The organism is Rheinheimera sp. (genome assembly GCF_965283995.1).
Taxonomy (GTDB): Bacteria; Pseudomonadota; Gammaproteobacteria; order Enterobacterales; family Alteromonadaceae; genus Pararheinheimera.
In genome coordinates this window covers 2,479,877-2,537,547 of sequence record NZ_CBDIQG010000001.1, presented here as the reverse complement: position 1 = coordinate 2,537,547, position 57,671 = coordinate 2,479,877, and the positions used below count along the sequence as shown (strand labels likewise).

The following is a 57,671-nucleotide window of genomic DNA, read 5'->3' as shown; positions in this document are numbered from 1 at the left end:
CACACCAGTGCGCCAGCAAACGACTGAAAAACAAGCCAGGTTCTGTCTGGCTGATCTCCATCGGATCGCTGACCTGCAGATGCAGCAGCACCCGCTCCCGCACATGGTCCAGCAGCATCATCAGCATCACCAGACCGCGCATCATATCGATGCTATTGATCCGACCGCGGGATGGCGATTGATTCAGTGCTGTATTTACTGTTGTCATGCTCAGAACTCGTAGCGCAGGCTCAGGCGCAGCGCGCGTGGTTCACCCGGATAAGTCCAAATGGCTGAATACGAACTCTGGATCCAGGCTTTATCCAGTAGGTTTTCGACCACCGCTTCCGCCTGCCATTGTGGCGTCAGCCGCGTGGTGGCAAACAGGCTCCACAGCGTGTGAGATGGCAGCACATAAGCAGGCGTGACGGCATCGCCTAATCGTTTGCTCTGATAACGCAGACGTACGCCGATCTCACTGTCATAACCCGCCAGCTGCAGATTGTGCCGCAGCTGCGCACTCAGCGTATGGCGTGGCACGTTGACCAGAGCACTGCCCTTGGGAATGAGCACACCCCAGTCAATGTTGATACTGTCTTTCAGAGTTTCGCTGTCAAGCCAGGTATAAGACACCGACAGATCGGTGTTGGCCGCCAGTGGCCCCGCCAGCTCCAGTTCTGCGCCACGGCTTTGCGCAGCGCCCAGCGTGGCCGAAAAGCCAACGTTGACCGGATCGGACACCAGAATGTTGGATTTTTCCGCATCAAACACCGACACCGTTGCCTGCCAGGAGACCAGCGCCAGCTTCATACCAAATTCCACCGATTCGCTGAGTTCAGGTTCGAACGCCTTACCGGCGTAATCAGTGCCCGACAGTGGCAGGAAGCCCTCGGCATAATTGGCGTAAAAGGTGATCTGGTCGTTCAGCAGATAATTCAGGCCAAGACGCGGGCTGATCTGCTGGTCTTCGGTGCGGGCGACGGTCTTTTTTACCAGCTCTTCAATGCGTTGCTGGTAGCTGTCGTAACGCACACCCAGCAATAACTGCCACTGCGGATCAAGCTGGATCATGTCCTGCAGATACACCCCGACCGCTTGCTGCGATTCGACGTTTTCATACAAAGTGGCGATAGTGCCGGGTTTGGCCACCCCATATACAGGCGCCTGAATATTGATGGCATAGCTGCCTTTGGGTCCACGATAGCGGCCGAGCAACGTGTATAGTTCGTAATCGTAAGCGTCAGAACCGAGTAGCAGCTGATGCGTCATGCCGAGGATCTGCGGACTGCCACTCAGTTCCAGCCGGGCAGTGCTGTCTTCAGAATGATAATCGCGGTAACGGCGTTGGCGCGTCAGCGTTTTGCCGTCATCAGACACGCCCTGGCGCGCCCGTGCCAGCTCTGCATCGGAAGAAAAACCCTGCAAACTGGAATCGCGATAACCGGCGCCCAGGTTCAGGTGCCAGCTATTGCCTAAGTCGCGTTCGTAGCTCAGCTGATGACCGGTCGCTTCAATTTCAGTTGGTTTGTCACCCGGTTCGCCTAAATAGCGGCTGTGCGGCACGGTATTGAAGTTGTTATTCAGCACCACGATACCGCGGTCAAACAGCTGGTCCTGCCGCAGTACTTCAACTTCGTATAGCACGGAACTATCCGCATCGACCTGCCACAACACCGAAGGCGTCAGCACCTGCTTTTCACTGGTGACTTCATCGCGGAAACTGCCGTAGTCCTGCACAGCGCCATTGACGCGCAGCATCAGGCTGTCACTGTGCACATAGTTGTAGTCGCCCTCTAACCGGTATTGCTGCTCAGTCGCGGCGCTGGCTTTGAGATAACCACCATTGGTCTGATTCGGTTTGCGCGTGATGATATTAATAGTGCCGCCGGGCTCAGAGCGACCATACAAGGCCGAACCGGGCCCTTTTAAAATCTCGACCATCTCGATATTCGACACGTCGCGGTGACCACTAAAACCGCGCCCGCCGTTAAAGCCGTTGATGAGGTAACCAGACGGCATGTTTTCGTTACCGGGAAAACCACGTAGCGAGAAACTGTCCCACAGACCGCCACCATTGTTCTGCCGCGCGATGCCGCTGGATAAATCCAGCACGTCCTGAAAGCGGCTCAGCGACCACTGCGCGAAGTCATCTTGCCCCAGCACAGACACCGCCTGCGGCAGTTTCTCCACCGGCACCTGGCCGCGATAGCTTTGGTGGTGACGCACTTCAATATGTTCCAGACTTTGAGGCTCTTCGGCACCAGCCGGTGCAGCGCAGAATAAAGCCAGAACAGACAGTGGAAATAATCGGTGGGGAATTGCCTTAGCAGCAGAGCGGCGCGCAGAAAATGACATAACAGCCTCAGGTAATGTGATGTTATCACATATTAACTTAAAGCATTCAGTCACGGGAAGCCCTGTGCCAGTCATTTCGGTTCAGCCGCCGGAAAACACTGTTGATTGGCGCCGAGGATCCGCGAGAGCAGCAATTGCCGCGTGCGTCGCTTGCCCTTACACTGTTGGCCTCACGCTGATTTCAGGAACTTAATGTGCTCAGAATGCCCCGCCCGGCTCTGCTGCTGTGTTACCTGCTGTTGCTGTTATTGACAGCATCAGCCTGTCAGCACTGGATTTATCAGGATTTGCGTGCTGAAGCCGCCGGTCAGAGCAATAACCTGGCGGCATTTCTGCGGCATAGCATTGGTCGCCATGCCAATCTACCCGCCCAGTTGAGCCGCAGCCCGCTGTTGCAACAATGGCTAGCGCAGCAGGATATTCCGGCGCTGAACCGTTATCTGGCGGAGCTGCAGCAAAGCGCCGGCGTCGCCGATCTGTATCTGGTCAGTACCGCCGGGATTGTGCTGGCCAGCAGCAATAGTGCCGATGCGGCTTCTTATGTCGGCCGCGATTTTGGCTTTCGGCCTTATGTGCAGGCTGCGCTGCAGCGCCAGCAAGGGTTTTATTATGCGCTGGGACACACCAGCGGCATGCGCGGCGTCTATTACAGTGCGCCGATGCTGCAGGATGGCGCAGTGGCGGACAGTCCGGTGCTGGCCGTGCTGGTGGTCAAAGTGGATTTAGAGCCACTGGAGCTGCAGCAACAACAAATCGCCGGTCTGGCCGGTAGCCATTTTATAGTCACCGGCCAGAGCCAGGAGATTTTCCTGTCCGACGTGCCGGCCTGGCGTTTGACCAAGCTTGATAGTCAGCCGCTAAGCGCCACCGAACAACAACGTTATCTGACGAAAAACATTACCGAATTGCAACAGAGCCAGCGCCGCGCCCTGCTGACGCCGTGGCAGCAGCTATGGCGGATGCCGCTGGCCGGCGATCAACGTAATTTCCTCGCGCAGTCGCAGGACCTGACAGAATTTGGCTGGCAGCTAACGGTGCTGACGCCCGCCACAGACGCCTATCAGCAACTGAGCGCCGCCTTGCTGCTGACGACCTTGCTGTTTGTGATTTTGTTGCTCGGTTGGCGCCTGCAGCGCGAGCGGCAAAAACGGGCGGCGCAGCTGGAACAACATGCCCGTCAGCTGGAGCAACGCGTCATCGCCCGCACCGCCGATCTGGCCGCCAGTAATCAACAACTGGTGGCGCAGATCCGCCAGCGTGAACAAACCGAAACCGCGCTGGCGCAAACCGAACAGGAACTGGTGCAGGCCGCGAAACTCGCCACCATTGGCAGTTTGTCTGCGTCATTGAATCATGAGCTGAATCAGCCGCTGACTGCGCTGTCGAGCTACAGCCAGACCACCGCCAAAATGCTCGATAAAGCCATGTACAGCGAAGCACAGCAAAACCTGCAGGCGATGCAACAGCTGATTGCGAGGCTTAGTAACATCGTCGCGCAGTTTAAAGATTTCAGCCGCAAAAGCGCCGGCAAAAACCAGCCGGTGGATATCAACAAACTGGTGCTGGATGCAGTCGGTCTGGTGCACCATCAGTGCCAGCGCCAGGGCGTCAAAGTGCGGCTGCAGTTACCGGAAGCGCCGCCGCAGGTACTGGGCGACCCAATCCAGCTGGAACAGGTGCTGGTTAACTTACTGACCAATGCGCTGCAGGCGATGCAGCAACAAACTGATGCGGCGCTGGCTGTGGCGGTCAGAACACAGGAAACGCAGGTCCAGATCCTATTAAAAGATCAGGGCCCCGGCATTGAGCCGCATCACCTCGAACGGATTTTTGAAGCCTTTTTCACCACTAAACAACGCGACGGCCTGGGGCTTGGTCTGTCGATTTCGCAGCGCATCATCCAGTCGTTTGCCGGTAAACTGGAGGTGCGCAATCACCCGCAGGGCGGCGCTGAATTTTGTGTCACTTTACCGCTATTACCGATGGAAGCCTGTTGATGCCTATGCCTGTCACCGAATCGATGCCGCAGATCCTGTTTATCGATGATGAAGCCGAGATCCGCACTGTGGTCGAACAGCTGTTCCGCCTCGAAGGGCTGCGCTGCAGCAGCACCGCCAATCCGGGCGCGCTGCTGAAACAACTCAGCTCCGAAGGCTACGGCCAGGAGTTTCCCGGGATTGTGATCACCGATATCCATATGCCGGCGATGCATGGGCTGGAGCTGATGCAGGCTATTCACGCTATCGACGCCGAAATTCCGGTGGTGGTGCTGACCGGTTACGGCGCCGTGTCGCTTGCGGTCAAAGCACTGCAGCAAGGCGCTTATGATTTTCTGGAAAAACCCTTTGATAACACCCATTTGCTGGAAGTGGCGCAGCGCGCGCTGGAAAAACGCGCCTTGGTGCTGGAAAACCGCCAGCTAAAAGCCTCAGTCGCGCGTGCGCAGCAACCGGGCATGCGTATTCTGGGTCAAAGCCCGGCCATGGTGCAGCTGCGCGGCGTGCTGGATGCGGTGTTGGACGCGCCGGCCGATGTGCTGATTTTTGGCGAAACCGGCTGTGGCAAAGAGCTGGTTGCGCGTTATCTGCATGAACAAAGCAACCGGCGCGAGCATAATTTTGTCGCGATCAACTGTGGCGCTATTCCGGAACAGTTAATTGAAAGCGAACTGTTTGGCACCGACGCCGGCGCTTATACCGGCGCGGAGAAAAAACGCGCCGGCAAGTTTGAATTCGCCAATGGTGGCACGCTGTTTCTTGATGAAATTGAGAGTACGCCGCTGTCACTGCAGGTCAAATTGCTGCGGGTGCTGGAAGAGCGCCGGGTCACCCGGCTTGGCTCGAATCAGCCGGTGGCGCTCGACCTGCGCATTATCGCCGCCACCAAAACCGACTTAAAACAACTGGCCGCCAGCGGAGCTTTTCGCGCCGATTTGTATTACCGCTTAAGTCTGGTCGAAGTCAGCCTGCCGCCATTACGCGAGCGGCGCGACGACCTGATGTTGCTGTTCAGCCATTTTGCGTTGGTCGCAGCGGCGCGCTTTCACAAAGAATATCAACCGCTGACACCGGCTCAGGTGCAGCAATTACAACAGCACGACTGGCCCGGCAACGTGCGCGAAATGCGCAATATGGCCGAACGTTATGTGCTGCTCGGCCCCGCCGTCTGTTTTGGCAAAACCGACACCCCGAACGACGGCATCAGCAGCCTGATGTCACTGCAACAACGGGTCGAAGCCTACGAAAAAAGCCTGATTGAAGAAGCATTGAACCAGTATCACGGCTCGATCAAAGACGTAATGCAGGAACTCGGCCTCGCCCGCAAAACCCTGTACGACAAAATGGCCAAGTATCAGCTGACCCGAAGGGATTTTTTGGAGTAATTTCGGTGTTAGCCTCTGCTGGCTTTTGCTGAATCATTTTTATCCTTGCGGATAGACCGCCTAGCAAAGATTTCACCTAACGGTGAGTCACTTTCTTTTATGAATGGCTGTGCCATTCCCCCTTCGGGCCAGCTAAAGCTGTTCAATCGGACTTAGTCCGATTGTGTTTCAGCAAAAGAAAGTAACCAAAGAAAAACCGACCCCGGTTACGCTCGAAAGCCCGATGAAAAATGGCAATTTGAGGCGAAAACGCAACTCGCGATTCGCTAACGTCGAATCGCTCAAACACTCGTTTTCTTAAAACCTCAACTCACCATTTTTCAGCGGCTCGCTCCAACGGGGGATTGGTTTTCTTAGTTGTTACTGTTTTTAAACGAACGAAAGTTAAAAGCAAAACCAGCTAGTGCAGCAGACTGCCCGTTGGAGCGAGCCGTTGAAAATCAATAGTTTGAGGTTTTAAGCTGGGGAGTGTTTGAGTGCGGCGACGGTAGCGCCGCGCGAGTTGCCCCAGCGCCTCAAACTATTGATTTTCAGCGGGCTTTCGAGCGGAACCGGGCGAGCGCTTTTTGGTTACTTTTTATCGCGATAAAAAGTAACTCGCCCATCGGGCGAAACAGCCGCCCGCAGGGCAAAGAACCTGCGTCAGCAACAAGTACCTCACCGTCAGGTGAAATCTCTGCTAGGCGGTCTAGCCGCAAAAGGCAAAAATGCCCCCTCGCCACCGGCGGAAAAAGTGACAACCGCTAGATCAGACTGTGTGGAAATCCACACAAAACCAGGCGCCACAATCACCATTAGAAAAATAACTAATTAATAAATAAAGACATTTCTACAGTTCTAGTTCTGGCCCAGCCTTTGCCTCTGTCCATACGACAGGGAGATTTCCTCCGTAAACCAAAAAAGAGAACAAGATGAAACAAGCAACAGGCCGGCTGTTTTCCAGCCTCTACTTTCAGGTGCTGCTCGCCATCACCATCGGTATCACGCTCGGACACTTTTATCCGGACACCGGCACGGCGATGCAGCCGCTCGGCACCGGTTTTATCAAACTGATTAAGATGATTATCGCGCCCATCATCTTCTGTACTGTGGTGATTGGTATCGCCGGCATGGAAGATATGAAACGGGTCGGTAAAACCGGCGGTTATGCCCTGCTGTACTTTGAGATTGTCTCGACTGTGGCGCTGGTGATTGGTCTGGTGGTAATTAACCTGGTGCAGCCCGGCGTTGGCATGCACATCGACCCGGCGAGTCTCGATCAGCAATCGATCAGTAAATACACAGCGCCCGGCCAGATGCAGACAGTCACCGATTTCCTGCTGAATATCATTCCAACCAGCGTGTTTGACGCCTTTGCCCGCGGCGACATGTTGCAGGTGCTGTTCTTCTCTATCCTGTTTGGTTTTGCGCTGCAGCGCCTCGGCGGCCGGCAGAATATTCTGTTCACTTATATCGAAAAGAGCTCTGAGCTGCTGTTTGCCATCGTGCATATGCTGATGAAAGTCGCGCCTATTGGTGCTTTTGGCGCTATGGCCTTTACCATCGGTAAATACGGCATCGGCACGCTGTGGTCTCTGGCCGGCCTGATGGCCACGTTCTACGCCACTTGCCTGCTGTTTATTTTTATCGTGTTGGGTGCTATTGCGCGCTATCACGGCTTTTCTATCACCAAGTTTATCCGTTATATCCGCGAAGAACTGCTGATTGTGCTTGGCACTTCATCCAGCGAATCTGTGTTGCCACGGATGATGATCAAACTGGAAAAACTGGGCGCAGCCAAATCGACAGTCGGTTTGGTGATCCCAACCGGCTATTCATTTAATCTGGATGGCACTGCTATTTACCTGACCATGGCGGCAGTATTTATTGCCCAGGCCACAGACACGCCAATGGATTTAACCCAACAACTGACGCTGCTGGCCGTGTTACTGGTCACGTCAAAAGGCGCCGCCGGCGTGACCGGCAGTGGGTTTATCGTGCTTGCTGCCACGCTGGCCTCGGTCGGTTCTGTGCCGGTTGCCGGCATTGCCCTGATCCTTGGCATCGACCGCTTTATGTCAGAAGCCCGCGCTCTGACTAACCTGATTGGCAATGGCGTGGCGACTTTGGTGGTCGCCAAATGGTGTGGCGAACTGAATACTGATACCCTCAACCGCGAATTGGCGCAAGGTCCTGCAGCCACACCAGTGGTCATCAGCAACACGGAGACGCAAAATGCATAAACCACTATTGCTGACTGTTGCAGGCTTGGTTGCAGCGGTGGCTGCACCGCTTCAGGCTGATGATTTTAATTGGGATTTTTACGGCAAACTCGACGTGCAGGCGCTCTACGCGGATGCCAATCTGCTGCGTTACGCCGACGAAGGCTGGCAAATCGAAGCGCCGTTCAGCCGGCTCGGATTCAAAGCTGATCAGGCTTTAACTGACGATTTAAAACTGATTGCCGTCTACGAATGGCAGGTCAATGGCCTGGACGACAGTAACAAAGGCCATCGCTTTGGCAGTCGCAATACCTATTTTGGTATTGCCAGCCAGACTTATGGCGAACTGACGTTTGGCAAAAACGACAGCAAATTTAAAAAGTCCGAAGGCAAAATCGACTTATTTAACGAGACCTTAGCTGACATGGCGCAGCTGACGCCTGGTCAGGACCGGCTGGAAAATATCGTCAGTTACCAAAGCCCGAAACTGGGTTTATGGCAATGGTCGGCCAGCTATCAGACTGGCGCCAGCGACGAAACCGCCGGTGGTTACGACTGGAGCCTCAGTTACGGTGACGCGGCCTTTAAGCAAACGCCTTATTATCTGGCTTATGCCCGCGCCAATGAACTGAATAACATCAGCGCGGATCGCCTGCTGGCACACGCCCTGCTGCATGAATCGACGCTCGGCACTTTGTCCGGCGGCCTGATGTGGCAATACAGCGAACATCAAACAAAACCGCTTCGCGGCAACGCCTGGCTGGCTGAAGTGCAGCTGAAACGAGATGCGGTAGCGTACAAGCTGCAGTATACGCAGGACCACAGCCGAACCCGGCATGCGGAAGAGGGCTACAGCTGGTCGGTCGGTGCAGACTACAGCATCAGCAAAGACCTGACCGCTTATCTGATTGGTACCCAACTTGAGCTTGAAACCCAGCACGACAGCGCCGCTGCTGTTGGTATCAAGTGGATGTTTTAATCGTTCTACCGGGCGCAGCAACCCTGCTGCGCCTGCTTTTAGCGGACGACACTCTTTGTGAATCGCCCTCTGGTTAACCTGCTTGTGTTCAACTGCTTTTGTTAACATGATTTTGCAATATGCGTTTTTGCGTCCGGCTGGCGCAAAAAGCGCCGGGCGTTCAGCCCGGGTTTAAATTTCCAATGCTTAACTGCGGTCATCCTGTTACCATTTTGCAACTTTTACCGAAAAAGGAAACTCACATGAAACCGACCTTGCACAAAATCGCGCTGGTGCTGCCGCTGCTCGTATTAGCCGGTTGTACCGCGACTGAATCTGCCCGCACTATCGAAGCGCCGAAAGTCAACGCCGCCTACCAGTCTTATCAGGGGCAAAAAAGCAAACTGGTGGTTGGTAAATTCCAAAACCGTTCTAACTTCCAAAATGGCATTTTTAATGCCGAAACCGATCAGCTGGGCTCACAAGCCAAAACCATTCTGCTGACCCACTTACAACAAACCAATCGTTTTATCGTGATGGACCGCGCCAATATGGCGGAGCTGTCGCAGGAAGCACAATTTGCCGGCGCCAAACAAAATGTGATCGGCGCGAAATATGTCGTGACTGGCGATGTCACCGAATTTGGCCGTAAACAAACCGGCGACAAACAACTGTTTGGTTTGCTCGGTAAAGGCAAAGAACAAATCGCTTACGCCAAAGTAGCGCTAAATATTGTCGATGTGGAAACATCAGCTGTCGTCTATTCGGCGATGGGCGCCGGTGAATACAGTCTGTCAAATCGTGAAGTGGTTGGTTTTGGTGGTACCGCCAGTTACGACGCGACGTTAAACGGCAAAGTGTTAGATCTGGCTTTACGTGAGGCGGTCAACAACCTCGTCAACGGCATCAACAATAATCAATGGCAACCGCAGTGAGACTTTCCGGCATGGGCGCACACAAACTGTTGCCTATCACAGGAGCGTCTAAGACTCTGTTGATCGTCGCGATAACCATCGCGACCTTGGCAGGCTGCCAGTCGACAAAGCCGCTGTATCACTACGGTTCTTACCAAGATAATGTGTATGAACACTTCAAAAATGAAGATTCAGCCGTTACTGAACAAATCGAAGCGCTGGAAAAAACCATCCGCGACAGTAACCGCAAAAAGTTACAGGTAGGCCCCGGCATTTATGCTCATCTTGGTTACCTGTATCTGCAAAGCGGTCAGCGTGATACTGGTCTTGGCTATCTGCAAAAAGAACAGCAGCTCTACCCGGAGTCGGCGAAATTTATCGACTTTTTACTGAAAAATGCCAAAGCAGGTCAATCATGAGCATGCTCAAACCCTTGGTGACGCTGGCACTGTTATCGACGTTGGCCGGCTGCGCCTCGACCCAAGGCCCGATGGATTACAGTGCGTTTAAAAAGAGTAATCCAAAGTCGATTCTGGTATTGCCACCGACCAACCATACCACTGAGGTGATAGCGCCTTATGGTGTGCTGGCGAACGTTACGGTGCCGCTGGCGGAAGCCGGTTATTATGTGTTTCCGGTGGCGCTGGTCGATGAAACCTTTAAAAACAATGGCCTGACGGTTGCCGAAGATATTCACGCCGTCTCGCCAAAGAAGTTAAATGACATCTTTGGCGCTGATGCGGTGTTGTATCTCGATATTGAAGAATACGGCACTTCGTATGCCGTGCTGTCCAGCGATACCGTGGTGGTGGTCAAAGCGCGGTTAACCGACAGCAGAACCAATGAAATTCTCTGGCAAGGTAAAGCCAGTGCCGCCAGCAGCGAGCAAAATAATGGCAACGGCGGCGGTATTGTCGGCATGTTAGTCGAAGCCGCAGTCACGCAAATTATGGAAACTGCGCTCGATACCGGCTTTGAAATTGCGGCCATTGCATCAAACCGGTTGTTATCACCAGAAGCACACAATGGTCTGTTATACGGCCCGCGCTCACCGAAATATGGCAAAGACAAACCCGTGAAATAACCAGGTTTATTCGTGTAAATGATGAAAAAGCCCCCGTTTTGACGAGGGCTTTTTGTTATTACTGCGCTTTGTTGTGCTGCCTTTGCTGTTCCAGCACTAACGCTTTTTGCAGCGCCTGCGCTGCCGGTACTTTGACATCGGGTATCACACCACGCTGTTCAAAGTTATCGCCGCTTTGCGGAAATAGCGGCCTCGCCAGAGGAATGCGTACAAACAGCCAGTCGTTGACCGCCATCGCACCGGTGTAATGCGCAAGACCAGCGCTGGTTTCGCCAATCACTGTGGCGCGTCCTTGCTGTTGCAGGGCATAACTGAAGAACTCAGCAGCACTGGCCTGGTTGGCGGATTGCAGCACATACAACGGCATTTGCAGCTGTTTTTGCAGTACTACTTTTGCCCTGACATCCTCCGCTTGGTCCGTGCTTCGGCTTTCCAGCTGCCATAACAAGGTGTCCGCCGGCACAAAATGACTGAGCAGATAACGCACCAGTTCCGGCGAACCGCCGGCACTTTCGCGCAAATCGATGATCAGCGCATCAGTTCGGCTTAAAAACTGCAGCGCTTGCGACGCGACGTCAAAAGCCGCATCAGCCTGCACAAATTTGTTCAGCTTCAGATAACCGATATTTCCGGGCAGGATACTGAGCTGCTCAAAGGCAAAGTTGTTGCGGCGCTTTTCATCGGTTTCATGGCGGATATAAGTGACTTCGCCATAGCGCTCGGTCAGTTCAAGTCCGAGATGACCATCCTTGCCCACTGCGCGCAGCCAATCCCCCACTGCATCGACTAACTGTGCTTTGCTCTGCAGATGGTTAAAAGTACCGTCAGCTTCAGCTTTTAGCAGCGCAGCAGACAGCTGCGCCGCCATCTCTGGCAACACATAATGCTGGGCTAACACGGTCGCTAGTTGCGTCAGTGCAGTTTTGCGATCAAATGCAGTGAGCTCTTGCTGCGCTGGAGCAGACTTATCCGGAACAGCCGTTTGTGCGGCCGCCGGCAGACCAATGGATTGCAGGACAATGATCAGGAATAAAACGAGCAGAACCAGCAAACGCCAGCGGCTTTTCACCGGCGTTTTTTGTTTAGAATTGGACATAAATACCTCTATTGATTGGAAAAATTTAACTTTTCAAATGCAATAGAGGACATCAGTGATACAGCTGACTTTTACAGCACAGGTTCGTCTCACGCCAAAGCCCAAGCCGAAAACTGCGTCTGGGCCCGGCGCGGATAAACCAGGCCACGACCAGCACCACCGGCATTAACAAAGCCAGCAGGCGCAGCAACAGCAGCACAGGTTCAGCGATGAGCACATAGAGCGGTTGTTGTTTTGGATGTAAAAATAACTGCGGACTGCTGCGTTCACTTTGCGCCTGCAGCAATATCGGTTCCGCCTGATCCGGCGCGCTTTGCCACATAGTCGCAACAGCAGATGGCGCTGGCGATTCTGCTCCGCTTGGCGGCGCGACGACAAAAGCCAGCAACCACACCAGCCACAATGCACAAAGCAGCACGGCGCATTGCCTGCTTGCGCCGGCACGCACTATGGCGTCGTCAGAATGTGGGCGGTGAGCAACTGGCATTGGCAACTGATCTGGCAATCGATGAATACTGGATTTGGGGTGCCAGCCTGCTGTTTGCAAGGGAGGCTTGCAAGGTATGTCACTTAAGGTTGATCTGCAATTGTGGCCATAACTGCAACCAGCGCTTCGCTGCGACCCGTTCAGCAAATACCTCAGGCCGCGGGAAATCAGCATTAATCGCCACTTGCAGCGACCAGTTCAGTGCCAGGCCGAACGGGGCAAAGAATTCCAGGCTGTCGTCGTCCAACAACCGCACGCCGACACAAGTTGGTTGCTCCACCCAGCGCCGGATACCATCGCCGCAGTGCTGATAAGGCGGATGACCATGTTTGAGATGCATCCGCGCCTGATTGCGCACTTCAAAACGCTGGCCGGGAAATTGCGCTGCTAACTGTTGCTCCAGCTGCGTTTCGCGCGCGGTGCTCAGATCTGCCGGGTCAAAAAATACCAGATCAATGTCATTCAGCGGCGTTTGCGGCAACTGATGCACCGCATCCCAAATGGCATTGCGTAAAAAGCCGGCCGCCAGATACCAGTCCGGTAATTGCAGCGCCCGCACGGCACGCAAGCAATCTATCCGCCATGCGTCCGCCTGCAGCAATGCAGCGGTCTTTGTTTGCCACTCGTCCATATGGATCCTTTCGCTGTGTGTTGTGGTAAAGCTTGCCAGTTCCGTGGTCTGAGGTCGACTTTTACCATTTCAGCTGCGCTGAACAAACCAACTCGTTGATTTGTGATTTTGTGGCAGTTGCGGTCGTTGATATTGTGTAGGGGTAGGGCTTGTCCCTACCCGCAGTCCGAGAAATTGCGGGTAGGGACAAGCCCTACCCCTACAGATCATTGGACATCCGCAGGGTGGCACCAAACGAAGTGCGGCGCACCGGGTATCGTATTTCCGCAACTCGCTCATTGCAGTCATCAAACCGGGATTGGCCCTTATTATCCGGTCCCATCCACACTTTTTATTGCGAATAATTCTCATTTGATCTAATAATGCAAATGCGAATTAATCTCAATTGAAAGGTAACCCCCTGTGATTTCAGTTAAACCTCTGCTTCTGGCGCTGTGCTGTGCACTGCCCTTCACCGCTGTTAAAGCGCATGTGCCTTATCTGGCGCCCGCTAGTTTTGAACCTGTGCGTGGCTGGGTCAGTCTGGAAGCGGCTTTCGCCGAGCAGTTTTTTCTGCCGGAAGCAAAATTTGATCAAAGTGAATTTCAGGTGACGGGGCCAGATGGCGTTGTGCGCGCACCGAAAGAGCTGGTGGCCGTTAAAAGCCGCACTGTGCTGGATGACGAACTGACCACCGACGGCACCTACAAATACAGCACGGGTCAGCGCTTTGGTGCGGTGTTTCATAGCTATGTGCTGAACGGGAAAACCGAAAACAGCCGGGAGCCGAATTTTGTCCTGCCTAAAGGCGCCACACTGAAAGCACATTTTCAGAGTGTGACCCGCGCCGAAACTTATATCAGCAAAGGCAAACCGGACTTACCGGCGCTTAAAGCCAGCGGCAAAGGCCTCGAACTGCAGTTTGTCAGCCACCCGAATGACCTGTACGCCGGTCAGCCAGTCAACGGCTTGTTGTTGCTCGACGGCAAACCGCTGGCCAACGGCACGCTGGAATTACACCGCGCCGCCAGCGCTCAGGCCAGTCAGGACAAAACTGCCCCGTTGCCAGTCAGCACCAACGCCAGCGGCGAATTCACGCTGACGCCGCCGCAAGCCGGCACTTATCTGTTGTTGGCCCGCCATCGCGCTGCTGCACCACAAGGCGCTAAAGCACCGCTTTATAGCTACACCAGCACAGCCGTATTTGAAGCGGCGGAATGAAATCCACAGTCCTATCAAGGCGATATCAGGAGAACCCTATGATGATGCAACCCAAAACTATCCGGCATTTTTTACTGTTGAGCAGCCTGTATTTGCTCGGACAGCCCGCCACAGCGCAGCAGACCAACAGCAGCCAGCCTGAGCGCGCCCATCAGCCGACGCTGCAGGCAAAAATCGATTTCATTGCGGAGTTTGACCAAAACAACGACGGCCAGGTCAGTCACACCGAGTTTTTCAGTAGCCGGCAGCAACGACTGGCCGCGATGGACCTGCAACACAACGCTCAGATCGACGTCGCCGGTTATCAGGCCGAATACGCCGACCGACTGGACCAACGGTTGGCTGCGGACCGCAAAGGCCAGCTGAAACAAACCGAAGTGCGCTTTGCCGCAGTCGACAAAAATCAGGATGATCGCATCAGCCCGGCGGAATACCAGGCCTCAGGTCAAAGTGCCTTCGTTTTTATCGACAGCAACAAAGACGGCCTGATCAGCAAGGCCGATCCGGCGCCGGCCCGTCGCAGCCAAAACGCTGGCGCTGCACAACCGCAACGTCGGCCGGCGCTGGTGATGCCGACGACCCACAGCGTCAGCGGGATGTTGGCCATGTATGACGTTGACCACAACGGCGAAGTGTCAGCGGCTGAATATCTGCAAATCCGCCAGCAAGCTTTTGCCCGCACCGATACGGACCAAAACGGCGATTTGTCACCGGCCGAATATATGCAGGAATTTACCGACCGCGTCGACCAGCAAATCGCCAAAACCCGCAGCGCGCAGCTGAAACAGGCCGAAGTCCGCTTCAAAGCACTGGATAAAGACGCCAACGGTATTTTAAGTGCCGCCGAATATCATCAATCCGGCCAACGTATGTTCAGCCGCTGGGATACCGATCACAACCGGCTGGTCAGCCGCGCAGAAGCTTTGCCTATGACTGAGACCGCGCAAGTGCCGGTTGAACCGGCAAAACCCAAACCAGCAACACGGACGGCGCCCTGAGATGAAAGCCATTTACGGCCTGCTGTTATTGTGGACTGGCCTGGTCCGCGCCAGCACGCTGACATTACCGGGCCCGTTGCCACTAGAGCTGGAGATCAGCGACATCGACCACGCGCAGCACCAGCAACTGCAACAATCTTTGACGCAATATCTGCAACAGCAGTGGCCATTATTAACCGATGAGCAATATTGGCCTCTGGCCGAAGCCTTTGCCCAAAGGGGTCAGTGGCCGGCGCATGCGGCGTTATTGCAACAGGCCTGGCAGCAATGTGAAGCCTGGTGGCAGCAACAACGCAGCTATCACTGCCGTTTTGGTGCAGCCAGAAAATTATGGCAACAGCAAAGCGCCGCTGAACTGCCGGATCGGGTGCAGCTGCGGCGTGAAGCGCGTCAGATCACTGGCCAGACTGGCGCAGACATCCGGCTATTACCGGATCTGCAAGCCTTTGCCAGCGCCGTGTTACTGGACAATCTGCTGGCCAAAGTGCGCGCTGAGTGGCCACAAGCCAGCCTGCGGCTGCGCTTTGGCGACTGGCAGGCGCAGCTCGGTGCACAGGCTGCGGACGTCGCAGCATTTGGAACACAGGACGCAAATCCGTTGACCGCCATCCGGTTACAGCAGCAGGTGTTACTGCAGGCGAACGCGTCGCAGCGCGGCAATGCAGACATCGTCTGGTACCCGGCAGAAGCCTGGCCGGTACAGTACGGACCTGCGGTTGCAGTGACCAGCCAGAGTTTCAGCCGTGCCTGGTTGCTGGCGCAGGCGCTGGTGTCCGCCAGCCCAACGCAGCGCAGACAGTGGCTGGCGCAGGAAGGTGATGGGGCAAGTGATGGGGCCAGTGACGCAGCACTGTGGCGCGAATGGCAACAAGATCCAACGGCAGCACCGCAGTTTCATGCCTCCGCGACCTGGTATCACCAACTGCAGGTTGCGACAGCCTATCAGCAACCGCAGCAGTTACAGCTGCAGCTGGAATTACCGCAGCAGGGCAACACGTCGAAGCGGCCTTATGTCAGTGCCTGGCTCAGTCAGCAGGGACAGTGGCAGGCGCAGCTGTTATTGCTCGGCGAGCAGACGCGCTGGTATGCCGAACTGCGCAGTTGGTGGCGTCAGGCTGGCAGCAGCCGCAACTTTGACCAGCTGGCCGGTGCCACCCGCAGATCCGGGTTACATCAGTTTCTATGGGACGCCCGGCTGCCAGACGGCAGGCCCTTGCCTGCAGGAGACTACATCTTGCACCTGGAAGCGGCGCGTGAAGGTGGCGGCCGTGAGCAACTGAAGTTGCCGCTGCACTGGCCGTTGCAACAACCATTACTGCTGCAGGGTCAGCGGGAACTGGGGCAGATCCGGGTCGAAGCCCGCCTTGCTGACCAGCCAACAGCCAGAGTCAGCCCTTCCGGCTAACACACGCAGAAACTCCGAAACTCCGATGAAAAACCGGCACTGCCCTCTGGCAAGGCCTGGCTGAATGCAGCCTAAAAAAACCAAATTCAGAAATAAACATTTGATTGATAAGGAATCGAACATGTCACCTCGTTATTCATTATTGATGCTGGCGCTCAGTCCAGCCCTGTTCACGCCGCTGGCCCGTGCGGCAGACGTGACAACCGCCAAAACGCTGGAGGCGGTAGAAGTCAAAGCCACGGCAATCAGCACCAGCCCGCAACTAAACCAAAAACAGCTCAGCAGCAAAGATATCGACACCCAGCAGATCAGCAATCTGTCAGATTTAGTCCGAATGGTGCCCGGTGTGAACCTGACCGATATCGGCCGCTTTGGCTCCAGCGGTTTTAACATCCGTGGCGTCGAAGGGGACAGAGTCAAAATCGCAGTGGATGGTCTGGCGCTCGGTGAAACCATGGATCCGGACAGCCACGCCCCATACGAATTCTTCCGCTCGGGCCTTGGCGGTATCGATCCGGATGCGTTAAAACAAGTCACTATCCTGAAAGGCGCTGACGCCATCAGCGCCGGCAGCGGTGCTTTGGGTGGTGCCGTGCTGTTTCAGACCAAAGATCCGGCTGACTTTCTCAGTGCCAGCGGCGACGATGGCGCGCTGAAATTAAAAAGCCAGTACAGTGGCAACAACAGTGAATGGCTGCAGAGCCTGACCGCAGCCGCCCGTACCGGCCGGCTGGAAAGTCTGGTAGTGCTGACCCGGCGCGATGCCGAGGAAAGCAAAAGTTATGACAGCCACAGCAGCGTCACAGGTCCCGGCAGGACCAGCGCCGATCCGCAAAGTGCACAAAGCCAGAACCTGCTGCTGAAACTGCAATACAGCCTGTTGCCGGATCATAAAATCGGTTACAGCCTCGACAGCTACCAGTCCGACAGCACCTTGCACAACCTGTCCCGGCAGGACCAGACCTACTTAAGCCGCGTTGGCCTGGATGACAGCGAGCGCGATAAACACAGCCTGCAATATGAATATCTGGCCGGACAGCCACTTTTTGACAGCCTGCAGCTGAAATTTGATCATCAAAACAGCCGCAACCACGGCCTGACCCGGATGACAGTGACCGCGACCTGCCCGCAGAATGTGAGCCCCTGCATCCGCGAAGAGGACCGCGATTTTCGCCAGAAGCTGACGCAATGGACCGCAGCTTTTGATAAAGAGCTCAACAATGACCAGCTGCAGCAACAATGGACTTATGGTCTGCAGGCACAAAACAAAACGGTCAGCTCAGTCGCGATAGACCGCCGCTATGTCGGCCAGACCTCAACACTCGCGACCACCGAAGTGGACCCGGCTTTTGTGCCGGTGACCGACATCCGCACGCGCTCCGTCTATGCCCGTAACCTGTTGAGTCTGACCGATACCGCCTGGTCACTGGGCTTGGGAGCCCGCTATGACCAGCTGGACTATAACCCGCAGTTATCCGCCACTTATCAGGACAAAACCGGTTCGGTTCAATCAGTCGATTTTGGCGCTACCAGCTATCAGGCTCAGCTGCATTATCAGCTGGATGAACGGTCCCGCCTGAGTCTGCAGGCCGGTCGCGGTTTCCGCGCGCCGACCACTGAAGATATGTATTTGCAGACCAGCACTACCACGTTGCAGGAAGCAGTCAGCGGCAACACAGTGACGCTGCCAACAGCACAGGCCAATCCGGCGCTAAAACCCGAGCATAGTCTGAACCTGGAACTGAGTTATCAACTAACGCTGGAGAACAGCGCGCATCAAATCTCACTGTTTCGGGATAAATACAGCGACATGATCCAGACCGCTCAGTTCACCCTGAATCCCACCACTGTCTATCAAAGCTGTGTCCGCGGCGTCTGTAGCAAACAAAATGGCGCTGTGTACAGCATGCCTGTCAACATTGACGCTGCCGTCGTCAAAGGCGTTGAACTGGAAGGGCACTGGCAGGCCGCTGCATGGCGGTTGAACTGGGCCGCGACCTATCAACAAGGCGAAGAGCAAAGCGGCGAACCATTACTCAGTGTGATGCCATGGAGTACCGTGTTCGGCGTTGGGTATCAGGTCAATGAGGATCTGCGACTGCTGTTGAATAACCGTTATCAGGCGGCGAAACAGGCTTCTGACGCCTGGGCTTACAGCAGCAGTGGCGCACAGAGCGCAGCGACGCCTTATCTGAGCAACAGTGCCCTGATCAGTGATTTGGCTTTGCAATGGCAATTACACGACCAGCTGGCGCTGACTGCGGGGGTCTTTAATCTGCTGGATAAAGAGTACTACCGCTGGGAACGGCTGCAATATGTCACGCAATCAGTCGGCGCTGTGCGGGGTGGTGTCAGTGGCGACGGTATCCGGCGTTATCTGGAATCCGGCCGTTATAGCAAAGTCAGCCTGACCTTAAGTTTCTGATCGATTTACCGGCGGGTCGCTTGACCAGCGGGTCACATCGCAGGCGGGTCGCAGCACCCGCCTGTGTTATTGAGCCTTTTGTTGCTGCGACGGTCTGAGTTGCCGCTGCAACTGCTGATACAACTCCAGGTGATACGGACCCAAAATCTTTGCATCAACCCGTTGCAGATACGCCAAACCGGTGTTGGGGTCTTGCAATTGACCATACAACTCGGCGAGGCGCAGCAGGTGGGTCGCCTGTTGCACGGCATCCACATCGGTACGCATATAAGGCAATGATTTTTCATAATAATCAGCTGCCAGGCCAAATTGCCCCAACAGTTGATAAGTGCGGGCCAGATTGCCGTAGGCCACGATTATCTTGCCGTTCTGGCCGCTTGGCAGAATCGCATCCAGCGCCAGTTTTCGCGAATAGGCGGCCTCTTCCAGCTGACCTTTTGCATGCTGAACCAGCGCCTTATTGCTGTTGAGCTCAAAACCAAACACCGGATCCTTACTTTTGCTGAAACGATGCTCTGCCGACAGCAATAAAACCCAGGCTTTGTCATGCTCGCCAAAGACGGTTTGGAGATTGGCCAGCTCCAGAACACGCAGGGGATCGGCAAAGGCCTGATACATCGACGACAATTGCTGGTATGCCAAATCGGCATAATGGCGGGCCTGCGTCATCCGGCCAAAGGATTTCAGCATTTTGGCATGGTAAAAATACAGCTGAGTGCGAAACACCGGCGGTAAAGCAGGTTGTTGCAGCAGCTGTTCAGTTTGCTGCAACAAATCAGAGAATTGATGTTTATCATAGAGATAGTCAAGCTGATACGACATCAGCTTATACCATGGTCTGGAATGAGGCGTCACGCTGCCCAGTTGCTGCTGCAGAAACGTCAGACAAGCAGCGTCGGGCGCGGTCCGGCAGAATTCTTCGTGATCACTTAAGTGCTCAGCAGCCTGCGCCTGGCCGCAAATAAATCCTGCAGACAGCAACAACGGACCCAAAGCGAGCAAACGTTTTTTCATCATAGTGCCGTTTGTAACCCAGTCCACCACGCCCGTCAATCTGCGGCACACAACGGGGAGTCAGACCCAAGCTGCTGTTGCAGCAAGCTAAAATCATCGCGGTAGTTCACTTCCAGCAAACTGGCATCCATCTGAGCAAGCAGCTGGCGTGCCTGCACATACTGCTGCAACTGGCAATTCAGCTGCACCGCGCGCAACAGATGCATTTGCCGGCGTACATCGTCAGCTCCGGGTTGCATCAGGCGCAACGACTGCTGATAGTACTGCAGTGCCAGACCATATTGGCCGAGCAGTTGGTAGGTTCGCCCCAGGTTGCCATAAGCGACCGTGATCTTACCGGCCTCCCCTGTTGGTTGAATGGCATCCAGCGCCAGTTTGCGCGAATAAGCAGCGTCTGCCAGCCGGCCATTCGCCTGCTGTACCAGCGCTTTATTGGTGTGCAGTTCAAAGGCAAAAATTGGATCTTTGCTTTTGCCATAACGGCTATCGGCCAGCATCAGCAGTTTCCAGGCTTGCGCCTGTTCGCCCATCACTGAATGCAGATTGGCCAGCTCGAGCAGCCGCAACGGGTCGGCAAAAGACTGAAACTGCTGTTCCAAATCGTTGGCTGCTAAATCAGCATAATGCAGCGCCTGAATGCGCTGGCCTTTGCCGTGCAGAATTTTCGCCTGATAAAAATACAATTGGGTACGAAATATCGCTGGCACATCCTCCAGCTGCAACAATTGCGAGGTTTGCTGCGCCAGCGCCTCGTACAAATGTTTATCGAAGAAGAAATCGAGTTGAACGGATTTCAGCTGATACCAGCGCACCGAAAAAGGTTCCGCCTGCGCCAAGCCTTGTTGGATCAGATCAAGGCAGGCCGTAGCGGGCTCCTGCCGGCAAAAAACTTCATGATCGCTCAGGTGTTCCGCCGCCTTCACACCCAGAGGCAAGCACCACATCAAGCAACAACACCACAAGCCGATTCTATACATGCACAACTACTAAACAACTTTTTCGGTTGTTGTACCCCGTCGTTGTAGTCTGGTCAATCCTTGCCTTGATCTCTTTGCTGCAAACAACAAAAGAAGATATTCGTAACTTTCTTTAACTTTCTTTTTGTAAACAACCTGTTTATCTTATGCAAATCACCTGACCTTCCTCAGCGGAGTACTGATGTCTGTTTTACATGTTTTGCTATTAGGCGCCGGCATATGCCTGCTCTGGCTGTTTTGGCAGTCCTCTCCTGAACCGCGCAAAGATACAACCAGTGCCACAGAAATGTCTCAACCGATGATGACGCCGGTGTCTGCCCCATCGCCACAGCCGCCGCCGCCGCCGCCATCAACAAAACATCGCGCTGACGTTGGTGCAACCAGCACGACTGTACCGGTGCCCGCCGATTTTGTCCGGCTGGACGGGGATGAGCTCATCCTGGCACTGGACGCGATGGATCAGCTCAATGACGCCGGCCGCATCGACTTTTTTGCCCGACAATTGCGGGCAGAACCTCGTAGCGATGTATCGCTGCAGGCAGAACAACAGTTAACCGAATTGCTGCAAAACAAAGTACAGATTTTTCGCCAGTCCGCACTCAGCCGCATCGACTGCGGTGAGTTTTTTTGCCTGGTTGTTGCCCCGGTGCCGCAGCAAGATGCGTTATTTAACGAGTTTCAGCGGCATAGTAAAACACTGAGCTTTGGCTCCGGTGGTTTTTATAACTTCGAAAGCAACGGCGAGCTGTACAACGGCCTGGTGCTTAGTCTGAAAGAAAATACGTCCTTGCAATAAACTGTTTCACTGCGTTTGCGCCGCGCATCGATCGGCCCAGTCCAACGCGGCTGCCGCAGGTGCAAACACCACTTCACCGGCCGGTTGCAGCAGCTGCAGCAACTGACTGGCTTTCTCAGCTGGTTGACTGTTCGCACTGATAATCCGGCTGAACTGCTGTTGCTGTGCGAGCAGTCGTTTCAGCTCAGGCGAGCCTGTGGCAATAGGCGACAACAGCTGTCGCTGCTGCGTAAAAGCGCGTTGCCACACAGGCCAGTCGGTCGGCAACTGACAGGCTGGTGCTGCCGCAAAACCCTGCTGTAACGCCAATAGCACCGGCGGTTCCAGCAGCAAGGCATCGGCAAGCTGATTTAATGGTTCATCCAGATGATAACGGCCTGCAGCCGTTTTTAAATGATGGCGTCCGTAATAATGCAGCGGTTGCAGGTATTGGCTGAAGCCCTGCAGTGCCTGAAACTGTGCCGGAGTCAGCGCACCGGACTCACCAGTCAGCTCGCGCGCTGCCCATTGTTGCAAACTGGCGCTGGCCTGCGCCCGGTGCTGCAGACCAATCTGTGCGGCATAGTGGTCCAGCTCGATTAACCGGGTCGGTAAGCTCGCTGCCGTCGTATCCGCTGCCGCCGGCGACCAGAAACGCTCAGCGACGACAAACAGCCGTGGCCATAACTTGGTATCGAGCAATTCAGGCGACGCCAGTTCAGTCCACAGCGCCGCTTCGCCGCCCCACAGCAGCTGTTGCTGCGCCGGCGTCAGCGCGGCCGTAGCGGCCAATGCCTGATAAGGCTCAGCGTCAAGTTCCAGCAGATAACTGTGGTTGCCAATCAGCGCCTGTGCGCTGGCGACTGTGCGCTGCTGCAGACTAAACCGCAATTGCACCGGCCCGAGATAATTATCAGCATCGACCCGCACTTGCAGCACGCCAGCGCCCAGTTTTAGCGGCCAGACGCGCACCTGAGCCGGCACCACGCCACGGCCCGTTGCCGCCAGACTGCCCTGCCACTGACCGTTTTTTGTTTGATATAACCGGACCGTGCCGGTCACAGGCTTGCCGTTTAAACGTTGCAAGCTGTAGCCAAACTGCAGCTGCTGCTTCTTGTCCGCCGGCACGGTTAAAGGTGCAGTGACCAACAGCGGATCATTTTGCCAGTGATAAGCCGCCGGCTGCGGCATATCGAGGTAAAAACCAGCCGACAATAACGCCGGATGCCCGGCGCGCACAGCAGCACCCAAAGCATCCTGACCTTGCCAGCTTTGCACCAGCGTAGTTTGTGGCAATTGCGGGTGCAGCGTTTCGTCCCAGCCGATCATCCGCCGCTGGTGTTGCTGTAATAACTGCGCCAGCTGCTGATTAAAATACGCCTGCAGGGCATGGCCGTCAGCGAGCTGCTGTTGCTGCATCAGACGCTGAATTTTACTGTTCGCCAGCCAATGGTCCGCTTTAACTTCATCGCCACCAATGTGCAGATAAGGATCGGGAAACATCTGACGCCACTCAGCCACTAACGCCTGAATAAACTGCCAGGTCGCCGCATTGCTGATATCCAATACCGGCGCAAAAACGCCAAAACGCCGCTCCGCCGGCAGCGCTTTTATACCTTGTTGGTCCAGCACCGCGTCGGGCCAGGCCAGCAACTCCGGATAGGCCATGCCAATAGCTGAGGCATGGCCGGGCAGATCCAGCTCCGGCACCACGCGGATGCCACGGGCTGCGGCATAAGCAACGAGTTCCTGCACTTCAGCCTGGGTATAAAACTGACCCTGACTGGCTAATTGCTGTAGTTTGGGATAGGCCTTTGATTCAATCCGCCAGCCCTGATCGTCGGTTAAATGCCAGTGCAGCACATTGAGTTTGGCGGCTGCCATGCCATCGAGCGTGCGACGGATATCGGCCAGCGGGATAAAACGCCGCGCGCTGTCGAGTAACAAGCCGCGCCAGCGAAAACGTGGCTGATCTTTGATGGTCACTGCCGGCACTGTGCAGCTGCTATTTGCTGTGGCACTGCTGTCGCAGCGGATCAGCTGACTCAGCGTCATCAGGCCGTACAACATGCCCGTGCTGCTGTGGGCGCTTAAGCTGATTCGCTGTTGATTGATCTCAAGCTGATAACTTTCATCATCGTCCGGGCCCGGCAGATGAATAGCCTGGCGCACACGGATCTGCAATTGCGCCTGTGCAGGCTCAACCTGACGTAGCTGTAATTGCGGCTGAAATTGCGCCAGTAACTGCAGCGCAGCACTATGCCTGGAAACATCCGGGCCTTCGACGGCAACTCTCAACGACTTGGGTATTGGCAACAGGGTGCCAGCGCCTAGCAGCTGCGCCGGCTGCGGCATCAGTACTGGCAGCTCAGCCCGCGTAGCACAACTGATCGCTAAACAACCCAACAGCAGAAACTTAGACCGCATCAGGATCCTCCATTTGTAGCGACAACAACGGCATCACCGCCAGATCGATAATTGCGCCATGTTGCTGCACCACCGCTGCGGCTAACTGATGCCCGGCCCGCGCCGCATCAGCCAGCGCGGCATCCGCCACTGCAGCAGGTGCAGTTAAAAAACGCGCTAAAAAACCGGCAGCAAACGCATCGCCGGCCCCACTGCTATCCACGACTTGTGGCACCTGTTGGGCGGGTATCTGCAATCTGCTGGCACCCTGCCCTACCCAGCATGGCGCCGGACCGCATTTCAGCACCACAGTACTTACACCGGCCTGCAACGCCGCGTCGACTAAAGCGGCAGCACCGGCGCTGGGTTTCTGCCAAATCAGCCGCTCGTCACTGTCAGTCAGCAGCGCCAGGTCACACAGCGGTAATAACAATTGTTGCCAGCGCGATGCTGTGGTATTGGCCCACAACAGTGGCCGGAAATTGTTATCAAATATCAGTCTGCCACCCCGACGGACAAAGCCCGCCACAGCGCTGTAGAGCCGCATCCGGTCGGGCTCGGCAAGGATCGCGAGGCTAATGCCGCTGAGATACAGCGCATCCAGGCTACCGTCCGTCAGCGCCTGCTCTAAATCAGTCGTTGTCCTGCCATAGGAAGTGCCAAAAGAACTGCAAAAATACTGGCGTGCCGCACTGTCGTCACGCTGATAACGGAAACTGCGCTCACCGGCCGCATCGATATCAATCCAGTACTGGCCCAGCGTTTTATCCGGATGACAGCCAGCGCGCAGCGACAACCCTTCCGCCGCTAGCGTTGCGGCCAACTGATCGCTGGCGTCATCCTGCCCTAGCATGGTGAAATACTGCACGACCAGATCGGTGGCGGTTTGTCGGCTGAGCCGGTGCAAATACAACGCGGTATTCAGCGTATCGCCGCCAAAACCATAACCCAGACCATCAGCCCGGTGTTCACGCATCACCTCACCAAAAAAACCAATCCGCATCAGCGCGCCTCCGCCTGAGTTGTGGACGGCAATGGCGCCTCGCTGGCGCTGGTTGCCAGAATAGTCGCCGTTTGATCGGTCACCCGACCGGCCGCCAGCAGCGCCAGCGCTTCGCTACGGCTGACTGATACCGGTTTAGTCAACAGACTGCCGACAATAGCGGCCAGCAGGCTCAGCAACGTTGCCGGGATCACCGGATTGCCCCAGAACGCCTGTGCGCCCGGCCACCACAACACCAGCAACGACACCAGCGGCGCCGTGATCAGCGCCGCCAGCGCGCCGGTTTTATTCAACCGGGTCCAGCGCAGGCCCAATACCGCCACGGCAAATAAACCCGATAACACCATGCCGACCATCGTCGTGATATAGCCGATGATATTGTCGGCCAGCAGCGCAAAACCAAGCGCCAGTGCGACTACAGCCACCAGCCCCAGCCGTGACAACAACACCACTTGTTCCGGTTGTGGCAAGCGGCCAAACACCACTTTGTACAAATCACCAACCAACACCGACACACCGGCAATGGCATCAGAACTGGCGCTGGATAAGGTCGCCGAAATACCGGCCAGCAGCACCAACACACCAAGCGCCAACGGCAAGGTATTCAGTGCCAGAAACGGGAAAGCATAAGACGGGTTGTCCAACGTCGGCGCCAGTTGTAGCGCAGCGAGACCCAGTACCGCCGGGATCAGCGAGAAAAACAAATAAAGCACGCCGGACCAGACAAAGGATTTACGGATAGCGCCGACATCTTTGCCGGAGTATATGCGCTGGCGAAAACTCGGTGTCGCCAATACGCCGATGGCCACTGCAACCGCTAACGATAAGCCTGGCAACCAGCTGCTGGCCTGCTCGGCGCTCTGGCGCGCCGTCAGCGCACTGGCCTCAGCCTGAATTGCGTCAAAACCACCGACCGCCACCAGCGCAAACCCGGCCATCAACACAAAGCCGCTGAACAGGATCAACGCCTGAATGGCATCAGTCCAGACCACGGCGGTATAACCGCCAATCACCACATAAATGGCAAAACCGGCGGCGATCAATAACTTACTTTCGGTCAGGCTCAGGCCGGTTAACCAGGCCAGATACATACTGCCACCGAGAATATGCGCACCCAACCAACCGATGCAGGCAATAAAAATCAGCACGCCGACCACATGGCGCACCTGCTTGTCGGCGCCGGTGTAATAACTCAGCTCTTCCGCCATCGTCAGGAAATTAAAGCGCCGCAGCGGCGCAAACCACCAGGCCAGCAACAAAATGCCGATGCCACCGCCGAGGCCATATAACACGCCACCCCAGCCATGCTGATAGGCATAACCGACCGCGCCCATAGACGAACCGGTACCCACCATAGTCGCCACTGTGGTACCGAGCATCAGCCAGAACGGCAGCGCGCGGCCACCGAGTAAAAAGTCTTCGCCACTTTGCTGTGCATCGCCGTGCTGGCGACGCGACACCCACCAGCCGAGCGCAATCATCGCCAGCAGATAGACGGCAAAACCCGCCAGGAACAGCCATTGCTGCTCTGTTTGTTGTATTGTTTGTTGCATAAAATTTCAGTCCCTGTCTAACGCTGTCTTGCGGCGATCACGCTGACAGCTCTGTGGCCGTCTTGTTTTATGCGGTCGCCTTGTTTAATGCAGGATCAACTGCCTTTGTAGCAGGTGACGTCGACTTCGACTTTGCAGTCCACCACCAGATCGGCCACGGCGCAGATCCGTGCCGGTGGATGGGCGCCAAACACTTCGCGGAAAACTTTATTGAATGAACCGAAATAACGCGGATCGGTCAGTACCACTGTGACGTGCACCACATGCTCCAGGCCATAACCGGCTTCCTGCATGATGTCGAGACAGTTCTGGATCGCCAGCCGCGACTGTTCAACAATGCCGCCTTCGACCACTTCACCATCTTTCATCGGCGTCTGACCAGACACATACAACCAGCCGCCGGCTTCCACCGCGCGGGAAAAAGGTAAAAACTGACCACCGGTGCCGGTGCCGCCTTCAGCGCCAAATCTGCGGATCATGGGTATTACTCCTGTAAATTGTTGGAAGATAAACGCGGCAGGAAACGGCCGGCCCTAACACCGGTCGCCGCCCCCTGCTGATAACTGAGTACGCCATTGACCCAGACCGAAGCAATGCCGGCGGCACAGGCCACCGGGCTGGTGAAAGTCGCGGTGTCACGCACCAGCGCCGGGTCAAATAACACCAGGTCCGCCTGATAACCTTCTTGCAGCAAACCGCGGCCGGCCAGATTAAAATTTGCAGCTGACAACGCTGTCATTTTATGCACAGCTTCAGGCAGGCCAAACAGTTGCAGATCGCGGCAATAATGGCCCAGCACGCGCGGGAAAGCGCCCCACAACCGCGGATGCGGCTGCGGATCACAAGGCAAACCATCGGAGCCCACCATGCTGTAAGGCGCCTGCAGAAAACGCTGCACGTCGGCTTCATTCATGCCGTGATATACCGCACCGGCCGGCATCAGCCGGGCTGCGGCTTCCGGCAGGCTGCAGTGCCAGTCGGCGGCGATCTCCGCCAATAAACGCCCGGCCATCGTTGGCTCCGGCTCAGACCAGGTGATGAAAATATCGAAATCGCCAGTGACCTGTGCCAAATCCAATGTGCTGGAACTGGCCGAATACGGATAACAATCGCAGCTCAATGCTTGCTGTTGCCGTCTGGCGGCGAAAAAGTCGAGTACTTCGGCAGAACGGCCCCAATTTGCCACACCGGCGCATTTTAAATGCGACACCACCACCGGCACTTTCAGCGCTTCGCCCAAATCGGCCGCTTCGGTCAGCGCATCAAGAATGCCGTCAAATTCGGTGCGTAAATGCGTGGTATAAATCGCACCAGCTGCCGAGAGCGGCGCCGCCAATGCCAATAATTCCGCCGCCGGCGCACGATTGGCGTTGTGATAAGCCAGGCCGGAACTTAATCCCAAAGCGCCTTGCGCCAGCGCCGCTTCCAGCATTGCGCGCATCTGGCTGATTTCGACAGGCGTGGCCGCACGGTCGAGTCGATCCATCGTGCTGGCTCGAAGCGCCGTATGGCCGACCAAAGCCGCCACATTCACAGCCGGCTGCGCCGCATCAACAGCAGCGGCATAATCCGCAAAAGCCGGGTAACAAAAATCTGCACATTGACCCAGTAAATTCATCGGGTCTGGCACCTCAGCCGTCAGGCGCACCGGCGCGGCACTGATGCCACAATTGCCGGTGATCACCGTTGTCACGCCCTGACTCAGTTTCGCCAGCATCTGCGGATTTCGCAGCACTTCCAGATCGTCATGGGTATGCACATCAATAAAACCCGGTGCCAGCACCAGCCCCTGCGCATCCACGACGGTCGCGGCCTGAATCTCTGCAGCGGCCAAATCTCCAATGGCGGCAATTTTGCCGGCCTGGACTGCCAAATCAGCCCGCCAGCCTGGCCGGCCACTGCCATCGAGCAGCATGGCGCCACGGATCAGCAGATCAAATTGATACGGCATGTCACTCCCGGCATGTTGCACTGTTAATCCCCTAACGGCAGGCGCTCTGGCCCCTGACGATGTTCGTCCAGCTCATGTTTGATCCGGCGTAGTTTTTCGCGCGATTTACGTTGATTCAGCACGGCTACCTGGCTGACCAGAATGTCGATCGCTGCCAGCATCACATAACGCGAAGCACTGGGTTTATAAATAAAATCAGACTCTTGCGTCATAATTGGCAGGTGAATATCGGCCAGTGCTGACAAGCGGCTGTCCGGGCAAATCGCAATCACCTGGCTGCCATAATCTTTGGCAATTTGCACTGCGGCTTCGACATCGGGGCTATAACCACTCAATGACAAACACAGCACCACGTCGCCTTTATCCACGCTGGCCGCCGTCATCCGCATCATCAATGGATCTGAATAGGCGTTGCTCTGTACACACAGCCGGAACAGCCGGTTGTGCGCTTCCTGAGCCAGCACTGAACTGCCGCCACCGACACCAAATATCAGCACCTTCGGCGCGGCGATCATCAGCTGCGCTGCGGCGTCAGTCACTTCCGGCCGGATCAGACCGCTATTGAGCTGCAGAATGTCGATGATGGCGCTGTAAATTGCCGGGATATCTTTTTGCTCAACCGGTTTTTCACTGATAAAGCGCTCACCAATCGCCGCCGACTGCGCCAGCCGTAATTTCAGCTCGCGCACATTGGCGCACTGCAGCGCGCGCGCCAGCCGGGTAATACTGGCGTGGCTGACGCCGACTTTGTCGGCCAGATCGTTAATCGGCGCATTGGCCGCATAATTCAGGTCGTGCAGGATAAACCTGGCCACCTTTTGTTCGGAGGGCCGCAAGTGGGCCAGGCATTCATGAATTCTTGACACTATATCCACAGCAGTTGGTCCCCAAGACGTTGTGCTTGCTGATTAAAACTCGGTCGCCAGCACGCGGCGCACGACAAAACCTTCATCCAATACCGCCAGTTGCCGCCATTTATCCAGCGTCAGGCAAGGGTGTGATGCAGAAAAAGCCAGCATATCACCAACGGCTAAATCTGTGTCAGCCGGAATCTGCAGCTGCAGATGCTGGTCCATAATTTTGCTGGCTTGCCAACCCGGGCCTACCGCGACCGGCGCCGTCATACCACTGCGATACCACAGCTGTGGCTGCGGTAAACCGGCATCAAAAGCGACATCGCGTTTGCCAAGACCAATGATCGCAAGGCCAGGTTCCGGCCGCGACAATACGTATCCCCACAGTTGCAACGCATCTGCCAATGCGCCCGGCACCAGACAAGCCTGAGGGCTGCGCGCCAGCACCTGTTGCTGCGCATCCTGATAAATACCACTATCGTGCAAAGCATAACAACCGGGACGCAATACCAGCGCAAACCCCTGCTGACTTAACTTACTGTGCTGAAACTCGTCGGCGACCAAATCATAATTGGCTGAACCAGCACCACTGACCAGCAGCTGGCCGGCCGCTGTTGGCTGTAACCAGCCCGCTTGTTGCAGCGCCGAAGTGGTCTGATAGCAGTCGCGGATAAACTGGCGTAGCGCGGTTTCATCACCTTTTACCATACCTTCGTAAAACTCGACGCCACACAGCTGCAGCGCCGGATAGTGACGGATTTGCGCGGCCAGTTTCAGCGCCGCAGCGCCTCCCCGCACGCCACAACGACCACCGGGCACACCCAGTTCCAATAACAGATTCAACCGGACATCAGCATCGGCCATCACTTGCTGCAGTGCTGGCAACTGCGCCGCGTCATCGACCAGACAATAAAATTCCAACCCTGCTGCGATTAATGCCGCAATCTGGCGTTGTTCGGTACGGCCAACCAACGGATTCGCCAACAGAATGCGCCGCACGCCAGCGCGTGCCGCACTCTGCACTTGCGGCACTGTCGCCAGCGTCATGCCCCAAGCCCCAGTCGCTTGCTGTGCCCGAAACAATTCCGGTGTCATCGCCGTTTTGCCATGCGGCGCCAACAAAGCATCCTGCTGTGCAGCAAATCTGGCCATCCACTGTAAGTTGCGCTGTAAAGCGTGCCAGTTCAGCGTTGCGACCGGTAGGCACAGATCACCGTCCAGCAAAGACCAGCCCTGCTGCCGGAACTGCGCCCAGTCCCCCAGCCCTTTGCCGGTTTGCGCCAAACCTTCTATGGAAACATTTGCGAATTCAGTCACTTCAGCATTCCTCTTTTTACAGCCAGGCTTTTTAATCACACCGGCACCTGCCAAAACACCGCCAGTTCCTGCTGTAAAAATAATCGTTGTATTGCATTAAAATATCGTGTTAAAACGTAACAAGCAATAGGAATAATAAAAGTTATTTAATAACACAAATGGATTTTACCCGGTTTCACCGCACTCAAAAACGGCGGGCGACGCCGGCCATTCCGGCGGATTTCTCCCGGGAATAAGGCCAGCGCGACCTGCACATCTAAGGTGAAAACAACAAGTTATTGCAGAGGAACAACATGTCACACCCACAATTTCGCATCAGCCTGCTGGCCATGTCCGTGGCGATGCTGCTGAGCGCAACAGCACAGGCCCAAACGACAGATCAAACGGCGACTGGCAAAACCGCTGAACAGGAAGTCGAACGTTTGGAGATCCGCGGTATCGCCGCCAGTAACAAACAAAACCTGAATAACAAAAGATTCAGTGAACAAGTGGTCGACACCATTACCGCTGAAGATTTAGGTAAGCTGCCGGACGTCACTATCACGGACACGCTGCAGCGCATTCCTGGCGTGCAGATCCGCCGCTCCGCCGGTGAAGGCTCGACCGTCAACGTGCGTGGTATGCCGCAGGTCACCACACTGTTAAACGGCGAACAGTTTTTATCAGCCGGCTCGCTCACGACAGTGCAGCCGGACTTTACCGACATCCCGTCCGCACTCATCGCCGGCATCGACGTGCTGAAATCACCGATGGCCAATGTGCTTGCCGGTGGGATTTCCGGTACGCTGGATTTAAAAACCTGGCGGCCACTGGATTTAAAACCGGGCAGTACTTTTGCCTTTAACACTGAATTGACGCGCGGCAGTCTGTCGAAAGAAAACGACGGCAAAGTGTCATTATTTGGCGGCTATAAATCGGATGATGAAAAATTCGCTGCCGTGATGACGCTGTCGTATGACCAGAACAATCTCGCCAACTATTTAAATGGCGCCATCCTCAATGCGATGGAAGTGATTGGCGAAAACGAAAAAGACAAACGCGACTTTAACGGCGATAAAGACAACAACGACACTTTTTTCACCCAGCGTTATTACGGCGTGATGGACCGCACTACCGAGCGCGACCGCATCGGCGCCAACGCCTCAGTACAATATGTATTGAGCGATACGCTGACGCTGACCGCCGATCTGTTTCACACCCAAATGGACGACGCCGACCGCAAACAAGGTCTGATGGTCGACAGTGCGCGTGGCAATAACTGGGCCTATTCCGACAAATTTATCCCACGCGCCGACGGCCCGCTTGGCGGCCAAATCTACACCGTCAGCGAAGCGCTGTATCAGGTGCGCCGCGTCAGTGCTTATTCTGAAAGCCTGACCAACGATCGCGAATCCACCAACCTGAACCTGCAGCTGGACTTTGATAACAAAGACAATTTCGAAGGTTCCGTGCGCTATTTACGCGGTGACGCCAGCCGTGACCATACCGAAAACGTCGCGCATGCTTATGTCACCAGTGGTGCGCAACATGGCCTGATGCGTAACGTCGGCAACGGCGTTGAACCGGTCAACCCACGCGGTTATGGCCCGGCCGAGATCCCGGTGCAGTTCAGCCGCGGCGGTAAATACATCAGCCTGAGTTACCCGCAAGGCTTTGCGCAGGACATCAAACGCACCAATCTGGTCTCGACCTATTCTGAGAACAATTTCCACGAAGAAGCCACGCTCGACGTACTGCGCGCCGACGGCAAATATGCCTTTGAACTGGGCGATATTCAGTCGGTGTCGTTTGGCCTGCGCACCGCCAAACGCGATGTCGAGCGCGATACCTTTATCCTGGTCGCCCCGTTTAAAACCGGCAATTTATCTGCCGACGTGATGTGGAAAGACTCAGGCGCGTCCTTAGGCGACACTAACGGTGATGGCGTGGCGAACGTGGCTCGCGGTGATTTAACCATCGGCCGCGCCTGGTATTTTGACGAACTGCCGTCAGGCTGGGTGCACCAGGTCAACGGTTTTGGCCCGGCAAGTTCAGACAGCTTTTATCTGATTAACCCCAAAGCGCTGGATAACCCGTTCGAGTCGCAAAACCAGCTGTATCCGGGCAATAAAAAGCTGTCCGATCCGGCGAAAAGTTACGGTGTGACGCAACAGGACCACAGCGCTTATCTGAAACTGGATTTAGACGGTGAGCTCGGCAGCCTGCCGTATCAGGCCAATATCGGCGCCCAGTACATCAAAACCGATCTGGAGATTCTGCAGAATCTGGTGGGCAGTGCGCGGCCTTGTTCGCTCTGTACCGCCGCGATTAAAGCCGGTGAGGAGTTAATTAACCGCGACGACGATACCGTGCTGCCATCGGCCAACCTGCGACTGGATCTTAGCGATGAGTTAATCCTGCGTGCCGCCTACGGCAAAACCATGACCAACCTAGATTTCAGCAAGCTGGCCGGTGGTGTTTCGGTCGGTCGCACCCGTGCCGGTGACGTGCTGGCGAAAGAATATGGCGTGTCGCCGGACTTACTGGTGGCAGTCAGTGGCCGGCAAAACGGTAACCCGCTGCTGGAACCGTGGCGTTCGACCAACTATAACCTCGGCCTGGAGTGGTATTACGACAGCGCGAGCTTAGTCAGCGTCGGTCTGTTCCGGATGAATATCGATTCCTTTATCGAAAAAGGCCAGGTGATGAAAGGCCTGCCGGATATCGACGGCGTGGTACGGCGTGAAGTGCCGGTCGACACCGAAATCAACGGCAAAGGCGGCACCGTCAAAGGCGTCGAAGTGACCTGGCAACAAAGCTTTGATTTCCTGCCCGGGATCTGGAGCGGCCTTGGCACCACATTGAACTACACCTATGCGCCGTCTGACAGCGCCAACAAAGATGTCTTTGGCGCAATTTTGCCAATCCAGGACAACTCGGAAAATTCCGGCAACGCGGTGCTGTGGTATGAAAAAGACGGCCTGCAACTGCGGGTCGCCGCCAACTACCGTAGTGATCGACTGGATTCTTTGGCCATTCCGCTCGGCAAAGGTGTGGTGCCAATCTGGACCCAATCGACGGTTTATGTCGACGCCTCTGCCAGCTATGACCTGTTTGACCACAGCAGCGTCTACCTGCAGGTCAGCAACCTGACCGGCGAGTTCGAAAACAACTACGCGCAGTGGCGCGACCATGTGATTTACCAAAACGTTTACGAAAAACGCTGGACGCTGGGCTGGCGCAGCCGCTTCTGATCCAACGATTCGGACCAATCCCTGTTTGAGTGCGGTACTTGGGGCCTTCGGGCCCCTTTTTTTGTTTTAGCAGTGGCCATGTATAGTCAACTGCGCACTGCGATATCGGGGATGTCTGACTGATTTAAGATTTTTTAAACTGACCAATCTGGCGCTGCCCTGCGTAGTTACAGCTGAGCCATCCAATTTCAGGTAAAGAGCACCCTATGTTTAATTTCTTTAAGCGCGATCCGCTGAAAAAACTGCGCCAGCAATACGATGCCAAAGCCGAGCAAGCCATGCTGGCACAACGTAAAGGCGATATGCGGTTATTCGCCGATTTAACCGCAGAAGCCGAAGAACTGTGGGCACAATATCAAAAGCTGCAACAAGCGACGCCTTCAGAACCAAGGGCTTAGCCGCAGGCATTGACAGTTCATCGGCAACATCAGAGATCCCAAGCAGACAGAACTGGTTTACCAATAGCGGGCCAGCCTTTACAATCCGGCGCTGAAGTTTGCGACATGTCGTTGCGAATACAGTGGTTAGTACATCGCAGGAATTAGTTATGACTGGTACGCCTTCTGCCCAGACGGTTGAGTCGCTTGGTGAAAAAATAGAACGGATGATCAAACAATTACCTGAGCATGATGTCACGCTGCTGGAAATTATGGACATCGTTGGTAATGATGGTTTGCTGCTGCTGACCGTGTTGTTGTCGTTAATTTTTCTGGTGCCGGTTTCCATCCCGGGTGTCAGTACCGTGTTTGGTTCAGCCATTCTGCTAATTGGTATTACCCGCCTGCTGTCACGCAAATTATGGTTACCGGCCAAAATTGGTCAGCGCCGCCTGCCAGCCGCCAAATTAGCAGCGGGTTTTGCCCAAGCGCTGAGCTGGTTTCACCGGCTGGAAAAAATCAGCAAACCACACCGCCTGGGTTTTTTTACCGAGTCTGCGGTGTTCAACCTGCTGAATAATATGGCGTTGATTCTGGCTGCTGTGCTGCTGATGATGCCGTTTGGTTTAATCCCATTCAGTAACACCTTTCCGGCCGTCGCGGTCATTTTTCTGGCAATTGGTATGATGCAACGGGATGGTGGCTCTGTGCTGTTGGGGCATCTGGCCAATGTCGCGACCATCGCTTACTTTGCCGCGCTGGTGTTTGGCGGCGTCGCTGCCGCCGGTATGGCGGTCGGTGCCTAAACAGAACGGCTAACCAGGTCGCGCGGTGATGCCAGGCAGCGCCGCTTTACTTTACGGCAGCCAAACAAGGCACTGGTGGGATCAAAGCGACGCTTGGCGTTCGCTGGTTCCGCTACTCAATCCCGACCAAACACTCCCTCGCACAGGCCAACACCTGTAATCTCAGCTGCTGCAGTAACGGGCTTTCGGTTTGCCAGTGGTGCCAATAGAGCGGCGTATCCAGGTGATAACCCGGTGCAAGGTCAATCAGCTCACCATTGGCAAAATGCGCCTGCATTTGCAGCTCCGGTAACAGGCCAAAACTAAGGCCGGCCAGCACCGCTTTTAAAAAACCTTCTGACGATGGGCACAAATGGACATGGCTGGGGCTGATGCCGGCGATATCCTGTAAAAAGCGGTGCTGTAGTGCATCGTCGGCACTAAACACCAGACAAGGTGCCTGCGCCAGTGCATTGGCTGTCAACGGCTGCAGCTGGTAGCGCCGGATAAAGTCCGGGCTTGCTACGGCGCGATACCGCAGCGCGCCGAGTGGCATCACGGCGCCGCCGTTCAGCGGCTGCGGGCTGTCACAGATACAGGCCATCACGTCGCCCTGTTTCATCCGCTTCAGGCTGACCGACTGGTCCTCCACCACTAAATCAAAACACAGCTGGGGCTGATCCGGTAACACCAGCGCTTGCGGCAACCAGGTCGCCAGCGAATCGGCATTAGTAGCCAGCCGCAATAGTTGTACTTCCTGATCGGCAAGACCCAACGCCGCTTCCATCTGCCGCACCTGTTGCAGATGATTCAGCAACCGCTGACCTGCCAGCGTCGGTCGTGGTGGTGTGCAGCGTTGTAATACCGGCTGACCGAGCACGGCTTCAAGCTGTTTAATGCGCCGGCTCACCGCCGACTGCGTCAGATGCAGCTGCGCCGCGGCCTTTTCAAAGCCACCTTGCGCCGTCACTGCAGCCAGCGCCTGTAATAATCGATAATCCAGCATCAGTTGCTCCTGAAAAAATCCAGCTCAGACTGAACTTATGATTTTCATGCATGTATCACAATTATTATTCGTTGGAATCATATAAACGCCAACAGTAAGCTGTGTGAATAGCAGCAGGAGTAAACTTATGTGGTCTTTTTTTACCGGGTTTAGTGTCGGACTGAGCCTGATTGTCGCTATCGGCGGGCAGAATATCTGGGTGTTAAGCCAGAGTATGGCAGGCGCCAACCGGCTGGTGATTGCGACAGTCTGCATTGTCTGTGACGCGCTGCTGATCGTTGCCGGTGTCAGCAGTATCGCCACGCTGCAACAATGGATCCCGCCACTGGTGCCATTGTTGACAGTCGCCGGCGTGTTGATGCTGTTATATCTGGCTTATGGCGCGGCAAAGCGTGCCTGGCAAGGCAATTCCGGCTTACAGACCGATGTGCAGGTGCAACTGCAGTCGAGCGGGAAAACCGCGCTGACAGCGCTGGCTATTACGTTGCTGAATCCGCACGTTTATCTGGACACCGTGGTGTTGCTGGGCAGTCTTGGCAATGCACAGCCGTCACCGTTTTGGTTCACTGTGGGAGCCTGCCTGGCGTCATTTTGCTGGTTTAGCGCGCTGACCGGCTTTGCCCCCAAATTAAAATTACTGCTGAGCTCGCCGCTGCGCTGGCGCCTGTTTGATGGCAGCGTAGCGCTGTTGTTGTCGCTGATCGCCGTCAAACTGGCGCTATAAACCAAGCCGGCAAAGGCGCTGCCGGCGAATGTAACAGCGGGCATATCCGGTAACGTTTTCGTGCTGGTCAGCGCTGCTATGGGCGTGCAGGATCTGAGTCTTGTATCCAATCCAATCAGCACCCCCAGGAGCCTCAGATGTCATTGTTTTTCAATTCTTTTTCCGCGCCAATCCGCAACAGCTTATGGCTGACGGCAGTGCTGGTGGCAAGCGCCATCGGCTCGGCACAAGCCGCAACCCCTGCTGCCGAAATCAGCGCGGCGCAACTGGCGCAGGACTATGTCCGCGCCACCTCGGGTTTTGATCAGGCGTTGCTGCAGCAAATTCTGGCGCCGGATTATCAGGAAATTTCGCCGGTTGGTGAAGTCGATGCCAGGGACAAAGTGATCAGCTTTTATCCGGCTGCGGCCAAAGCCAAAGCACCGCCAGTCACGCCGGTGTTATCTGAATTGACCAGCCGGGTCTATGGCGACGCTCTGGTGATCAGTACCGGCAAACTGACTTACAGTTTTGCCGGTACACCACACAGCCGTAGCATGCGCGTGCAGTTTGTCAGTGCGCTGCAGCATAACCGCTGGCAGTTGGTGTCAGCGCAGTTCACCGGCATTCCGGCAGCGAAAAAATAACAGCCCCTAGCAGCTGCGGTGCTTCAGGCCGCCGCTGCGCTACCGCGCCAGCGTTAGCAACACGCCGGCAGCCAGCAGCAGGAAAAACAGCGCGATCCACCAGCCGTTACGCAGCTCCCCGTCACTGTTTCTGAATAAAGTGCTGAATAAAGTGCTGAACATTATTGGCCCTGTGTCATAACAATACGCAACCATCACAAGCTAAAAGCGACAAGTTGTCTGTCGCTGAATTGTAAGCAAATCATCATTGGCCCGGCTGGGCGCTCCGGCTACGCTCTGATAAGCTCGATTTACTGTAAGATATTTTTGGGGATGTGATGCAGGAAAACACTGTCAGGCTGCAGCCGCTACAAGGTCCTTTATGGCCTTTATTGTGCCGGGCTGGCTTCAGTCTGTTGCGTCCGCAACGTGATTTTGGCGCCAACAGCCGGCAGTTCCGCCATCAGCTCCCTGCACCTGCAGTAGCCGCCATTAGTGCCTACCAGCAGCATTTCGCCTTTGCGCCTGAAGCGGTCCCCTTGTGTTTTTATTACCCACTGCTGCAACGGGCACAGCTTGCCAGTATGTTGCAATGCCAAGGGCTACGTGTCGCCGGGTTGATCCATACAGACAACTATCTCGAGGCGCAGCAAGCACAAACCCCGCAAATGCTATATGGCAACGGTCCTGTGCAGATCGACACAGCGCTACACACAGAGAACAATGAAAAAGGCCTGTATTTACGCGTGGAACAACAGCTGTGGCAACAAGGGCAACAGGTTCTGCGCGCCAGTAGCGGCTATCTGTTAAAAAAAATCCCCCGCAGCGCTGCGCCTGCCGCAATAACGGCAGATTTGCCGGTACAGCAGCACCACAGAGTGCTGGCACAGATCCAGACCCAACCGAATGCGGCACATCGTTATGCCCGCTTGTCCGGTGATTTTAATCCGATCCATTTATGGCACTGGTCCGCACGGTTATTTGGCCAACGCCAACCGATTTTACATGGCATGGCGAGCGCGGCGTTGCTATGTCAGGCTCTGCCACAACCGCTGCAAAGCCTGACCTTACGCTTTCGCAAACCGGTGTATCCGGGCTCATTATTGCAGTTATGCCAGATCTCAGACGTCTTACATCATTTGTATGACGGCCAACGGCTGTGCCTGGAAGCCGAGCTGCGCTATTGGCCGGATGCTCATGCATTCGACACCCATTAGCCGGGCGCTACGCGTGTTGCGGCACTGCGGTTTATGGTGCTTGGTGTTTTCTGCCTGCATGCTGCCGGCAACAGCGCTGTGGGCTGACCAATTGTTGACGCAAGAATTACCGCCACTGCCCCGCACAACCCCTGCCGATCTCGGTTTATTGAGACAACAAACCGAGCAACAACAGGCGCTGCCGGTCTATCCGCTGGCGTATTTTTTTCAGCATGAGCAATTCAGTGATCCCCGCTTAACTAAACCGCTGCTGTCGCCGGACGGCCAATGGCTGTTGTATTGGCGCCAACAGGGCTTTAGTTATTGGTTATGTCGCAGCCGTGGCGACGGCGAAGAACAGGTGCTGCTAAAACAGCGCCAACCACCGCCGCCATCGATGGCATTCAGCAATGACCAACAAGGCGTATGGCTCGGCGCTACCGATCTGCTGCAGTATCTGGATCTGAGCCGCAAAGCACTTCGGACCATCTGGCAACCGGGTTTTGCCCTACCCGGTTCGAAACAATTACCCGGCAAATCAGCCGTGTCGTTACTGCAACTCAGCAGTCACGGCGGTATTCTGCAGTGGCAGCGTGACGCCCATGCTGCTGTTGACTACCAGTACTGGCTGGTCAATGCACAAAGCACAGCGCGGCTGCTGCACCAACAAACACAGCCGCTGCAACAGTTGTGGCTCAGCACTGAGGCCAAACCGGAGCTACTGCTGCAGTTCAGTGGCAACCGCTTTGATACCGAAATACAACTCAAACCGGCCGCCAATCGGCAGTTTCAACCGTTGTTATTGTGCCCGGCACCCGCCCGCTGCGTGCCGTTGGCCCGGCAACACGATAACGGCCACTGGTGGCTGCTTAGTGATCAACAGCGTGACGGGCTGAGTTTATTGCAACTGAGTACTGCTGGCAGTGCCGTTTGGCTAACCGCGCCGGAAGCCAATCCCGCTGCGCGCCAGCCTGATCTCAGCAATGTGCTGTTCACCGCCGGCGGCGACTTGCTGGCCAGCGCCAGGCTGACCGTTCAGCTGCGCTGGTATGGTCATACCGCGGCCTGGCAGCAACTACTGCCAAAGGTGCAGGCACTGGCGCCGACCGGCTCTATGCAGCTGCAACTGGCGGCACAAAACCGGGTTTTACTGGCCAGCTTCAGCTTCAGTGACCGTCAGCAGCAACAACACTGGCGGCTGCAAATCAGCCCGCAAGGCCAACTGCTGCAGGCACAGCCGCTGCAACTGACACCACGGCGCCAGGAAAAGCCCGGGGTACCGGCGCAGTTGCTGGTTTGGATATCCAGCGATGGGGAAGCGATCCCTGGTTTTGTTTATTTGCCGCCGGGCCGGCCGCTGGCGCAGTCGCCGATCATCGCCTTGCCGCATGGCGGTCCATTCGAACAGAGCAAACCCGAATACAACGTGCTGGTGCAATTGTTGGTGAATCGTGGTTTTATTGTGCTGCAACCAAATTACCGCAGTTCCACCGGGTTTGGCCGGCGTTTTATCACACTGGCACGCGGCGATTTTGGTCAGCATAATCCGGCATTGCAGGATGTCATCAGCGGACTGGACTGGCTGATCAAGCACGGTATCGGCGATGCGCAGCAACAAGCGATGATCGGCCATTCATTTGGCGCTTATCTGGCGCTGCAGGGCCTCAGCTCAGAACCGCAACGTTTTCGCTTTGCTCTGGCGCTGGCGGCACCGGTAGATCTGGCAGCAACGCTGCAGCGCTATGTGCCGCAAGCCGCTACGCCCCCACAACAACGCCCGCTCAGCCTTGAACTCAATGACTTTGGGGTGCGCTGGCAAGACCCGGCATGGCAGCAACAAATGAGCAGTGAAGCGCCGCTGGCACAAGCCGCACAAATCCAGCGCCCGCTATATTTATGGGCCGGCGGACTGGATGATCGGATCGATGCCGGCACACTGCTGCACTATCAGCAGCTGTTACAACAACTGCAAAAACCGGTACGGCTGTGGCTGGACCCAAACGCCGGCCATCAGCCGCACACCCTTTTATCGCGCCAGTTGCAGCTCTATCTGACGGCCAGCATCAGCCTGGCTCACCTCAAAACCGCCCCACCTTTGTTGCCGATGCAGCCTGCTCAGGCTACCGAACAAACCGGCTTATCGCTGCAACAGGCCAGTCTGGAAGATTTGGACCAACAACTGCAGGCATTAGAAATTGTGCTCCCCCCCGCTGCAAATTAACAGTTAATTAACTACGCTATGGTTTCTGCGGATCAGCGGATCCGCAGCGAACTGCCGGGCACATGGAGTGCCCGCCTGCTCACAAGGACACAGTGATGACGCCGAACTTCCATTTTTTTGCTGTTGCCCTGCTGGCTACAGCGCCTGCCATGGCGCAGGTTGAACAATTTAACGTCGCTCAGTGCGCACAGCTCCAGCTGGCACTGGAGCAAAATCGTGATCTGCAACGCCGCGGCTACCGGCTGAAACAAGAGCTGAAAATCAAAGGGCAACAAGCCCAGCTGGAACTGCAATTACACTATCATTGCCAGCAGCCCGCAGAAAAAACACCACCATCGACCCGGCAGCGTGCCCGCCGCGAATCTGCAAAACGCCCGCCAGTGGCCCCGACGCGCGCACAGGCAAAAACCCGCGCAGCACCCGGACTGCAAATCTCAGAGATCCAGGTGAAAGCGCCGTATCAGGGCGACAAACTGGCGGCCTGGCTACAGTTTTATCAACCGCCTTTTTATTGTTATGGCGTACGCGAGACCGCGCGGATCCGCCAATGTGTCGAACAACGCCAGCAAGCACAGCAACAATTTGAACAACAATATGCCGGGCCGGCCAACGGCATGTACAGACCATGACTTGTCTGACCAGTGACAGTCAGATATGCTGTGGACCGGTTTTTTTCTTTGCGGAGTTGTGATGAAAGTCACTATTAAACAAGCCCAGCGCATGCTGTTCTGGTTCGGACTGCGGTATATCCCGCTGATCGGTTTTTGCAGCCCGAAGATCCGCGAGATGTCGGATAACCATTTGGCGGTGAGCATGCCGCACACCTGGCGAACCAAAAACCATCTGGGCAGTATCTATTTTGGCGCGTTGGCCATTGGCGCCGATTTAGCCGGCGCATTTCTGGTATTCAGTAAAGCGCGTGAACGCGGTATCAATGCCAATTTTGCCTTTAAAGACGTCAAAGGCGAATTTTTAAAACGACCGGAAGCCGAAGTCTGGTTCCGCAGCAATGATGGCGCACTGATCGACGCCATGATGGACGAATCCATTGCCACCGGGCAGCGCGTCAATAAAACGGTCAGTATCACAGTGACCTGCCCATCGCTGCACGGCGATGAACCGATGGCGAATTTCGCGCTGACACTATCGGTCAAAGCCACTGCCAAAAAAGCCGGTTAAGCCGGCACTGCCACGACCTTCAGCGTGTTGTCGCCGCTCTGTGCAGTAATTGCAGCAGGCGGCAGTTCTGCGTACACTGCGTTTTTTGTTGGCAGAGCACCTTTTCAGAGAATTTCCGCATGCAACACTTACCCGGCAACCTGTTTATTCTGTCTGCGCCAAGCGGTGCCGGCAAATCCAGCCTGATCAATGCGTTACTGGCACAACATCAGGACATGCAACTCAGTGTGTCCCACACGACCCGGGCACCCAGACCGGGCGAAACCGATGGGGTGCATTATCATTTTGTCAGTGTTGAACAGTTCAAACAGTTGATTGCCGACGGTGTTTTTCTGGAATGGGCCGAAGTATTCGGTAATTTTTATGGCACGTCGCGCCATGCGATCGAAACTGAGCTGGCTAAAGGCCGCGATGTGTTCTTGGATATCGACTGGCAAGGCGCGCAGCAGATCCGGCCACAAGTGCCAGGCGTGTTATCGGTGTTTATTCTGCCGCCAAGCGTGGCGGAACTGGAAAAACGCCTGAATAACCGCGGCACCGACAGCGCGGAAATTATCGCCAAGCGGATGGCGCAGGCCCAAAGCGAGATCAGCCATGTCACTGAATATGATTATGTTTTAATCAATGATGACTTTCAGCAGTGTCTGCAGCAGTTTGCCGCTGTAGTGCTTTGCCAGCGCCTGACGCTCGCCAAGCAACAACAGAAGCAACCGGCCTTGTTTGCCAGCCTGTTGGCTACATCGGCAAAATAGCGTACACTAACCGGCTTTGAACGAATCAGTCTTATCCCGGAGTGCAAAATGGCGCGCGTAACAGTCGAAGATGCAGTAAATAAAATTGGTAATCGTTTTGACCTGATCCTGGTCGCTTCACGCCGCGCACGTCAGCTCTCGGTAGAAGGCAAAGAAGCAATGGTCGACATCGAAAACGACAAATGCACCGTAGTTGCGTTGCGCGAAATCGAAAAAGGCCTGATCACTGCCGACATCCTGGACCAACAGGAACGTCGCGATCAACTGCAACAAGAAGCTTCAGAAATGGCTGCTGTTGCTGCCATCATCGGTTCAGATCACTAAGTTCTGCTGATCTAAAGCCGAATGCCAACGGGGCCTCCCGTTGGCAAGCCTTTAAAATCCACGTATATTTGAGCTTGTAAGCGGATATTGCCCTGATATCCGGATCCGGAGTCTCATCACTGTGTATTTATTCGAAGGTCTGAAACAACAGATCAGTGCGTACTTGCCGCCTGAGCAGGTTGCCCTGGTGCAACAGGCCTACATGCTTGCGCGCGATGCCCACGCCCCGCAGTTCCGCTCCAGTGGTGAACCTTATATTACCCACCCGGTAGCCGTAACCAGCATTTTGGCTGACATGCGGATGGACCACGAAACGCTGATGGCCGCCCTGTGCCACGACGTAATCGAAGATACCGAATACAACTATGATGATCTGCACCAGCGTTTTGGCGCCACTGTGGCCGAACTGGTGCAGGGTGTGTCGAAACTCGATAAAGTAAAATTTAAAGATATCAAAGAGTTCGAAGTCACCAACCTGCAGAAAATGTTTCTGGCGATGACGCAGGACATTCGGGTGATCCTGATCAAACTGGCCGATCGCACGCACAATATGCGCACCATCGGCGCGTTAAAACCAGAGAAACGCCGCCGTATCGCCCGCGAAACGCTGGAACTCTACGCGCCTATCGCCAATCGCCTCGGTATTCACAACATCAAAAATGAACTGGAAGACTGGGGTTTTCGCGCCTTATATCCGATGCGTTACCGCGCACTGGAAACTGCAGTCAAACAGGCGCGTGGCAATCGCAGCGAAATCATCGATAAAATTCAAAGTGAAATCTCTGCCCGTATTCGCGACGCCGGCATCAGTGCTGATGTCACAGGCCGGGAAAAACACCTGTACAGCATCTACCGCAAGATGAAAAGCAAAGAGCTGATGTTCAACGATGTGATGGACATTTACGGCTTCCGTGTCATCGTCGACAGTGTCGATTCCTGTTATCGCGTGCTGGGTGTCGTGCACAACCTGTACAAGCCGATTGAGATCCGCTTTAAAGATTACATCGCTATCCCGAAACAAAACGGCTATCAGTCGCTGCATACTTCGCTGGTCGGCCCGCATGGCATTCCGGTCGAGATCCAGATGCGCACCCGTGATATGGATGAGATGGCCGACAACGGCATCGCCGCGCACTGGAAATACAAAAAGTCCGGCGAACAAGGCGACAGTGCCGCGCAAATCCGCGCCCGCCGCTGGATGCAAAGCCTGCTGGAAATTCAGCAAAGCGCCGGCAACAGCTACGATTTTGTCGAAAACGTCAAAACAGAACTGTACCCGGATGAACTGTATGTCTTTACGCCTAAGGGCAAAATTGTCGAATTGCCGATTGGCGCCAACGCCGTTGATTTTGCCTATGCCGTGCATACCGATATTGGTAACCGCTGTGTTGGCGTCCGCGTCGACCGCAAACCTTACCCGCTGACCAAAGCGCTGGAAACCGGCCAGACCGTTGAGATCATCACCAGTCCGGGTGGTAAACCCAATGCCAGCTGGCTGAACTACGTCGTGACCAGCCGCGCCATTATGGGCATCCGTAATTTCCTGAAAAAGCAGCAACAAAGCGAAGCTGTGGCGCTGGGTAAACGCCTGCTCGGTTCGGCTCTGGGTGAAGTGAAAATTGAAACCATTGCGCCGGAGCGGGTCGATCGGGTACTGGCACACACGACGAAAAAAACCCTCGACGAGTTATATGCGGATATTGGTCTGGGCAACCAGCTGCCGATCGCCGTGGCGCGCCGTTTGCTCGGCGAATTTGATGAAGCCAGCAGCGTCGCACAGACACCGACTGATGGCAGCCTGCCGTCCAAAGTCAAAGCCGTTATTGTCGGCTCGGAAGGGTTACTGACAACCTTTGCCAAATGCTGCCGGCCTATTCCGGGCGACCCAATCGCCGCCAGTGCATCTCCGGGCAAGGGCCTGAACGTGCACCGTGCCGAGTGCCGCAATATCCGCGGCTGGGAAAAAGAGCCGGGCAAATATTTCCCGGTGAAATGGGACAAAACCGGTGATAAACAATTTCTGGTCGATATCCGCGTGTTTATCGTAAATAAACAAGGCATGCTGGCCAAACTGACCACAGTGATTGCGTCGCAGGACTCCAATATTCAGGATTTAGCGACCGACGATCGCGATTCCGGCGATTACGTGATTAAAATCACTTTATCGGTACGGGACCGTATTCATCTGGCCAATGTTATGCGTAAAATCCGGGTCACGCCGGATGTGATTAAAGTATACAGAAGGAAGTAACTAGCATGTCCAAAGTCATTATCAGCACTGCCCAGGCCCCTGCCGCGATCGGCACTTATTCTCAGGCGGTCAAGATTGGTACGACGGTCTATCTGAGCGGTCAAATCCCGCTGGTTCCTGCGACAATGCAGCTGGTATCGGAAGATTTTGCCGAGCAGGCGCATCAGGTGTTTAAAAATCTGGCTGCGGTCTGTGATGCCGCCGGTGGCAGCATCAACGATATGGTCAAAGTGAATATCTTCCTGACCGACCTCAGCAAATTTGCCACCGTCAACGAAATCATGGCGCAATACTATAGCCAGCCATACCCAGCCCGCGCTGCAGTGCAGGTCAGCGCCCTGCCACGTGCCGCCCAGATTGAAATTGACGGTGTGATGGAGCTGCCATCAACCAATTAAGCAGTCTGTACCGCTGGCTGCTGCAGCCACTGGTCTTTATCGCGCTCCTGCTATCATCTGCTGCCCAAGCAGCAGATGACAAACCAGTGCTGTACTGGTGTCTGGACCATTTCCCGCGCTTCCACGAATTCCAGCGCCCTGACCGCCCGGTCGGTGCTTCAGTTGATCTGATGCAGGAACTGGCCCGTCGGGCCGGGTTTAGTATCAAATTTAGCCCGCGTACGCCGGTCGCCCGCTGTTTCCGCCAAATGGCCAGCGGCGAAGCCGATCTGATGACCAATCTGAACAATACGCCGGAACGTCAGGCACTGATGCAGATGTTTCCTTACAGCGAACGTATTCCGGAGTCGTTGTACCAGCGTGGGGACGATCCACGCACCATCAATCAGCTCAGTCAACTTGAACATCTGACGCTGGCGACAGTGCGAAACTACGCCTATCATCCGGATCTGATGACGCTGATCCGTCATCTGGGGCCAAATCGGCAGGTCGAAGTCGCCAGTATCGCAGCAGGTTTTGATGTGTTAGCCAAAGGCCGGGTGGATGGTCTGATAGTGCCGCGTTTCAGTTCGCTGGATTATCTGTACAACACACCCAGGTTGCATCAGAAATTTAAACGCGCCCCGCTGATGCTGAAAACGGCGACACCGCAGTTTATCTATATTGGATTTTCACGCTCCAGCCGTCACGCAAATCTGGCTGGCGTGATTGAACGCACAATCGCTGAAATGATGGCAGATGGAACTGTCAGCCGTTTATATGCACCGGATGCTGCTCAGACCGATGTATCTATATTGGTTGGTAACTAAACTCAGGCCTCGGCCACAGGGAGTTGCAGATGTCGGTACGGTTCGGCTTAATTGCACTGTTATTGCTTGGCAGCCACCTGCCAGTCAGCGCCGCCGATGACGCAGCCATAGCCGCAGATCGCACTAAACCTGTTTTGCAATGGTGCCTGCACCACCTGCCGCCCCGCCACAGCTACTTACCCGGAAAAACTCCATCAGGACCGATGGTCGATATGATGCAGGAACTGGCCACTGCCAGCGGATTTACCCTGACGTTCAGTCCGCCCACGCCAAGCAGCCGTTGTCTGAAGTTACTGGAACAAGGCAAAACTGATTTGATGATGGGGCTGGTGTTCACCGAAGCGCGCGATGCAGTGTATTTGATGGCGCCTTTTGACGAAGTGCGGATGAACAGCTTTTTTGTCGCGCCGCACAGCCCGCAGCTGCAGAATCAGCAAGATCTGCGCGGCCGGATCGTCGTGCTGACGAAAGACCGGGTTTACCCGTCCTCATTCTTAAAGCTATTGCAGGAGCTGCATATGCGGGTGGTCTGGGGCAAGGATCTGGAAAGCGCGCTGGCACTGCTGCTGTACCAACAAGCCGAATTGTACGCCGGACCTTTGCACTACACCGCCCTCGAGTTACAGAAAAACCCGCGGTTTAAAACGCTCAAATTAAACGACTGGCAATTGCCATCAGATCCCGAGCAACAAAGTTATCTCGCGATGTCGCGGCTCAGTCCGCATCGTGACCTGTGGCCGGTGATTAGTGCCGAACTGCAGAAAATGGTCGACGCGAAAAAAACCCATTTTTATTGAAGACCGCCTGATGCGCAGCAAATCATCCTGGTTTTCCGTTATGATGCGGCACATGACTGTCTGCGGACCTGACTGAATTTGAGCCGGACCTCCCTCGCTAATCTTGCCATTGTGCACCTCAAAGGTGTTGGTGCCAAAACTGCCGCTTTGCTGGAAAAACTGGGCCTGCATTCAGTACAGGACATTTTGTTCCACCTGCCATTGCGCTATGAAGACCGCACCCGCGTCTGTCCGATCGCGGATACCTGGCCGGCCCAGCAAGTCAGCGTGCAGGGCGTGGTGCAAAGCAGTGAGATCACCTTTGGCAAAAGGCGCAGCTGGGTCGTCGTGCTGCGCGACGGCAGCGGCTCCATCACGCTGCGGTTTTTCCATTTCAGCGCGGCGCAGAAAAATGCCGTCGAACCCGGTGTGGTGCTGCGCTGTTTCGGCGAAATCAAACGCGGCATGCGCGGCGTCGAGATGCTGCACCCCGAATACAAAGTGATTAAAGATGAGGCCGGCCCTGAACTGGCGGAAACGCTGACGCCGGTGTATCCGACCACAGAAGGACTGAAACAGGGCAGCTGGCGCACGCTGACGGAACAGGCGTTAGTCGAACTACGCCGCGCTGCGCCGGAAGAATATCTGGCACCGTTGTTTGCGATGCAAAGTCAGCAGGCCGGCCACTGGCAGGCCTGGAGCCTCAGCGATGCGCTGTTCTACCTGCACCGGCCCCCACCAGATGCCTCGTTACAACTACTTGAGCTGGGCCAGCATCCGGCGCAGCAACGACTGATATTTGAAGAACTGGTCGCACAACAACTCAGCATGTTACAGATTAGAAGTCAGTCGCGCGGTCAGGCCGCCCGTGCTATAGGCGCAGATCCGCGCTACACGCCGCAATTGCTCGCTAGCCTGCCGTTTAGTCCCACCGGCGCGCAACAACGGGTTCTGGCCGATATTCAGTGTGATTTAGCCAAAGCTGAACCTATGCTGCGGCTGGTTCAAGGTGATGTGGGTTCTGGTAAAACGCTGGTCGCGGCCTTATCGGCCTTGCCAGTGATCCATGCAGGCTTTCAGGTCGCCTTGATGGCACCGACCGAACTGTTGGCCGAACAACATGCCGCCACCTTCCGGCGCTGGCTGGAGCCGCTGGGGATCCAAATCGCCTGGCTCGGCGGCAAAAGCAAAGGTAAAGCCCGTGAGACTGAACTGGCGGCCATTGCCGATGGCAGCGCCCAGCTGGTGATTGGCACCCACGCGTTATTTCAGCAGCAGGTCCAGTTTGCAGCATTGGCACTGGCCATCATCGATGAGCAACATCGTTTTGGCGTGCATCAGCGCCTCGAACTGCGCGCCAAAGGTGCGGTGCAGGGCTTTGCGCCCCATCAGCTGGTGATGACCGCGACGCCGATCCCACGCACGCTGGCGATGACGGCTTATGCTGATCTGGATACCTCGGTCATCGACGAACTGCCGCCGGGCCGCACACCAGTCACCACAGTGGCCGTGCCGGATACGCGGCGGGCCGAAGTGGTCAGCCGGGTCAAGCAAGTAGTGCAGGAACAAGGCCGCCAAGCCTATTGGGTCTGTACTCTGATTGACGAATCTGATGCGTTGCAATGTCAGGCGGCGGAGATCACCGCCACCGAACTGACTGCAGCCTTGCCGGAACTCAATATCGGCCTGGTCCATGGCCGGTTAAAAAGCAGCGAAAAACAAGCGGTGATGCAGGCGTTTGCGCGCAACGAATTACAACTGTTGGTTGCCACGACCGTGATTGAAGTGGGCGTAGATGTCCCCAATGCCAGCCTGATGATCATCGAAAACCCGGAACGGCTGGGTCTGGCGCAGCTGCATCAGCTCAGAGGCCGGGTTGGCCGTGGCAGTGCTGCATCGCACTGCGTGCTGTTGTTTCACGCGCCATTATCGCCAACTGCCCAGGCACGCCTCAGTGTGCTCAGAGACAGCAATGATGGTTTTGTTATCGCACAGCGTGATTTGGAAATTCGTGGTCCCGGTGAGTTACTCGGCACCCGTCAGACCGGTCTGGTCAGTTATCGCATTGCCGATCTGAGCCGGGATCAGGACTTTATTCCGGCGGCACAACAGGCAGCGAAGCAGCTATGGCAACAAGACCCGCGCGGCAGCGAAGCGCTGATCCGGCGCTGGCTTGGTTATCGCGAGTTGTACGCCCAGGCCTGATCAAGCTTCCAGCCACAATTTACGCACCGCCGCGACCGACGGGTGTGAGATCAGCACCTGCGCTTCCTCTAACAGCTGCGCAGTGTCAATCGACTGCTGCAGATGTAAACGCAGCACCAGACAGGCTTCGTCATGATACTGCGCCAGCTCAGGTGCGCTGATATCGTGCACTGCCGGGTGTTTCAGGTCGTAACCACATTGCTCGGCCACTTCCTGCAAGGTCACGTCATCATCGGATATTTCAACTGCAATAAATAATTTCATCTGGCTGGTTCCGCGAAGCTGTATAGTGATCGCGATTGTGCCACAAAGCAGCCGTGCACCGCAGCTGTGCTGACCATCTGCCAACGGCTGATGAAAACTGTTGGACGCAGAGCTGCATCTGCTTGGTATACTGTATTTTTTTGTGTTCCAGCCAAAAACAGCGGATCCCTGATGAGTATCGAATACAAAACCCGTACCCAAGTTGTCGCGGAAGTGATTCGGCAGAAAATTCTGTCCGGTGAGATCAAAGGTGGCGCGCCGCTGCGCCAGGCCGCCTTGGCCGAAGAGCTGAACGTCAGCCGCATTCCGATCCGCGAAGCCTTATTGCAGCTTGAAGCCGAAGGACTGGTCGAATTTGAGGCGCATAAAGGCGCTACTGCAACGCGTTTGTCCGCTGATCAGGTCTGTGAGCTGTTTGAGCTGCGCGCGATGCTGGAAACGGATTTGTTACGCCGCGCCATTCCGCTATTGACTCAACAAGACCTGACCGACGCCGAATCGCTGCGCCAGCAAATGGCCAGCGCCTATCAGCAGCAAGACAGTTCCGGCTGCTGGAGCGTGCTGAATACCCAGTTCCATTTGACCTTGTACCGCGCTGCCGGCCGGCCGCTGAGTTTGGAGCTGGTGCAGCAACTGCTGACCACGGCGGATCGCTATATCCGTGTCCATCTGATGTTGGCTGGCGGCGTACAAAAAGCGGATCCGGAACACAGCGAACTGCTAAAATATTGCCGGGAAGGCAAGGTGGACGCGGCCTGTACCCTGCTGCAACAGCATATTCTGGGCGCAGCTGAGGAAGTGAGAAATATCGTCGCGAGTTTACAGCAGGCAGGCTGATACGACGATTCTGCGTCACACCAACAATGCATTCAGACGGCTGCACTGCCAAATTTTGACCAGTACAGCCAGTAAATTGCGACAGATCTGTGAATCCGACGCGGTCGCTGCTTTTTTTTCGGGCAAAACCGGATCTTTTCCTGTATATTGTCGCCCTATTTTCAAACCCTAGCTTATCGAGATGACTATGTCAGCAGATTTATCGTTATACAGAAACATTGGTATCTTCGCCCACGTTGATGCCGGCAAAACCACTACTACCGAACGTATCCTGAAACTGACCGGTAAAATCCATAAGATAGGTGAAGTTCACGAAGGTGAATCTACCACCGACTTCATGGTTCAGGAAGCTGAGCGCGGTATTACTATCCAGTCAGCTGCTGTAACCTGTTTCTGGAAAGGTTTCCGTTTCAACGTTATCGATACCCCGGGTCACGTTGACTTCACCGTTGAAGTTTACCGTTCTCTGAAAGTATTAGACGGTGGTATCGGTGTATTCTGTGGTTCTGGCGGTGTTGAACCTCAGTCAGAAACCAACTGGCGTTATGCCAACGATGCGAAAGTATCTCGTCTGATCTTCGTTAACAAGTTAGACCGTATCGGTGCTGACTTCATCCGCGTAACAGAGCAAGTTAAAAACGTTCTGGGCGCTCAGCCATTAATCATGACTCTGCCAATCGGCCGCGAAGACACCTTCGTTGGTGTGGTTGACCTGCTGTCTGAAAAAGCTTACGTGTGGGATGACTCTGGTCTGCCAGAAAACTACAAAGTAACTGATATCCCGGCTGACATGCTGGATGACGTTGCTATGTACCGCGAACAGCTGATCGAAACTGCTGTTGAGCAGGACGACGACCTGTTAATGGCGTACATGGAAGGTGAAATGCCAACTGTGGAACAAGTTAAAGCTTGTATCCGTAAAGGTACCCGTGAACTGGCATTCTTCCCAACTTACTGTGGTTCAGCCTTCAAAAACAAAGGTATGCAATTACTGTTAGACGCAGTTGTTGATTACCTGCCATCTCCAACTGAAGTAAATCCACAGCCACTGACTGACGAAGAAGGCGCGCCAACTGGCGAATACGCTATCGTTTCAGCAGACGAGCCATTCCGCGCTCTGGCATTCAAAATCATGGACGACCGTTTCGGCGCTCTGACTTTCGTACGTATTTACTCAGGTGTTCTGAACAAGGGTGATACCTTACTGAACTCATTCACTGGTAAAACCGAGCGTATCGGCCGTATGGTTGAGATGAACGCGAACGACCGTACTGACCTGACCACTGCTCAGGCTGGTGACATCATCGCGTTAGTGGGTCTGAAGAACAACACGCAAACTGGTCACACACTGTGTGATCCAAAACACGAATGTACTTTAGAACCAATGATCTTCCCAGAGCCGGTTATCTCTATCTCTGTCACGCCAAAAGACAAAGGTTCAGTTGAGAAAATGGGTATCGCTATCGGTAAGATGGTTGCAGAAGATCCAACTTTCCGTGTTGAAACTGATGTTGATTCAGGCGAAACCATCCTCAAAGGCATGGGCGAACTGCACTTAGATATCAAAGTAGACATTCTGAAACGTACTTACGGTGTTGAATTAGTTGTTGGTCAACCACAGGTTGCTTACCGCGAAACTATCACTCGTGAAGTTGAAGACAGCTACACGCACAAGAAACAATCTGGTGGTTCAGGTCAATACGGTAAAATCGACTACCGCATTCGTCCAGGTGAGCAAAACTCAGGCTTCACTTTCAAATCAACAGTTGTTGGTGGTAGCGTACCAAAAGAATTCATGCCTGCAATCGAGAAAGGTTTCCAGAGCATGATGTCAACCGGTACTATGGCTGGCTTCCCGGTATTAGACGTAGAAGTTGAAGTATTCGACGGTGGTTTCCACGCAGTTGACTCATCAGCCATCGCGTTCGAAATCGCTGCGAAAGGCGCATTCCGTCAAACTATGCCTAAAGCTGGTGCTCAGCTGTTAGAGCCAATCATGAAAGTTGACGTATTCACTCCAGAAGACCACGTTGGTGACGTGATCGGTGACTTAAACCGTCGTCGCGGCATGATCTCTGGTCAGGAAGCTGGCGTCACTGGCGTACGTATCAAAGGCGACGTACCACTGTCTGAGATGTTCGGTTACATCTCTACACTGCGTACTATGACTTCTGGCCGTGGTCAGTTCTCGATGGAATTCTCTCACTACTCGCCATGCCCGGCGAACGTGTCTGAAGCAGTTATTGCCAAAGAGAAAGAAAAGAAAGCTGCAGCTGCTAAGAACTAATTAGCGCTCCGCTTTAAAAAAGCCCCGCGATTGCGGGGCTTTTTATTTGGTTTTTACTCAGGCTCAGCAGCCCTTGTTATGCGCCAAAATTCTGCCAGCATAAAGGCCGGACAAAACGCTGATAAGCCGCTGTGCCCACCGCAGTAAAACGCAGATCGGTACTGGCCGGGAAAGGCCCGCCATGTTGCATTGCCGCACAGACTTCGACACCGGTCGGCATCTGATTGCGGATCAATCGGCCCGCCAGATCCGGTAATTGCTGCAGCAATGCCGCATGGGTCTGTAAATCCTGCTCGGTGCCATATACAGTGGCCGTCAGCTGGCCATGCAAAGTCGGTATGACCGTATATAACTCAGCCAGACTGCGATAGCGGATTAGCACAGTCGCAGGGCCAAAAATCTCCTGCTGTAATTGCGGTAAGTCAGCCCATAACGACGCATCGGTGACAAACAGTCGCGGTAACACCTGACAACCCGCTTCCGCCACTTCGGCCCGTCCGGTCGCCAACAGCGTGACGCCATCAAGCTTTGCTAATAGCGCACAGCCATGCCGATACGACTCGGCAATTTTCGGCGTCAGTAAAGTGCCTGCTGTCGTGGCGTTGAAACTGGCAGCAAGTGTTTGCAACAACGCGGGGGTTTCTGCCAGTTCCGGCACAAATACCAGACCAGGTCGGGTACAGAACTGCCCATTGCCCAGTAGCACGGACTGCGCCAGTGCGGTCGCGAAACTATCGCCGTGCTGCGCTAACTGATCCGGCAATAAACACAGCGGGTTTTGTGAACCCAGTTCACCATAAAACGGCACCGGCACCGCACGCTGCTGGATCAGCCGCTGAAAATGCAGGCCCAGTTGCTGTGAACCGGTAAAGGCTACTGCCTTGACTACCGGGTGTTGTAGCAATTGTTCAGCAAACGCATGTTGCTGAGCAAACACCAGCTGAAACACGCCTGGCGGCAAATCGCAGTCGCGGCGCGCCCGATCAATCGCCTGCGCCACCAGTGCCGATGTCGCCGGATGCGCATTATGTGCTTTGACAATGACCGGGCAGCCCGCCGCCAATGCACTGGCGGTATCGCCACCCGCCACCGAAAACGCCAACGGAAAATTACTGGCAGCAAACACCAGCACCGGCCCCAGCGGTACAACGTCCAGCCGCAGCTCCGGTCCCGGCAGCGGCACGCGCTGCGGTTGCACACTTTGATATACAATGTCTGCCGGTTCATTCAGCAGTGCGGCAAACAGCCGCAACTGTGCACAGGTGCGGCCACGTTCCCCTTCGACCCGCGCCTGCGGTAAGGCGGTTTCTGCCATCACAGTGTCAATCAGCACCGCTCCCAGCGCTTCAATTTCCAGCGCAATTTGGCGTAAAAACGCCGCCCGCTGCGCCCGGCTGCTGTGACGGTACTGGCTAAAGGCGGCCGCAGCGCTTGCAGTCAGTTCGGTCAGTTCAGCTGAACCCGCTTCCGGGAAATACCAGGGTAACGCGCTATTTTGCGCCGGTGCGTAGCTGTGAAATGCCAGATCAGCCTCACCTTGCCAGCGCCCATTAATCAGGTGCTGGGCGTGAAACGGCGTGTCACGGTCGTGCAGCCTGTCGGTAAAAGTATTCATTAACGCACCTCAAAACCAAAAGCATAAGGATCCGCATCATCGACGCGGATCTGATTGGCGCCATATACCTGTGCCCAGCCAGCGATAGACGGGATCATCGCCGGCAGGCCTGCGACCTCAGTGGCGGCTTCCACCACACCAGTGAACTGGCTGCCGATAATGCTTTCATGGACAAAGCGGTCACCGACTTTGAGCTGACCCCGCGCATACAGCTGCGCCATCCGCGCGCTGGTGCCGGTACCACAAGGGGAACGGTCAATAGCCCCGTCGCCATAGAACACCGCATTGGCGGCATCTGAACCCGGCGTTTTCGGCTTGCCGGTCCATTGCACATGACTGATGCCCTGAATACTGGCATCGAGCGGATGCACGCAGGAATAATGCTGATTGGCGATAGTGCGTACTAATGGGCTGTAACGCAGCACATCGGCGGCGGTCCAGTGCTCCAGACCAGGGAAATTCGCCTGTGGCTCGACAATCAAATAGAAGTTGCCGCCATAGGCCACGTCAAAGCGGATCTGGCCTAAGCCCGGCACTTCAATCTCACCATCTTTGATCGCCAGAAAAGACGCGACGTTACGGATCTTCACCGAAGTCACCTTGTCGCCGTCACGTTGAAAAGTGACCTGCACTTGCCCGGCCGGCACATCCAGCACCAGCTGCCCCGGCACTTTAGGCTGCAGCAGCCCCGCTTCCAGTGCTGCCGTCACAGTGCCGATGGTGCCGTGCCCACACATCGGCAGACAGCCGCTGGTTTCGATAAACAGCACCGATGCATCGGCATTGGCGCTGCACGGTGGGTATAAAAATGCGCCGGACATCATGGCGTGGCCACGCGGCTCGAACATCAGCGCCTGGCGGATCCAGTCAAATCTGGCCAGAAAATCCAGCCGTTTCTCACTCATAGTCTGGCCGTTCAGCTGCGGATGGCCGCTGGTGACCAGCCGCACCGGATTGCCGCAAGTATGGGCGTCGATACAAAAAAAGGTGCCTTTCAGCATCGGTATGCTCCTGTTTGACCGCAGCCGGCCAGATGATGAATTATTGCTGCAGCAGACGCTGATAATGGCTCAGATCCGGCCGGCTCGCGAGCGCCTCTGCCAGCACTTTTTCGACATAAGCGCGCTCATCACCGATTAACGTCAGCCGTGGCAAGCGCACCTGCTCACTGCCGCGTCCGACCAATTGCTCAGCGAATTTGATGCATTGCACCAGCGTCGGGATCGTATCGAGGCGCAGTAGCGGCATAAACCAACGATAAATTTCGCGCGCTTCTGTTAAATAACCGGCACGGGCCAACGCAAACAAAGTGACAGACTCGCGCGGGAAGACGTTGGTCAGACCGGAGATCCAGCCGGTTGCACCGAGCAACACCGACTCCAGCGCAATATCGTCGACGCCACAGAAAATCACAAACCTGTCGCCAAAGCGGCTTTGCAACTCAGTGATGCGACGGGTATCGGTGGTCGATTCTTTAATCGCAACGATGTTCGGCTCTTCCGCCAGAACCGCCGTCATCTGCAGATTGATATCAACCCCATAACTGACAGGATTGTTGTAAATCATGATAGGTAATGTCGTGGCGCGTGCGACGGTCTGATAATGCACCAGCACTTCGCGATCGGTACCGCGATAAACCACGGCCGGCAACAACATAATGCCATCCACGCCGATTTGTTGCGCATCCTGCACATAGGTCACCGCATCTGTGGCACTATGTTCTGTACAACCTGCAATCACCGGGATCCGGCCGGCGACAGTCCGCACTGTATGTTGCAGAAATTCACGTTTTTCTGCCGCGCTGAGCGACGCATTTTCGCCGATAGTGCCAAGCGCGATGATCCCGTCGATGCCATCGGCGATCAGTTGCTCCAGCATCCGCTGATTTTCGGCAAAGTTAATGCTGCCATCCGCATGAAACTGCGTTGAAATCGCCGGAAATACCCCGGCCCAATTCACGCTGGATGGGCTACGCTGGGTAGATGAAGTTGTTGTGTTAGTTGTAGTGGGCATAGACCCATCCCCTGTAATTGAAATTGCATTGACGTTCGAACTTGATTTTAGGATATTGTATACAATCTTATCAATCAAGCAAAATATACTCTGGGAAGAAGAGGGACAGAACAACAGATGCAACTCATCAGTGTGATAGGCGCAGGCGTCGTTGGCCTTGCGACTGCAGTCCAACTGCAACAAGCCGGTTATCAGGTTACTCTCATCGACAAAGACGGGCCAGCTGCCGGTTGTTCCAGCGGCAATGCCGGTCATTTTGCGACGGAACAGGTGTTTCCGCTGGCTTCTTTTGCCGTGCTGCGACAATTACCCATCATGTTATTAAATCCGACCGGGCCGCTGCGCTTACGAGCTGGTTATTTGCTGCGTGCGCTGCCATGGTTGCTGCGCTTTGTCGCCAATGTGGCCCCGGGCCGGCAACAGGCACTGCAGCAAGCACTTAGTGCGTTAAATCAGCAGGCACTGCCGGCGTGGCAACGGTTACTGGCGGCGACGCAGGCCGAGGATCTGGTGCAGTATCGTGGCGCGCTGTTGGTATCCGAACAAGTCAGCCTGAAAAAGCTGGCCGCGACGTTCAGGCAATATCAGCAGGCCGGTGTGTCGGTGCGCTGGCTGGAACAAGCCGCGTTAATAGCCCGCGAACCGGCGCTCAGTCCCAAAGTACAAGGCGCGATTGAGTTCCCGGATGTAGCGCATACGGTTGACCCATATGCACTGTGTATGCGGTTGTTTGCCAAATTTCAGGCGCTTGGCGGCGAGTTCCGCCAACATGAAGTGCGTCGCATCAGAGCACATGCCGATGGCTATATGTTAGATCTGGCCGAAGGTACAGCGGCAGGCTACAGCGGT

General features: G+C 55.3%; 51 protein-coding genes (2 of these 51 running past the window's edge). 31 read left to right on the top strand and 20 right to left on the bottom strand.

Features of this window, described 5'->3' with window-relative positions; translation table 11 throughout:
- On the bottom strand, window positions 1-208 hold the 5' end (the start) of the coding sequence (locus ACQ66Q_RS11380) for a DUF1624 domain-containing protein (RefSeq protein ID WP_430456915.1). The gene continues 974 nt to the left of window position 1, outside the view; 208 of the gene's 1,182 nt are visible here — the first part of the coding sequence; it begins with the start codon at window positions 206-208; its stop codon lies beyond the left edge, outside the window.
- A gap of 2 nt (window positions 209-210) precedes the next feature.
- A complete protein-coding gene (locus tag ACQ66Q_RS11375) occupies window positions 211-2,334 on the bottom strand; it encodes a TonB-dependent siderophore receptor (protein ID WP_430456914.1) in 2,124 nt (707 codons plus the stop codon).
- A 203-nt stretch (window positions 2,335-2,537) separates the two neighbouring features.
- Between ACQ66Q_RS11375 and ACQ66Q_RS11370 the strand changes: the two genes are divergently transcribed.
- From ACQ66Q_RS11370 to ACQ66Q_RS11340, 7 genes are all read left to right on the top strand, one after another.
- A complete protein-coding gene (locus ACQ66Q_RS11370) occupies window positions 2,538-4,331 on the top strand; it encodes an ATP-binding protein (protein ID WP_430458551.1) in 1,794 nt (597 codons plus the stop codon).
- Window positions 4,331-5,716 (top strand): sigma-54-dependent transcriptional regulator, encoded by a 1,386-nt coding sequence (locus tag ACQ66Q_RS11365; protein WP_430456913.1) that lies wholly within the window; start codon window positions 4,331-4,333, stop codon window positions 5,714-5,716. The genes ACQ66Q_RS11370 and ACQ66Q_RS11365 overlap by 1 nt, the downstream gene beginning before the upstream one ends.
- 911 nt (window positions 5,717-6,627) lie before the next feature.
- Window positions 6,628-7,938, top strand: a complete 1,311-nt coding sequence (locus tag ACQ66Q_RS11360; RefSeq protein ID WP_430456912.1) for a dicarboxylate/amino acid:cation symporter — start codon at window positions 6,628-6,630, stop codon at window positions 7,936-7,938.
- On the top strand, window positions 7,931-8,896 hold the full coding sequence (locus ACQ66Q_RS11355) for a porin (RefSeq protein WP_430456911.1): 966 nt from the start codon (window positions 7,931-7,933) through the stop codon (window positions 8,894-8,896). The genes ACQ66Q_RS11360 and ACQ66Q_RS11355 overlap by 8 nt, the downstream gene beginning before the upstream one ends.
- Before the next feature lie 242 nt (window positions 8,897-9,138).
- Window positions 9,139-9,810 carry a CsgG/HfaB family protein gene (locus ACQ66Q_RS11350; RefSeq protein ID WP_430456910.1) on the top strand — a complete coding sequence of 224 codons (672 nt, stop codon included), beginning with the start codon at window positions 9,139-9,141 and terminating at the stop codon, window positions 9,808-9,810.
- A 59-nt stretch (window positions 9,811-9,869) separates the two neighbouring features.
- Window positions 9,870-10,208: a DUF4810 domain-containing protein gene (locus tag ACQ66Q_RS11345; RefSeq protein WP_430456909.1), complete on the top strand. Its 339-nt coding sequence runs from the start codon at window positions 9,870-9,872 to the stop codon at window positions 10,206-10,208.
- Window positions 10,205-10,873 (top strand): DUF799 domain-containing protein, encoded by a 669-nt coding sequence (locus tag ACQ66Q_RS11340; protein WP_430456908.1) that lies wholly within the window; start codon window positions 10,205-10,207, stop codon window positions 10,871-10,873. The genes ACQ66Q_RS11345 and ACQ66Q_RS11340 overlap by 4 nt, the downstream gene beginning before the upstream one ends.
- A gap of 58 nt (window positions 10,874-10,931) precedes the next feature.
- On the opposite strand, the gene ACQ66Q_RS11335 is transcribed toward ACQ66Q_RS11340, so the two are convergent.
- The 3 genes from ACQ66Q_RS11335 to ACQ66Q_RS11325 form a co-directional block, all read right to left on the bottom strand.
- On the bottom strand, window positions 10,932-11,969 hold the full coding sequence (locus ACQ66Q_RS11335) for a S41 family peptidase (RefSeq protein WP_430456907.1): 1,038 nt from the start codon (window positions 11,967-11,969) through the stop codon (window positions 10,932-10,934).
- A 52-nt stretch (window positions 11,970-12,021) separates the two neighbouring features.
- Entirely contained in the window at window positions 12,022-12,456 is a 435-nt protein-coding gene (locus tag ACQ66Q_RS11330) for a hypothetical protein (protein ID WP_430456906.1), read from the bottom strand.
- 79 nt (window positions 12,457-12,535) lie between these two features.
- The gene (locus ACQ66Q_RS11325; protein WP_430456905.1) at window positions 12,536-13,087 is read right to left on the bottom strand and encodes a nucleotidyltransferase family protein; all 552 of its coding nucleotides are present in this window, start codon (window positions 13,085-13,087) and stop codon (window positions 12,536-12,538) included.
- Window positions 13,088-13,489: 402 nt separating this feature from the next.
- Between ACQ66Q_RS11325 and ACQ66Q_RS11320 the strand changes: the two genes are divergently transcribed.
- The 4 genes from ACQ66Q_RS11320 to ACQ66Q_RS11305 all read left to right on the top strand — a co-directional run bounded on the left by ACQ66Q_RS11320 (window position 13,490) and on the right by ACQ66Q_RS11305 (window position 19,115).
- Window positions 13,490-14,287, top strand: a complete 798-nt coding sequence (locus ACQ66Q_RS11320) for a DUF4198 domain-containing protein (protein ID WP_430456904.1) — start codon at window positions 13,490-13,492, stop codon at window positions 14,285-14,287.
- Window positions 14,288-14,325: 38 nt separating this feature from the next.
- Window positions 14,326-15,285, top strand: coding sequence for a hypothetical protein (locus tag ACQ66Q_RS11315; protein WP_430456903.1), 960 nt, complete (start codon window positions 14,326-14,328; stop codon window positions 15,283-15,285).
- A gap of 1 nt (window position 15,286) precedes the next feature.
- The gene (locus ACQ66Q_RS11310; RefSeq protein WP_430456902.1) at window positions 15,287-16,690 is read left to right on the top strand and encodes a DUF2271 domain-containing protein; all 1,404 of its coding nucleotides are present in this window, start codon (window positions 15,287-15,289) and stop codon (window positions 16,688-16,690) included.
- Between the two features lie 121 nt (window positions 16,691-16,811).
- Window positions 16,812-19,115: a TonB-dependent hemoglobin/transferrin/lactoferrin family receptor gene (locus ACQ66Q_RS11305; RefSeq protein WP_430456901.1), complete on the top strand. Its 2,304-nt coding sequence runs from the start codon at window positions 16,812-16,814 to the stop codon at window positions 19,113-19,115.
- A gap of 66 nt (window positions 19,116-19,181) precedes the next feature.
- Here the strand turns inward: ACQ66Q_RS11305 and ACQ66Q_RS11300 are convergent, their stop codons facing one another.
- Window positions 19,182-20,132, bottom strand: coding sequence for a tetratricopeptide repeat protein (locus ACQ66Q_RS11300; protein WP_430456900.1), 951 nt, complete (start codon window positions 20,130-20,132; stop codon window positions 19,182-19,184).
- A 32-nt stretch (window positions 20,133-20,164) separates the two neighbouring features.
- The gene (locus tag ACQ66Q_RS11295) at window positions 20,165-21,073 is read right to left on the bottom strand and encodes a tetratricopeptide repeat protein (RefSeq protein ID WP_430456899.1); all 909 of its coding nucleotides are present in this window, start codon (window positions 21,071-21,073) and stop codon (window positions 20,165-20,167) included.
- Window positions 21,074-21,287: 214 nt separating this feature from the next.
- Between ACQ66Q_RS11295 and ACQ66Q_RS11290 the strand changes: the two genes are divergently transcribed.
- Window positions 21,288-21,902 carry a hypothetical protein gene (locus ACQ66Q_RS11290; protein ID WP_430456898.1) on the top strand — a complete coding sequence of 205 codons (615 nt, stop codon included), beginning with the start codon at window positions 21,288-21,290 and terminating at the stop codon, window positions 21,900-21,902.
- Window positions 21,903-21,908: 6 nt separating this feature from the next.
- Here ACQ66Q_RS11290 and ACQ66Q_RS11285 read toward each other — a convergent pair whose 3' ends face one another.
- The 7 genes from ACQ66Q_RS11285 to ACQ66Q_RS11255 form a co-directional block, all read right to left on the bottom strand.
- Window positions 21,909-24,308: a beta-N-acetylhexosaminidase gene (locus ACQ66Q_RS11285; protein WP_430456897.1), complete on the bottom strand. Its 2,400-nt coding sequence runs from the start codon at window positions 24,306-24,308 to the stop codon at window positions 21,909-21,911.
- Window positions 24,298-25,290, bottom strand: coding sequence for a PfkB family carbohydrate kinase (locus ACQ66Q_RS11280; protein ID WP_430456896.1), 993 nt, complete (start codon window positions 25,288-25,290; stop codon window positions 24,298-24,300). Before ACQ66Q_RS11280 ends, ACQ66Q_RS11285 begins: the two co-directional genes overlap by 11 nt.
- Complete coding sequence (locus ACQ66Q_RS11275) at window positions 25,290-26,843, bottom strand: sodium:solute symporter family protein (RefSeq protein ID WP_430456895.1); 1,554 nt, start codon at window positions 26,841-26,843, stop codon at window positions 25,290-25,292. Before ACQ66Q_RS11275 ends, ACQ66Q_RS11280 begins: the two co-directional genes overlap by 1 nt.
- A gap of 95 nt (window positions 26,844-26,938) precedes the next feature.
- On the bottom strand, window positions 26,939-27,322 hold the full coding sequence (locus tag ACQ66Q_RS11270; RefSeq protein WP_208933140.1) for a RidA family protein: 384 nt from the start codon (window positions 27,320-27,322) through the stop codon (window positions 26,939-26,941).
- A gap of 5 nt (window positions 27,323-27,327) precedes the next feature.
- Window positions 27,328-28,794: an N-acyl-D-amino-acid deacylase family protein gene (locus ACQ66Q_RS11265; RefSeq protein ID WP_430456894.1), complete on the bottom strand. Its 1,467-nt coding sequence runs from the start codon at window positions 28,792-28,794 to the stop codon at window positions 27,328-27,330.
- 23 nt (window positions 28,795-28,817) lie between these two features.
- A complete protein-coding gene (locus tag ACQ66Q_RS11260) occupies window positions 28,818-29,660 on the bottom strand; it encodes a MurR/RpiR family transcriptional regulator (protein ID WP_430456893.1) in 843 nt (280 codons plus the stop codon).
- 42 nt (window positions 29,661-29,702) lie between these two features.
- Complete coding sequence (locus tag ACQ66Q_RS11255; protein ID WP_430456892.1) at window positions 29,703-30,965, bottom strand: alanine racemase; 1,263 nt, start codon at window positions 30,963-30,965, stop codon at window positions 29,703-29,705.
- 293 nt (window positions 30,966-31,258) lie between these two features.
- On the opposite strand from ACQ66Q_RS11255, the gene ACQ66Q_RS11250 reads away from it, so the two are divergent.
- The 3 genes from ACQ66Q_RS11250 to ACQ66Q_RS11240 all read left to right on the top strand — a co-directional run bounded on the left by ACQ66Q_RS11250 (window position 31,259) and on the right by ACQ66Q_RS11240 (window position 35,381).
- Window positions 31,259-34,198 carry a TonB-dependent receptor gene (locus ACQ66Q_RS11250; RefSeq protein WP_430456891.1) on the top strand — a complete coding sequence of 980 codons (2,940 nt, stop codon included), beginning with the start codon at window positions 31,259-31,261 and terminating at the stop codon, window positions 34,196-34,198.
- Between the two features lie 206 nt (window positions 34,199-34,404).
- Window positions 34,405-34,596: a DUF6435 family protein gene (locus tag ACQ66Q_RS11245; protein ID WP_430456890.1), complete on the top strand. Its 192-nt coding sequence runs from the start codon at window positions 34,405-34,407 to the stop codon at window positions 34,594-34,596.
- A 149-nt stretch (window positions 34,597-34,745) separates the two neighbouring features.
- Window positions 34,746-35,381, top strand: a complete 636-nt coding sequence (locus ACQ66Q_RS11240; RefSeq protein ID WP_430456889.1) for an exopolysaccharide biosynthesis protein — start codon at window positions 34,746-34,748, stop codon at window positions 35,379-35,381.
- 112 nt (window positions 35,382-35,493) lie between these two features.
- Here ACQ66Q_RS11240 and ACQ66Q_RS11235 read toward each other — a convergent pair whose 3' ends face one another.
- The gene (locus ACQ66Q_RS11235; RefSeq protein WP_430456888.1) at window positions 35,494-36,366 is read right to left on the bottom strand and encodes a LysR family transcriptional regulator ArgP; all 873 of its coding nucleotides are present in this window, start codon (window positions 36,364-36,366) and stop codon (window positions 35,494-35,496) included.
- A gap of 127 nt (window positions 36,367-36,493) precedes the next feature.
- Here ACQ66Q_RS11235 and ACQ66Q_RS11230 point away from each other — a divergent pair, with 127 nt between their 5' ends.
- Window positions 36,494-37,090 (top strand): LysE/ArgO family amino acid transporter, encoded by a 597-nt coding sequence (locus ACQ66Q_RS11230; protein ID WP_430456887.1) that lies wholly within the window; start codon window positions 36,494-36,496, stop codon window positions 37,088-37,090.
- Window positions 37,091-37,227: 137 nt separating this feature from the next.
- Complete coding sequence (locus ACQ66Q_RS11225) at window positions 37,228-37,716, top strand: nuclear transport factor 2 family protein (RefSeq protein ID WP_430456886.1); 489 nt, start codon at window positions 37,228-37,230, stop codon at window positions 37,714-37,716.
- 39 nt (window positions 37,717-37,755) lie between these two features.
- On the opposite strand, the gene ACQ66Q_RS11220 is transcribed toward ACQ66Q_RS11225, so the two are convergent.
- The gene (locus ACQ66Q_RS11220; RefSeq protein WP_430456885.1) at window positions 37,756-37,878 is read right to left on the bottom strand and encodes a hypothetical protein; all 123 of its coding nucleotides are present in this window, start codon (window positions 37,876-37,878) and stop codon (window positions 37,756-37,758) included.
- 155 nt (window positions 37,879-38,033) lie between these two features.
- Here ACQ66Q_RS11220 and ACQ66Q_RS11215 point away from each other — a divergent pair, with 155 nt between their 5' ends.
- The 11 genes from ACQ66Q_RS11215 to recG all read left to right on the top strand — a co-directional run bounded on the left by ACQ66Q_RS11215 (window position 38,034) and on the right by recG (window position 49,806).
- The gene (locus ACQ66Q_RS11215) at window positions 38,034-38,912 is read left to right on the top strand and encodes a MaoC/PaaZ C-terminal domain-containing protein (protein WP_430456884.1); all 879 of its coding nucleotides are present in this window, start codon (window positions 38,034-38,036) and stop codon (window positions 38,910-38,912) included.
- The gene (locus tag ACQ66Q_RS11210) at window positions 38,893-41,112 is read left to right on the top strand and encodes an alpha/beta hydrolase family protein (RefSeq protein ID WP_430456883.1); all 2,220 of its coding nucleotides are present in this window, start codon (window positions 38,893-38,895) and stop codon (window positions 41,110-41,112) included. Before ACQ66Q_RS11215 ends, ACQ66Q_RS11210 begins: the two co-directional genes overlap by 20 nt.
- Window positions 41,113-41,207: 95 nt before the next feature.
- Window positions 41,208-41,741 carry a hypothetical protein gene (locus tag ACQ66Q_RS11205; RefSeq protein WP_430456882.1) on the top strand — a complete coding sequence of 178 codons (534 nt, stop codon included), beginning with the start codon at window positions 41,208-41,210 and terminating at the stop codon, window positions 41,739-41,741.
- A 61-nt stretch (window positions 41,742-41,802) separates the two neighbouring features.
- Complete coding sequence (locus tag ACQ66Q_RS11200) at window positions 41,803-42,291, top strand: PaaI family thioesterase (RefSeq protein WP_430456881.1); 489 nt, start codon at window positions 41,803-41,805, stop codon at window positions 42,289-42,291.
- Between the two features lie 119 nt (window positions 42,292-42,410).
- A complete protein-coding gene (gene gmk, locus ACQ66Q_RS11195; RefSeq protein WP_430456880.1) occupies window positions 42,411-43,043 on the top strand; it encodes a guanylate kinase in 633 nt (210 codons plus the stop codon).
- A gap of 48 nt (window positions 43,044-43,091) precedes the next feature.
- Entirely contained in the window at window positions 43,092-43,367 is a 276-nt protein-coding gene (gene rpoZ, locus ACQ66Q_RS11190; RefSeq protein ID WP_430456879.1) for a DNA-directed RNA polymerase subunit omega, read from the top strand.
- Window positions 43,368-43,488: 121 nt separating this feature from the next.
- On the top strand, window positions 43,489-45,618 hold the full coding sequence (gene spoT / locus ACQ66Q_RS11185; protein ID WP_430456878.1) for a bifunctional GTP diphosphokinase/guanosine-3',5'-bis pyrophosphate 3'-pyrophosphohydrolase: 2,130 nt from the start codon (window positions 43,489-43,491) through the stop codon (window positions 45,616-45,618).
- 5 nt (window positions 45,619-45,623) lie between these two features.
- Window positions 45,624-46,016 carry a RidA family protein gene (locus tag ACQ66Q_RS11180; RefSeq protein ID WP_430456877.1) on the top strand — a complete coding sequence of 131 codons (393 nt, stop codon included), beginning with the start codon at window positions 45,624-45,626 and terminating at the stop codon, window positions 46,014-46,016.
- Between the two features lie 86 nt (window positions 46,017-46,102).
- The gene (locus ACQ66Q_RS11175; protein ID WP_430456876.1) at window positions 46,103-46,825 is read left to right on the top strand and encodes a substrate-binding periplasmic protein; all 723 of its coding nucleotides are present in this window, start codon (window positions 46,103-46,105) and stop codon (window positions 46,823-46,825) included.
- Between the two features lie 29 nt (window positions 46,826-46,854).
- A complete protein-coding gene (locus ACQ66Q_RS11170; protein ID WP_430456875.1) occupies window positions 46,855-47,622 on the top strand; it encodes a substrate-binding periplasmic protein in 768 nt (255 codons plus the stop codon).
- Window positions 47,623-47,700: 78 nt separating this feature from the next.
- On the top strand, window positions 47,701-49,806 hold the full coding sequence (gene recG / locus ACQ66Q_RS11165) for an ATP-dependent DNA helicase RecG (protein ID WP_430456874.1): 2,106 nt from the start codon (window positions 47,701-47,703) through the stop codon (window positions 49,804-49,806).
- On the opposite strand, the gene ACQ66Q_RS11160 is transcribed toward recG, so the two are convergent.
- Window positions 49,807-50,070, bottom strand: a complete 264-nt coding sequence (locus tag ACQ66Q_RS11160) for a hypothetical protein (RefSeq protein ID WP_430456873.1) — start codon at window positions 50,068-50,070, stop codon at window positions 49,807-49,809.
- Between the two features lie 171 nt (window positions 50,071-50,241).
- On the opposite strand from ACQ66Q_RS11160, the gene ACQ66Q_RS11155 reads away from it, so the two are divergent.
- Both ACQ66Q_RS11155 and fusA read left to right on the top strand, forming a co-directional pair.
- The gene (locus ACQ66Q_RS11155; RefSeq protein WP_430456872.1) at window positions 50,242-50,907 is read left to right on the top strand and encodes a GntR family transcriptional regulator; all 666 of its coding nucleotides are present in this window, start codon (window positions 50,242-50,244) and stop codon (window positions 50,905-50,907) included.
- Between the two features lie 181 nt (window positions 50,908-51,088).
- Window positions 51,089-53,194, top strand: coding sequence for an elongation factor G (gene fusA, locus ACQ66Q_RS11150; protein ID WP_430456871.1), 2,106 nt, complete (start codon window positions 51,089-51,091; stop codon window positions 53,192-53,194).
- Window positions 53,195-53,270: 76 nt separating this feature from the next.
- Here fusA and ACQ66Q_RS11145 read toward each other — a convergent pair whose 3' ends face one another.
- Genes ACQ66Q_RS11145 through dapA form a run of 3 tightly spaced genes read right to left on the bottom strand, consistent with a single transcriptional unit; the run spans window position 53,271 to window position 56,822 of the window.
- Complete coding sequence (locus ACQ66Q_RS11145; protein ID WP_430456870.1) at window positions 53,271-54,809, bottom strand: aldehyde dehydrogenase (NADP(+)); 1,539 nt, start codon at window positions 54,807-54,809, stop codon at window positions 53,271-53,273.
- Window positions 54,809-55,810, bottom strand: a complete 1,002-nt coding sequence (locus ACQ66Q_RS11140) for a 4-hydroxyproline epimerase (protein ID WP_377245159.1) — start codon at window positions 55,808-55,810, stop codon at window positions 54,809-54,811. The genes ACQ66Q_RS11145 and ACQ66Q_RS11140 overlap by 1 nt, the downstream gene beginning before the upstream one ends.
- A gap of 40 nt (window positions 55,811-55,850) precedes the next feature.
- On the bottom strand, window positions 55,851-56,822 hold the full coding sequence (dapA, locus tag ACQ66Q_RS11135; protein ID WP_430456869.1) for a 4-hydroxy-tetrahydrodipicolinate synthase: 972 nt from the start codon (window positions 56,820-56,822) through the stop codon (window positions 55,851-55,853).
- 117 nt (window positions 56,823-56,939) lie between these two features.
- Here dapA and ACQ66Q_RS11130 point away from each other — a divergent pair, with 117 nt between their 5' ends.
- Window positions 56,940-57,671, top strand: the 5' portion of a protein-coding gene (locus tag ACQ66Q_RS11130) for an NAD(P)/FAD-dependent oxidoreductase (RefSeq protein WP_430456868.1). The gene runs 531 nt beyond the window's last position; 732 of the gene's 1,263 nt are visible here — the first part of the coding sequence; its start codon is at window positions 56,940-56,942; the stop codon falls past the right edge of the window.

Bases quoted from the DNA above. Each gene is read 5' to 3' on its own strand.
- ACQ66Q_RS11375 (WP_430456914.1), bottom strand. From the start codon at position 2,334: ATGTCATTTTCTGCGCGCCGCTCTGCTGCTAAGGCAATTCCCCACCGA.
- ACQ66Q_RS11370 (WP_430458551.1), top strand. From the start codon at position 2,538: ATGCCCCGCCCGGCTCTGCTGCTGTGTTACCTGCTGTTGCTGTTATTG.
- ACQ66Q_RS11365 (WP_430456913.1), top strand. From the start codon at position 4,331: ATGCCTATGCCTGTCACCGAATCGATGCCGCAGATCCTGTTTATCGAT.
- ACQ66Q_RS11360 (WP_430456912.1), top strand. From the start codon at position 6,628: ATGAAACAAGCAACAGGCCGGCTGTTTTCCAGCCTCTACTTTCAGGTG.
- ACQ66Q_RS11355 (WP_430456911.1), top strand. From the start codon at position 7,931: ATGCATAAACCACTATTGCTGACTGTTGCAGGCTTGGTTGCAGCGGTG.
- ACQ66Q_RS11350 (WP_430456910.1), top strand. From the start codon at position 9,139: ATGAAACCGACCTTGCACAAAATCGCGCTGGTGCTGCCGCTGCTCGTA.
- ACQ66Q_RS11340 (WP_430456908.1), top strand. From the start codon at position 10,205: ATGAGCATGCTCAAACCCTTGGTGACGCTGGCACTGTTATCGACGTTG.
- ACQ66Q_RS11335 (WP_430456907.1), bottom strand. From the start codon at position 11,969: ATGTCCAATTCTAAACAAAAAACGCCGGTGAAAAGCCGCTGGCGTTTG.
- ACQ66Q_RS11330 (WP_430456906.1), bottom strand. From the start codon at position 12,456: ATGCCAGTTGCTCACCGCCCACATTCTGACGACGCCATAGTGCGTGCC.
- ACQ66Q_RS11325 (WP_430456905.1), bottom strand. From the start codon at position 13,087: ATGGACGAGTGGCAAACAAAGACCGCTGCATTGCTGCAGGCGGACGCA.
- ACQ66Q_RS11315 (WP_430456903.1), top strand. From the start codon at position 14,326: ATGATGATGCAACCCAAAACTATCCGGCATTTTTTACTGTTGAGCAGC.
- ACQ66Q_RS11310 (WP_430456902.1), top strand. From the start codon at position 15,287: ATGAAAGCCATTTACGGCCTGCTGTTATTGTGGACTGGCCTGGTCCGC.
- ACQ66Q_RS11305 (WP_430456901.1), top strand. From the start codon at position 16,812: ATGTCACCTCGTTATTCATTATTGATGCTGGCGCTCAGTCCAGCCCTG.
- ACQ66Q_RS11300 (WP_430456900.1), bottom strand. From the start codon at position 20,132: ATGATGAAAAAACGTTTGCTCGCTTTGGGTCCGTTGTTGCTGTCTGCA.
- ACQ66Q_RS11295 (WP_430456899.1), bottom strand. From the start codon at position 21,073: ATGTGGTGCTTGCCTCTGGGTGTGAAGGCGGCGGAACACCTGAGCGAT.
- ACQ66Q_RS11290 (WP_430456898.1), top strand. From the start codon at position 21,288: ATGTCTGTTTTACATGTTTTGCTATTAGGCGCCGGCATATGCCTGCTC.
- ACQ66Q_RS11285 (WP_430456897.1), bottom strand. From the start codon at position 24,308: ATGCGGTCTAAGTTTCTGCTGTTGGGTTGTTTAGCGATCAGTTGTGCT.
- ACQ66Q_RS11280 (WP_430456896.1), bottom strand. From the start codon at position 25,290: ATGCGGATTGGTTTTTTTGGTGAGGTGATGCGTGAACACCGGGCTGAT.
- ACQ66Q_RS11275 (WP_430456895.1), bottom strand. From the start codon at position 26,843: ATGCAACAAACAATACAACAAACAGAGCAGCAATGGCTGTTCCTGGCG.
- ACQ66Q_RS11270 (WP_208933140.1), bottom strand. From the start codon at position 27,322: ATGATCCGCAGATTTGGCGCTGAAGGCGGCACCGGCACCGGTGGTCAG.
- ACQ66Q_RS11265 (WP_430456894.1), bottom strand. From the start codon at position 28,794: ATGCCGTATCAATTTGATCTGCTGATCCGTGGCGCCATGCTGCTCGAT.
- ACQ66Q_RS11250 (WP_430456891.1), top strand. From the start codon at position 31,259: ATGTCACACCCACAATTTCGCATCAGCCTGCTGGCCATGTCCGTGGCG.
- ACQ66Q_RS11245 (WP_430456890.1), top strand. From the start codon at position 34,405: ATGTTTAATTTCTTTAAGCGCGATCCGCTGAAAAAACTGCGCCAGCAA.
- ACQ66Q_RS11240 (WP_430456889.1), top strand. From the start codon at position 34,746: ATGACTGGTACGCCTTCTGCCCAGACGGTTGAGTCGCTTGGTGAAAAA.
- ACQ66Q_RS11235 (WP_430456888.1), bottom strand. From the start codon at position 36,366: ATGCTGGATTATCGATTATTACAGGCGCTGGCTGCAGTGACGGCGCAA.
- ACQ66Q_RS11230 (WP_430456887.1), top strand. From the start codon at position 36,494: ATGTGGTCTTTTTTTACCGGGTTTAGTGTCGGACTGAGCCTGATTGTC.
- ACQ66Q_RS11225 (WP_430456886.1), top strand. From the start codon at position 37,228: ATGTCATTGTTTTTCAATTCTTTTTCCGCGCCAATCCGCAACAGCTTA.
- ACQ66Q_RS11220 (WP_430456885.1), bottom strand. From the start codon at position 37,878: ATGTTCAGCACTTTATTCAGCACTTTATTCAGAAACAGTGACGGGGAG.
- ACQ66Q_RS11215 (WP_430456884.1), top strand. From the start codon at position 38,034: ATGCAGGAAAACACTGTCAGGCTGCAGCCGCTACAAGGTCCTTTATGG.
- ACQ66Q_RS11210 (WP_430456883.1), top strand. From the start codon at position 38,893: ATGCATTCGACACCCATTAGCCGGGCGCTACGCGTGTTGCGGCACTGC.
- ACQ66Q_RS11205 (WP_430456882.1), top strand. From the start codon at position 41,208: ATGACGCCGAACTTCCATTTTTTTGCTGTTGCCCTGCTGGCTACAGCG.
- ACQ66Q_RS11200 (WP_430456881.1), top strand. From the start codon at position 41,803: ATGAAAGTCACTATTAAACAAGCCCAGCGCATGCTGTTCTGGTTCGGA.
- gmk (WP_430456880.1), top strand. From the start codon at position 42,411: ATGCAACACTTACCCGGCAACCTGTTTATTCTGTCTGCGCCAAGCGGT.
- rpoZ (WP_430456879.1), top strand. From the start codon at position 43,092: ATGGCGCGCGTAACAGTCGAAGATGCAGTAAATAAAATTGGTAATCGT.
- ACQ66Q_RS11180 (WP_430456877.1), top strand. From the start codon at position 45,624: ATGTCCAAAGTCATTATCAGCACTGCCCAGGCCCCTGCCGCGATCGGC.
- ACQ66Q_RS11170 (WP_430456875.1), top strand. From the start codon at position 46,855: ATGTCGGTACGGTTCGGCTTAATTGCACTGTTATTGCTTGGCAGCCAC.
- ACQ66Q_RS11160 (WP_430456873.1), bottom strand. From the start codon at position 50,070: ATGAAATTATTTATTGCAGTTGAAATATCCGATGATGACGTGACCTTG.
- ACQ66Q_RS11155 (WP_430456872.1), top strand. From the start codon at position 50,242: ATGAGTATCGAATACAAAACCCGTACCCAAGTTGTCGCGGAAGTGATT.
- fusA (WP_430456871.1), top strand. From the start codon at position 51,089: ATGACTATGTCAGCAGATTTATCGTTATACAGAAACATTGGTATCTTC.
- ACQ66Q_RS11145 (WP_430456870.1), bottom strand. From the start codon at position 54,809: ATGAATACTTTTACCGACAGGCTGCACGACCGTGACACGCCGTTTCAC.
- ACQ66Q_RS11140 (WP_377245159.1), bottom strand. From the start codon at position 55,810: ATGCTGAAAGGCACCTTTTTTTGTATCGACGCCCATACTTGCGGCAAT.
- dapA (WP_430456869.1), bottom strand. From the start codon at position 56,822: ATGCCCACTACAACTAACACAACAACTTCATCTACCCAGCGTAGCCCA.